Source organism: Klebsiella sp. CN_Kp104 (assembly GCF_040064515.1).
GTDB classification, from domain to species: Bacteria; Pseudomonadota; Gammaproteobacteria; order Enterobacterales; family Enterobacteriaceae; genus Klebsiella; species Klebsiella aerogenes.
On record NZ_JBEAII010000029.1, the window covers coordinates 172,647 to 229,063 of the forward strand.

The following is a 56,417-nucleotide window of genomic DNA, read 5'->3' on the forward strand; positions in this document are numbered from 1 at the left end:
GAGATTTTTGGTCCGGTGCTGGCGGTTTGCGCCTTCGATAGCGAGCAGGAGGCGGTCCATCTGGCGAATAACCATATCTATGCGCTGGCCGCCTCGCTGTGGACCGACAATCTGCACCGCGCCCATCGCGTCGCCGCGCAGCTGACCGCCGGAACGATCTCGGTAAATACCGTCGATGCGCTGGACGTCACCGTTCCCTTTGGCGGCAACAAACAGTCGGGCTTTGGCCGCGATCTGTCGCTGCACGCCTTTGATAAATTCACCAGCCTCAAAACCACCTGGTTTCAGTTTCAGCAGACAGGAGAGACGAAATGACTAATCCAAGCAATCAGAACCGTTCGACGTCCGATTACCAACATTCAGATGCGGCTCACCATATTCATGCCTTCCTGGATCAAAAAGCGCTGAACGCCGAAGGGGCGCGCGTCATGGTACGCGGCGAAGGACTTTACCTGTGGGACAACGACGGCAATAAATACCTCGATGGAATGTCCGGCCTGTGGTGTACCCAGTTGGGCTACAGCCGCCAGGATCTGGCGGACGCCGCCGCGGCGCAGTTTGCCAAACTGCCCTATTACAATATGTTCTTCCACACGACCCACCCGGCGGTGATTGAGCTTTCCGAGCTACTGTTCAGCCTGCTGCCTCCGCACTACAGCCACGCTATCTACACCAACTCCGGTTCGGAATCGAATGAAGTGCTGATTCGCACCGTTCGCCGTTACTGGCAGATCCTCGGTAAACCGGAGAAAAAGGTGATGATTGGCCGCTGGAACGGCTATCACGGCTCCACGCTGGCGGCAAGCGGGCTCGGCGGCATGAAGTTCATGCATGAAATGGGCGGGGTGATCCCGGACGTGGCCCATATCGATGAACCCTACTGGTTTATGCACGGCGGCAACCTGACGCCGCAGGAGTTCGGCCTGCGCTGCGCCCGCCAGTTGGAAGAGAAGATCCTGGAACTGGGGGCGGAAAACGTCGCCGGCTTTATCGCCGAGCCGTTCCAGGGGGCGGGCGGCATGATCTTCCCGCCGGAAAGCTACTGGCCGGAGATCCAACGTATTTGCCGGCAATATGACGTGCTGCTGTGCGCCGATGAGGTGATTGGCGGCTTTGGCCGTACCGGTGAATGGTTTGCGCATCAGTACTTTGGTTTTGAACCGGATACGCTATCGATTGCCAAGGGGCTAACCTCCGGTTACGTACCGATGGGCGGCCTGGTGCTGAGCAAGCGCATGGCCGACGTGCTGGTGGAAAAAGGCGGCGTTTTCCCACACGGCCTGACCTATTCCGGCCACCCGGTGGCGGCCGCGGTGGCGATTGCCAACCTGAAAGCCTTACGCGATGAAAACCACGTCACCCGGGTTCGCACCGATAGCGGCCCCTATCTGCAAAAAACGCTGCGCGAGGTGTTTGAAAACCATCCGCTTATTGGCGAGGTGCAGGGAGCCGGGCTGGTGGCCGCCCTGCAGTTTGCTGAAGATAAAGCCACGCGCAAACGCTTTGCCAACGAGAACGAACTGGCCTGGCGCTGTCGCACCATCGGCTTTGAGGAAGGCGTGATTATCCGCTCGACGCTGGGGCGCATGATCATGGCGCCGGCGCTGATAGCCGGACATAGTGAACTCGATGAACTGGTTGAAAAAACCAAACGCGCCGTGGACCGCACCGCGAAAGAGATTGGCCTGCTATAAATATTATTACGTACCCTCTTTCATAAATAACCCGCTATGTGCGGGTTATTTATTAAGTTTCGAATAATTAACTAGTGCCGGCGGTGAAATGCAAAATTAAATATATCGGTGATATTAGCGAAGAATATCGTCGTGTACAGTAGTTGGTTGTATTTTATTTTTTAATTGTGAATTTTTATGCTTATTAAATATCTCCCGATATGCGCGCTGTGTATCGGTCTGCTGCCAGGCGCGCTCTTTGCCCAGACGGGGGAAGTTAAAACCAACGCCGAGAAATCGGCGGATGACCCAACTAAAGTGACCACCAAATTCGGCATGACGTGGTCAGATAACTACGATCTGGATGACAGCAATCTCGCATTTTCCGGCTCGCTGGCCTTTGACGAAGCGCGGAAACTCAATGTGCGTATTAATAGCGACGCCACGGAATGGCGCGTCGGCGGTTCATGGCTATTTCCCATTGGTATTTTTAATTTTAACTTTGGGAAAAATGTTTATCCCGATGACTCCTCACAAACCAACTATTCTATCGGTACGTTCCTGCCGCTCAGTTATTTTGGCTTTGAACCAGCAGGCTTCCAAATATTCCCGATGGCCGGTTATACCTATAATACCGGCGACCATATGGCCTGTAATAAGGATCAACATAGCGCCTGTTCGCAGTCGGGTTTTAACGGCATGCCGTCGCCGGAAAACGGTTTTGAATCGACGAATATCTCCGGCAGCAGCGGCTATCTCGGCGCCTTTGTCCTGAAACCACTGAGCGCCGATCTACGCCTGTTAGGTTTCGCCGGTGGATCGTATGGCTCAAAAAACGACGATGGCGATAACTATAAAGGTTATTTCGCCGGGGTCGGCGTGGGATATAACCTGACCGAGCATAACGCGGTGAAATTTATGACCTACGTTCAGGATAACAACACCTATCTCGATGAAGCCGAAAAGCGCTTCCTATTCTCCTGGCAGTATCAGCTTTAAGACGGTGAGCGGGGTCATCTGGCCTCCGCTTCTGCATACGCTCCCACTCTGGTTACGATTGCGCAAAGACAGACTTTCTGGTGATGTGTAAAGTAGCAAAAAAATGTTGATCTGATACGAACAAGCTTTTATTTTGCCTGCTAGTTTTCAAACTGAGATGAAACTGATGCCTACTATTATCGCCAGTAGTATGAAAGAAGCTAAAGAACTCGTTAACGCCAGAAAATACCGGGAAATCGTCCTGAATTTCGATGTTGACGCTGATGATTTTTTTACCCTTGCAACGGCTCAGCGTGACACTAAAATCACCATTGCAAACAAAAATAGCCACTCACCGGTTACATTAGAAAAATAATAAAACCCCTGAGGAAATTTTTATGTTGTTGTTTATTGGCACTATTGCTGTCGCTTTTCTCTCTTCCCTGATGCTTATCTGGCTTGACGATCGCATCGCCGAGCAGGAGTAACCCCTCCCCCGATTTAAAGCTCTCCGCACCGGTCATCGGTGCGGAGACAAAAGATTACAGCGATTTCGCCAGACGTTCGACGGCGGTCAGCAGACCGGCTTCAGAAACCGTCGAATAGGAAAGACGCAGGGTGCGGGTATCCGGATTATCGTTGTAGAACGCTTCACCAGGTACGTAAACCACGCCGTTTTCCAGCGTCTTTTTCAGCCACGCCATGGTATCGAACGGATAGCGGAAACGGGCCCACAGGAACATTCCCCCTTCCGGGCGGCTAAACTCAAGATGCTCGCCAAGACGGCTTTCCAGCGCATCAGCCAGCGCCACGCACTTCTTACGGTAGTCTTCGCGGATCAGGGCGATCTGATCGTTCAGTCGATTCATTCCCAGATACTCAGCGGTGATAACCTGAGAGAGCATATTGGTATGCAGATCCGCCGCCTGCTTCACGATCACCGCCTGGTGCGCCAGCCATTCCGGCATCACGATCCAGCCAATACGCATTCCCGGCGCGAGGATCTTGGAGAACGTGGAGGTGTACACCACCCGATCTTCACAGCCTTGTTCGATCGCATGTTGATACAGCGGACGACGCACTTTATCGGTGAAGCTGATTTCGCCGTAGGGATCGTCTTCGATGATCACAAAATCATGTTGCTTCGCTAAGGCTACCAGCCGCTGGCGACGATCGTCGCTGAGGGTTTTACCGCCAGGGTTACCAAACGTCGGCACCAGATAGACCGCTTTAACCTTAGTGGTCTCCAGCAGATCGGCCAGTTGTTCAACCAGCATGCCGTTATCGTCGGTATCGACGCTCAGGATGTTCGCCTGCGCCAGCTGGAATACCTGCAGCGCGGCAAGGTAGGTCGGGCGTTCAACGACGACCGCATCGCCCGGATCGAGCAGCGTGCGGGCGACAATATCCAGCGATTGCTGCGAGCCGGAGGTGATGTACACCTGGCTTGCCGAGCAGGCCACGCCGCGCGACTGGCAGATTTCGCTCACCGCCTGACGCAGCGGCGGATAACCTTCGGTAAGGCCGTACTGGAACGCATCATTAAAACGTTCGCTCATCACCTTTTGCACCGCGAGGTTGAGACCTTCGGTATCAAACAGTTCCGGAGCCGGAATACCACCGCCAAGCGAAATAACGCCGGGCAGTTTACTGTGTTTGAGAAGTTCGCGGACGGCGGAGGGCTTAAGTTCACCCGCGCGGGCGGCGAGGCGCCGATCGTGCATATGCTTTTCCTTTTCTGTCTTGTTGTTGTGTTAGTTGTACGTTGAAGCTTTGCAGGTGCCGGGCTGCGATGCTAGCCGCTGCCCGGTTTGCGGCCGCTACTCGTCGTCTTTTAGCACGACTAACGGCTCAATATCGCTCTCTTTCTTCACCACCAGCGAATCATCGCCGCGCAGGCAGGTTCCGCCATAGTTACCGCCCACCGTAAAGGTGCACACCTGGATGTACTTGCCGTCAACCTTCGGCAGACACCACAGCTGCTGGTAAATATTTTTGCGATCGACAAATTGCCCGCTGGTCTGATCCAATACCTCATCGTGCGGGCTTATCAGATCGATGTTATTACCGCAGCGCCCGGAGATCGGTTTGACCGCATAACCGGTTTTCGCCAACTCGTCATTGACCACAAAATCGGTATCCAGCAGATAGCGATGATGCGGGAACAGCGACCACAGCACCGGCAGAATCGCCTTGTTGCCGGGGATAACCGTCCACAGCGGTTCGAATACCAATACTTCAGGGCGCAGCAGGACGTCAATCAGGCGCACCTCATTTTGCGGATGGCCGGTACGAATCGGCACCGCCGCATACTCATCGGCGCTGACTTCCCGCACCTGCTCGATGGCGGTTTCCCACGCCCAGGTCTTCCACACGCAGTTAACCAGGCGGCCATCGCCGTCGATAAGCTGTCCGGCGGCATCCCAGCGCAGCTCATCAAGGCCAAAGAGAATTTTGCTCTCAAAGCCCGCCTCGGTTAGCGAACGCTGAATAAACTGGGCATGATAGTTCTCTTCAAGATCCTTATCCTGCATGATGTGCACGAACGGCCGTGCGCGGCTGTGCTTCCACGCCCCCGCCAGCTCCTCAAGCAGATTTTCCGCCGGATTATGGCCGGTACCGCGATAGCCCTGTTTCAGCCACTGTTCGAGGATCAATCCGCCTTCCGTATGGCAAGAGGCAGAGTCGGCGTTGTATTCGTACACCTTCAGCCCGCGCTCATCCATGCAGAAATCCATGCGCCCGGTAATCATATGATGACGGCGGCGTTGCCACGAGAGGCGCAGACGAGGCCAGAGAATTTTCGGAATATCGAACAGCGCCAGCAGGTTGTCATCCTTCATCACCTTATCAGTGGCGTGCAGATACATCAGGTGCAGTTCGTTGGTCGCTTTAATCAGCTCCTGTTCGGCGCTCTCGCTGATGGTGAAGTACTGGTAAGGATCCTGATTGATGAAATGACCGTTGGCTTCAACATAGGCCTTTTGCAGCGCGTCTTTCTCGTTGAGCCAGTTACCGCGGAACTGGCCTTTATTCGGCAGCCGCGCGCCGCTGATTTTCATCTCCTCGCCGGGCAGCACCGGCTGCGGCAGGCTATGCTCGGTATCAGCGGTCTGGATCATCCAGCCTAAAATTTCGGTATCGGTAAAGGTATCTTTGATGGTGTAGACGCCCTCTTTCACTTCCAGCGTCAGCTCGCGGGTCCACTGCTGGCCCTGCGGCAGCGGCGCGTGGATGACGTTCTGCTCGGCGATACGGACCTTATTCCCCACCAGTTGCGTAATCACCGCCACGTGGCCGGTATGTTTAAACTCGCCGCCCTTCTGCCAGATTAGCAGCGAACCGGCGATCGGCGGACGACGCGAGCCGTTGGCGAAGGCCTGCAGGGGAAGAATGTTGTCATTCACCACTTCGCGTAGAAAGCGCAGCGAGAAGATTTCATAAGCCATTCCGACATCGGTAAAAACAAAACCGTAGGTGAGGAATAAAAAGCGCCGCGCGAACTCTACGCATTGCCATTTATGCCCCATATACTCATTGCCGATATAGCTGCGGAAAGCGGCGTCATCCGGATAATCTTGTGGATTTAAGCTACTGTAATTCGAAGAATAAATTGCCACGCCGCCCGGCGCGTAGCCTAAAAGCGTGCCGAAAGGGGCGTCAATACTGGTCGATCCTTTACTCATTTAGCCTGACCTCAAATTAATGCAGCCCGGGCAGTTGGCGGAACAAAACTCCCTCTTCTTATCCTGCCGCAGGCACTTACCAGACAGAGGTGAAATGATGATACCACTCATTCGATTCGCTAAACGTGCCCTTATAGAAAATAACCCGGCGTCCATTGGCAGAAGTGATATTGTTAGCCAACACATAACAAAAAAACATCACTACATCAGGAGTCGACAATGAGCTCACCTTCGCATCTCAATGCCCAGCCGCTGGTCTGGGGACACGGACCGCGGACTTTTGAAGTATTCCTCGAACCAACCTGTCCGTTTTCCGTTCGCGCCTTCAATAAGCTTGATGAATTGCTGGATGAAGTGGGCGCCGAGAACGTCACGATTAAAATTCGCCTGCAGTCCCAGCCGTGGCATCTGTTTTCCGGGGTGATAGTGCGCTGCGTGCTGGCCGCCTCCACCCTGCCGCACGGCAGAGAGCAGGCGCATAAAGTCCTGCAGGCGGTCGCCGATCATCGTGAAGAGTTTGAATTCACCGACCACTGCAGCGGGCCGAATATGAATACCACCCCGCAGCAAATTATCGAACGCCTTGAGCGCTACAGCCACGTGTCGCTGGCGGCGGCGTTTGCCCGTCCGGAGCTGCAAAACGAGATCAAATGGCACAGTAAATACGCCCGCCAGAACGGCATTCATGTGTCGCCGACGTTTATGGTCAATGGCCTGGTGCAGCCCGATCTCGGCAGCGGCGATGACGTCAGCGTGTGGGCCGCGCGGATTATGGCCTGAGATTAGCTGCTAGACTTTTTGTACACCTTACCAAAGAGGCAGGTCAGTATGTCCGACAATCACTACCAACCACCGAAAGTATGGGAATGGAAACAGAATAACGGCGGCGCGTTCGCCAATATCAACCGTCCGGTTTCCGGCGCGACGCATGAGAAAGTGCTGCCCGTTGGCAATCACCCGCTCCAGCTCTATTCGCTGGGCACGCCGAACGGGCAGAAAGTGACGATCATGCTGGAAGAGCTGCTGGCGCTGGGCGTCGCAGGCGCTGAGTATGACGCCTGGCTGATTCGTATCGGCGAAGGCGATCAGTTTTCCAGCGGCTTTGTGGAAGTTAACCCGAACTCGAAGATCCCGGCGCTGAGCGACCACTCCACTACTCCGCCGACCCGGGTATTTGAATCCGGCAGCATCCTGCTCTATCTGGCGGAGAAATTTGGTTTCTTCCTGCCGAAAGACCCGGCCGGACGCACCGAAACGCTAAACTGGTTGTTCTGGCTACAGGGCGCTGCGCCGTTCCTCGGCGGCGGCTTTGGCCACTTCTATAACTATGCGCCGGTAAAAATCGAGTACGCCATCGACCGCTTTACCATGGAAGCGAAACGTCAGCTCGACGTGCTGGATAAGCAGCTGGCGCGTGGCCGCTTTGTGGCGGGGGAAGAGTACACTATCGCCGATATGGCGATCTGGCCGTGGTACGGCAACGTGGTGCTGGGCAACGTCTATAACGCCGCGGAATTCCTCGATGCCGGCAGCTACGTTAACGTGCTGCGCTGGGCGCAGGACGTGGGCAATCGCCCGGCGGTGAAGCGCGGACGGATGGTTAACCGCACCAATGGCCCGCTCGACGAGCAGTTGCACGAGCGCCATGACGCCCGCGATTTCGACACGCAGACCGAAGACAAACGCCAGGCGTAATGCCTTTACCCGGCGGCGCAAAGCTGTCGGGTAAGTTGTCACATCAGTGCTTTACCTTGGTCAGGCGATCGAGATAGCCCATCACAAAGGCGGACAGCACGAAGGTGAGATGGATAATGACGTACCACATCAGCTTGTTATCCGGCACGTTCTTCGCATCCATAAACACCCGCAGCAGGTGAATGGAAGAGATAGCCACAATCGACGCCGCCACCTTGTTTTTCAGCGATGTCGCATCCATTTTGCCAAGCCAGTTGAGCTTCTCTTTGCCTTCGTTAATATCCAGCGTCGAAACGAAGTTTTCATAACCTGAAAACATCACCATCACCAGCAGCCCGCCCACCAGCGTCATATCGACCAGCGAAAGCAGCGTCAGAATCAGATCCGACTCGCTGACGCTGAAGATATGCGGCAGGATGTGGAATATCTCCTGAAAAAATTTTATCGATAGCGCGATAAGGCCCAGCGAGAGGCCGAAATAAACCGGCGCCAGCAGCCAGCGCGAAGCATAAATAGCGTTTTCCAGAAAGCGTTCCATAAGGTCCTGTCAGTTTGTAAAAATGGCCGCCATTATATCGCAGCTGGCTCATATCAAAACGATGCGCAGGCGCCGGGGAAATAAAAAAGGCCAACGCAGTGTTGGCCTTGCGGGGGATATCCTGGGGGAAATTACTTCGCTTTGACGGTCTCTTCGCCCACCAGACCAATCTTCAGATATCCGGCCTGATGCAGCGTATCCATCACTTTCATCATCGTCTCGTAGTCGACGGTTTTGTCAGCGCGGAAGAACACGGTGGTGTCTTTCTTACCCTGAGTCAGCGCGTCCAGCGAGGCAATCACGCTCTCTTCAGTCACCGGATCGTTGCCGAGGAACATCGATTTGTCCGCTTTCACCGACAGGTAAATCGGTTTTTCCGGACGCGGCTGCGGCTGGCTGGATGAGGCAGGCAGATTGACTTTGACGTCCACGGTGGCCAGCGGCGCCGCCACCATGAAGATAATCAACAGCACCAACATGACGTCGATAAATGGCGTCACGTTAATGTCGTGCATTTCGCCGTTATCATCGAGGTTTTCGTTAAAATGCATCGCCATAGCGGATCAACCTACCCGTAATTTCTGCGCCGGACGCAGCGGCTGAGAACCACTGGCGTTCAGGTCGAGATCGCGACTTTGCAGCAGCATAATCTGCGCGGCCACGTCGCCAAGAGACGCTTTGTAACTGGCAATCATGCGGGCGAAGACGTTATAGATAACCACCGCCGGAATCGCGGCAAACAGGCCAATCGCCGTTGCCAGCAGCGCTTCCGCGATACCCGGTGCGACAACCGCGAGGTTAGTGGTCTGCGTTTGCGCGATACCGATAAAGCTGTTCATGATGCCCCAGACGGTACCGAACAGGCCGACAAACGGGGAAATAGCGCCGATAGTCGCCAGATAACCGTTACCGCGGCCCATATAGCGGCCAACCTGCGCCACACGACGCTCAAGGCGGAAACCGGTACGTTCTTTAATACCTTCGTTATCATCCACGCCTGCCGACAGTTCCAGCTCATTATTGGCTTCGTTAATCAACTGAGTGGTCAGGCTTTTAGCATGGAATCCATTCGCGATAGTGTTAGCCTGATCGAGAGAACGCGCTTCGCTGAGCTGCTGCTGCTCACGTTTGAGGCGACGCTTGCTGGACAACATTTCGGCGCCCTTGCCGAAGAAGATAGCCCAGGTGACTACCGAAGCCAGAATCAAGCCAATCATCACAACCTTAACGACAATATCGGCGTGATGATACATACCCCAAACGGAGAGATCCGCCTGCATCAAATTATTACCCACACTGTTTCTCCAGGACATCAATCACAAAAACTGAGCATAATAATATCAAAACGGCATCGAATTGATAGTGGTTCTCATTAGTATTTACACTGTGCAGCAAATCACGTTTATTTTCTTTGCGCTTACGCAGTAAAAAAGCGGCTGACGCCGGTTTCGGGAAAATTTTTGCCTGTATCGTTTACGACCCGGTACACAAACCGGGATTCATGGTAGTTTAGACGTCCAGACGTATAAAAACAGGTTTGCAGAACATGGCTGATAAACATCTTGATACCGCGCTGGTCAACGCCGGGCGCCGCAAAAAATATACTCAGGGTTCGGTGAATAGCGTCATCCAGCGCGCCTCATCGCTGGTATTCGATACCGTCGAGGCTAAAAAACACGCCACCCGTAACCGCGCCAAAGGCGAGCTGTTTTATGGCCGCCGCGGCACGCTGACCCACTTTTCGCTGCAAGAAGCCATGTGCGAACTGGAAGGCGGCGCCGGCTGCGCCCTCTTCCCCTGCGGCGCGGCCGCGGTCGCCAACACGATTCTGGCCTTCGTCGAACAGGGCGACCACGTGTTAATGACCAACACCGCCTATGAACCCAGCCAGGACTTCTGCACTAAGATCCTCGCAAAGCTCGGGGTGACCACCGGCTGGTTCGATCCGCTCATTGGTGCGGATATCGCCAACCTGATTCAACCCAATACCAAAGTGGTGTTCCTCGAATCCCCCGGTTCGATCACCATGGAAGTGCATGATGTGCCGGCCATCGTCGCCGCCGTGCGCCGCGTCGCGCCGGAAGCTATTATCATGATCGATAACACCTGGGCGGCAGGGGTGCTGTTTAAAGCGCTCGATTTTGGTATCGATATCTCTATCCAGGCGGCAACGAAATATTTAATTGGCCACTCCGACGGAATGATCGGCACCGCGGTGGCCAACGCCCGCTGTTGGGAGCAACTGTGTGAAAACGCCTATCTAATGGGCCAGATGGTCGATGCCGACACCGCCTATATGACCAGCCGCGGTTTACGCACGCTTGGCGTCCGCCTGCGCCAACATCACGAAAGCAGTCTGCGCGTCGCCGAATGGCTGGCGCAGCACCCACAGGTGGCGCGGGTCAATCATCCGGCGCTGCCGGGCAGCAAGGGCCACGAATTCTGGAAGCGCGACTTCAGCGGCAGCAGCGGTCTGTTCTCTTTCGTTCTCAATAAGCGCCTCACCGACGCCGAGCTGGCAGCCTATCTGGACAACTTCAGTCTGTTCAGCATGGCCTACTCATGGGGCGGGTTCGAATCGCTGATCCTCGCCAACCAGCCGGAACATATCGCGGCCATCCGCCCCGAGGCGGAAGTGGATTTCAGCGGTACCCTTATTCGACTGCACATAGGTTTAGAAAATGTTGACGATCTGCTGGCGGATTTAGCGGCAGGCTTCGCGCGTATCGTGTAAAGTGACAGGAAGTGGCAACAAAAGCGGACGCTTTCAGAAAAGCGGCCGCTTTTGTTGCGCCCGAGATCAAGGTGCTCGGGCCGCTTCAGGAGTACACTAGTCGAAAAACGGTACCACTTAGGAAAGTCCATGGTTGTCATTCAAGAGATTGTCGCCGCGCTGTGGCAACATGATTTTGCCGCATTGGCAAACCCTCACGTTGTGGGTTTTGTATATCTGGTCATGTTCGCGACCCTGTTTCTGGAAAACGGGCTGCTGCCGGCTTCGTTTTTACCGGGCGATAGCCTGTTGCTGCTCGCCGGCGCGCTAATCGCTAAAGGCGTCATGGATTTTGTCCCCACTCTCGCCATCCTAACCGCCGCCGCCAGCCTCGGCTGCTGGCTGAGCTATTTACAGGGGCGCTGGCTGGGTAATACCAATATGGTGAAAGGCTGGCTGTCGCATCTGCCGCACAAATATCACCAGCGCGCCACCAACATGTTTGATAAACACGGCCTGCTGGCGCTGCTGGCCGGGCGCTTTTTGGCGTTTGTCCGCACCCTGCTGCCAACCATGGCGGGCATTTCCGGCCTGCCGAATCGTCGTTTCCAGTTCTTTAACTGGCTAAGCGGCCTGCTGTGGGTTGGCGTCGTCACCGGTCTTGGCTATGCGCTGAGCATGATCCCGTTCGTGAAAAACCACGAAGACCAGGTCATGACCTGCCTGATGGTGCTGCCGATCGCCCTGCTGGTGACTGGCCTCGTTGGTACGGTTATCGTCGTTATCAAGAAGAAATACTGCAGCGCCTGATTCACTCGCCCCGGATGGCCTCAAAATCCCCGGTAGCGCTACCATTTACCGGGGCTACAGGCGCCGCATCCTTATCAAATCCCCTGCATCGTGCGAATACGCGCGGCATCTTCACCCGGCGTAATACCGAAATAGCGTTTAAACTCGCGGCTAAACTGCGAGGCGCTTTCGTAGCCGACGCGCATCGCCGCCGCACTGGCTTTCATGCCGTCATGGATCATCAGCATTCTGGCCTTATGCAGACGATAGGTCTTCAAATACTGCAGCGGCGAGGTGCTGGTGACCGATTTAAAATTATGGTGAAACGCCGAGACGCTCATATTCGCTTCCGCTGCCAGTTGGTCAACGCTAAGGTTTTCGGTGTACTGGCTTTCAATACGCTTCAGAACGCGGCTAATCAGGCTAAAGTGCGTCTGTCGGCTGACCAGCGCCAGCAGCGCGCCGCCGCAGGGGCCAATCAGGACGTGATAAAGGATCTCGCGGATAATCTGTTTGCCGAGAATGCGCGCGTCCAGCGGCCGCTCCATCACGTCTAACAGGCGTTCCGCCGCGCAGAGGATCTCTTCTGATAGCACCGCCGAGTTGATCCCGCTGGAGGCGACCGACGGCTGAAAAAGCTCATCTTCGCCGATATCCATCAGCAGCTCCTGCAACTGCAAAATATCGACATTCAACCGCATTCCCGCCAGCGGCACTTCCGGAGTCGCGAAGGTTTCGCATTCGAACGGTAGCGGGACGGTTAACAGTAAGTATTCGTTGGTGTCATAACGGAAGGTTCGTTCATTGATATAGCCAATTTTATGGCCGGAAAAGAGAAAAACGATCCCCGGCTGGTACATCACCGGCGTACGGGTGCCCGGCTGCGTCCCGTACAGCAGACGGATATCCGGCAGCAGTTCACTTAGCATTTCTTGCTTATCTTTCAGCTTGTTAACTTTATCTGTTAATAGCTGGCATATCTCGGCACGGTTCATTTTCGCTGCTTCTCCGACGACTTTTCTACAAGCTTATTGTGCGTAGTTTCCTTCTTTTTCTCCAGCCCAATGGAGAAATGGGCAAGACAATGGCAGGAATGTGCATTGAGAGGAAACGGTCGCAGGAACACAATAGCCGCCATCGGGTAGAGAGTCGTCCTTTCTGCCGGGAGTTTCATCTTTATGAGGGCACCAGCCATGAATAACTTCAATTTACATACCCCAACCCGCATTCTGTTCGGCAAAGGCGCCATCGCCGACCTGCGCGAACAAATCCCAGCCGGCGCTCGCGTGCTGGTGACTTACGGCGGCGGTAGCGTGAAGAAAACCGGCGTACTGGACCAGGTACTGAGCGCGCTGGCTGGCTTTGACGTGCTGGAGTTCGGCGGAATTGAGCCAAACCCGTCTTACGAAACGCTGATGAATGCGGTGAAAATCGCGCGCGAAGAGAAAGTGACTTTCCTGCTGGCGGTTGGCGGCGGTTCGGTGCTCGATGGCACCAAATTTATCGCCGCGGCCGCGCACTATGACGCGAATATCGATCCGTGGGAAATTCTGGAAACCTACGGCAGCAAGATTACCCGCGCTATTCCGATGGGCTCAGTATTGACCCTGCCGGCGACCGGTTCCGAATCAAATAAAGGCGCGGTTATCTCGCGTAAAACCACCGGCGATAAACGCGCGTTTATGTCCGAACACGTTCAGCCGGTCTTTGCGATCCTCGATCCGGTTTATACCTACACTCTGCCGCCGCGCCAGGTCGCTAACGGCGTCGTTGACGCTTTCGTCCATACCGTTGAGCAGTACGTGACCTATCCGGTTGACGGCAAAATTCAGGACCGTTTCGCTGAAGGCATTCTGCTGACGCTGGTGGAAGATGGCCCGAAAGCGCTGCAGGAACCGGAGAACTACAACGTGCGCGCCAACATTATGTGGGCGGCGACGCAGGCATTGAACGGTCTTATCGGCGCAGGCGTGCCGCAGGACTGGGCGACGCATATGCTCGGCCACGAACTGACGGCGATGCACGGCCTGGATCACGCTCAGACGCTGGCTATCGTGCTGCCGGCGCTGTGGAATGAAAAACGCGATACCAAGCGCGCTAAGCTGCTGCAGTACGCCGAGCGCGTGTGGAATATTACCGAAGGTTCCGAAGAGCAACGTATCGATGCAGCTATCGCCGCAACCCGGAGTTTCTTCGAGCAGATGGGCGTGCCGACTCGCCTTTCCGATTACGGTCTCGACGGTAGCTCCATCCCGGCGCTGCTGGCGAAACTGGAAGAGCACGGCATGACTAAGCTTGGCGAAAATCAGGATATCACTCTGGACGTCAGCCGCCGTATTTACGAGGCTGCCCGCTAAGTTATCCCCGCCTGATTCACCTCTCCTTACGTTAAACAAACGCCGGGGAGAGGTGTTTTTACTACCGTTTTTAGCTATTTCGTCCAGACTTAATGCTACCCCTCGGCGGATTTTTCACGCTGAGTTCATTAACAGGAGGAAGGCATGACACATCCAACCGTTATAAAACTACACGACGGCAACCTGATGCCGCAGTTGGGTCTCGGCGTGTGGAAAGCAGGCAACGAGGAAGTCGTCTCCGCCATTCATAAGGCGCTGGAAGTCGGTTATCGTTCTTTTGACACCGCCGCCGCGTACCAAAATGAGGCTGGCGTCGGCAACGCGTTAAGCAGCGCGGGCGTCAATCGCGATGAGCTCTTCATCACTACCAAACTGTGGAACGACGATCAAAAACGGCCGCATGAAGCGCTAAAAGAGAGCCTGAGCAAGCTGAAACTGGACTATGTGGATCTCTATTTAATTCACTGGCCGGTGCCAGCGATAGGCCATTACGTCGAAGCCTGGCAGGCGCTGATCGAATTGCAGCAGCAAGGGCTGGCAAAAAGCATTGGGGTATGTAATTTCCAGGTGCCGCATCTGCAAAAGCTGATTGATGAAACCGGCGTCGCTCCGGTGATTAACCAGATTGAGCTGCACCCGTTAATGCAGCAGCGTCAACTGCATGCATGGAACGCCACCCACAAAATCCAGACCGAATCCTGGAGCCCATTAGCGCAGGGCGGCAAAGGGGTCTTCGATCAGAAAATTATTCACCATCTGGCGGATAAATACGGCAAAACGCCAGCGCAAATCGTCATTCGCTGGCATCTCGACAGCGGACTGGTGGTGATCCCGAAATCCGTCACGCCATCGCGTATTGCGGAAAACTTTGACGTCTGGGACTTCCGTCTCGACAAAGACGAACTCAGTGAAATCGCTAAGCTGGACCAGGGCAAACGTCTCGGCCCCGACCCGGATCAGTTCGGCGGTTAATCTCCCACCCGATAACATATTTCCGGCGGCGGCGTCATTGCTGCGGCCGGAATTTTGCATCGCACATGATATTGCGCGCCGTCTAACTCGTGGGCATTACCCATTCGCGAGGTAAGCAGATAGGCATATTCCCCATGCGGGGTTGTAAAATGCAATTCCGCGCGATGCATCCAGTCGATAGGGCCAATCGGCAGATAGAACGCCCATTTATGCGCTTTATTAAAACTGAATCGCCCATCGCTATCAGACAGCGTATCCGCGCTGTCGCCGCTGCCGGTTAGCGTAATTTGCGCCCCGGCGATCGGGTTGCCGGCGTTATCCAGCAGTTGCCCGTTAACTTCAGGCTGAGACTGATAGCGGGTCACGCAGCCTTGTAATAAGCAAAGCGAGATCAGTAATGTGAGTAAATACGGCTTTTGCATCCTTTCCTCTCAATGCCAATAGCAATGCCTGATGGTTAGATAATCTCGCGTTAGTTACGCCGCCGCAAGCCGGCAGTATTAATATTCAGAATTCATTCATACCTATATTAACCTGCTGTTGATACTATTTTTTCAGGTTCTACCGTCGCCAGAAGGTTCGCAGAAAATGTTAAAGTGTTGGCCGTTATTATTGCTGTTGTTGAGCTGTGTTACTTATGCGCAAATTCCGCAACGGTCAGTAGAACAAACTATCCGCCAGATCTATCAGGGCTATGCCGAAGATAGCCAGACCCCTGTCGCCTTCAGCGACATGAGTGAGAAATCAATTATCTCTTCACGGATGAAAAAAGCGCTACGAAAAAGCGACCAGTTCATACTTCCCGGGGACATCGGCATACTGGATTTCGACCCTATCTGCGCCTGCCAGGACTATCAAGACCTCCGGATTGAAAGCATTCGCATCATTGATGAAAGTACACGCCATGCCAGAGCTGAAGTGCGTTTTCGTCCTTTTAAAGAGAATAATGACAGCACTACGCTAACTCTGGATATGGTGGCTGAAAATAATCGTTGGTTGGTTGACGACGTTATCAATGAAGGAAGCAGCATTTATCAGGAAATTGATACCAGCAATCGGCGAAACGAAGCACTGCTTCGCTCTTATCAACGAAAATGACCCCGACTTTATTTCTGCAGAACGCCCGAATAGATTAAATGAATATCCTCAGGCTCCAGAGCAAACAGCTCCGGGTCGGGCTCATCAATTAAACGACACCCCTGAGAGAGATAAAAATCAACGGTGCTTTTGTTGGGGATGGACGAAATATACAGGCCTGATGCGCCCAGAGCAGGAAGCTGCTGCAGCGCATAGTCAAACAGACGTCGCCCCCATCCCTGGCCGCGCTGCGCCGCGCCCACATAAAAGAATAACAGTTGGCGCAGATCGCCCTTTTCCCCCCTTGGCAAGGTATCCATCGCCGCCGCGGCAATGATTTTATTCTGCTCGAAAAAGGCGAAAAATATACCGCCGCGATCGTAGCAGGCCTCGTGAATAGGCGTATAAATCTGTCGATCGTGAGGATCCCAGCCACGGACGTCATAGTACTGCGGATACGCCTGGAGTTGGCCATCATCGAGCTTATAAAGGGTGTCGATAATTTCGCTGCGGTCTATCTCCCACAACCTATCCAGCTGCTGTCGTGACAGGATTACCGGCGTCATTATCGTTCTCTCTCCTTATGTGACAGGCTTTCCCCCGGCGATCGGAACCGCCGGGGAAGCGGCTTAGCGGGACGCCGTCTTCGGCTTGATACGCTTTTTCGCCCCCGAGGCGGCTGGCGTCTGGCGCTGATGCGCAACCGGCGTATGCTTCGTCAGCGCCGGACGGGTATGACGGTTCTGGCGACGCGCTTCACGCATCTCGTCCAGCGTCGGCGCCGGCACCAGGCAGTCACGGCGTGAACCAATCAGATGCTTTTTACCCATCGCTTCCAGCGCCTGACGGATCAGCGGCCAGTTTGCCGGATCGTGATAGCGCAGCAGCGCTTTATGCAGACGGCGCTGTTTGTCGCCCTTCGGCACCACCACATCTTCGCTCTTATAGCCGATTTTACCCAGCGGGTTCTTGCCGGTGTAATACATGGTGGTTGAGTTCGCCAGCGGCGACGGGTAGAAATTCTGTACCTGGTCTAGACGGAAGCGATGACGCTTCAGCCACAGTGCCAGGTTCACCATATCTTCATCGCGCGTCCCTGGGTGAGCGGAAATAAAGTACGGGATCAGGTACTGTTCTTTACCCGCCTGCTTCGAATAGGTATCAAACAGCTCTTTAAAGCGGTCGTAGCTTCCCATCCCCGGCTTCATCATTTTCGACAGCGGCCCCTCTTCGGTATGCTCCGGAGCGATCTTCAGATAGCCACCGACGTGGTGGGTCGCCAGTTCTTTGATATAGCGTGGATCCTCTACGGCGATGTCGTAACGCACACCCGATGCGATAAGGATTTTCTTAATGCCTTTCAGGTCACGAGCGCGGCGGTACAGATTAATCGTCGGCTCATGGTTGGTATCCATGTGCGGGCAGATATCCGGGTAGACGCAGGAGAGACGACGGCAGGTCTGCTCGGCGCGCGGGGATTTGCAGCGCAGCATATACATATTGGCGGTTGGGCCGCCAAGATCGGAAATAATGCCGGTAAAGCCGGGGACCGTGTCGCGAATCGCTTCGATTTCATTAATGATCGAATCTTCGGAGCGGCTCTGGATGATGCGCCCTTCGTGTTCGGTGATCGAGCAGAAAGAACAGCCGCCGAAACAGCCGCGCATAATGTTAATGGAGAAGCGAATCATCTCGTAGGCCGGGATACGCGCATCGCCATAAGAAGGATGCGGCACACGCTTGTACGGTAACGCAAAGACGCTGTCCATCTCTTCAGTCGACAGCGGGATCGCCGGCGGGTTAACCCAGATATAACGCTCACCGTGCTTTTGCATTAGCGCACGGGCGCAGCCGGGGTTGGTTTCATGGTGCAGAATGCGCGACGCGTGGGCATAGAGCACTTTGTCGCCTTTGACCTTCTCGAAGGATGGCAGCAACACGTAGGTTTTTTCCCACGGTTTTGGCCGCGGCGGCTGCACGACAACGGCTTTGGCCTCGGCTTTTTTCGGGGGCACGGGTTTGTTATCGGCGCACGGTAGGTCTTCACCGTACGGATGCGGAATCGGGTCGATTTTGCCCGGCGTATCCAGACGCGTGGAGTCAACGCCGCTCCAGCCCGGCAACGCTTCTTTTACCATGATCGCGGTATTACGCACATCGCGAATATCACCGATGGCCTCGCCCATCGCCAGACGATGCGCCACTTCTACCAGCGGGCGCTCGCCATTGCCGAACATCAGCATATCGGCTTTCGAATCCACCAGCACTGAGCGGCGTACGGTATCGGACCAATAATCGTAGTGCGCGGTACGGCGCAGGCTGGCTTCAATACCGCCGAGGATCACCGGCACGTCTTTCCACGCCTCTTTACAGCGCTGGGTATAGACCAGCGTCGCGCGGTCCGGGCGCTTACCCGCGACGTTGCCGGCGGTATAGGCGTCGTCATGGCGCAGCTTACGGTCGGCGGTATAGCGGTTGATCATTGAGTCCATATTGCCCGCAGTGACGCCGAAGAACAGATTCGGCTTACCCAGGCGCATGAAGTCTTCTTTGCTGTTCCAGTCCGGCTGGGAGATGATCCCTACGCGGAATCCCTGCGCTTCCAGCATACGGCCGCAGATAGCCATGCCGAAACTTGGATGGTCGACGTAGGCGTCGCCGGTCACCAGAATAATGTCGCAGCTATCCCAGCCAAGTTGATCCATCTCTTCACGCGACATCGGTAAAAATGGCGCAGGGCCAAAACAGGCAGCCCAGTATTGCGGCCAGGAAAATAGGTCACGATCCGGCTGGATCAGGGATATTGCGCTCATATTGCTTCCGGGGAAAATGATAAAAAAATAACCAAAAGGGCGTGGATTATAAGCCGGAATGATAGTGGAAATGAAGGAGGATTTTCTCAAACCCTGACCGGGTTGCGGCCAGGGTTGCGGATATTACGGCGCCGGATTCACCAGGATCTGGCCAATCGAGCCGCGGTCGGCGAGCTCCAGCGTCTGGCTCAGGTACTGGAACGGGAAGTGCGGCCAGGAAGGCTGGTTATAATACACCAGCAGTTCCACCTGCCCATCAATCCACACCGTATCTTTCCAGCCCCGATCTTCCGGGAACGGCATGGTCCCGTTGACGTTACGGATCTGGAACATCACGCCTTCAATATGGAACGACTGCGGGCGGTCGGCGCGCACGGTCCAGCGCTCCCACGTTCCCTGCTGAGCGGTGATATCAATGCGCTGCGGATCCCACAGTTGGCCATTGATGCCTGGGTCGTCGCCAAGAGTAATATCACGGCTGCGCAGCGGCGTACCGGAGAGCAGCTCGGTCGGCAGCAGGCGCACCGGCAGGCTATCGGTAACCAGCGGCAGCAGCCCGGTCGGACGCAGCGTCAGCACCAGCGTGGAGATCAAAATGCTCGACGGCTCGAAGAAACCGCGGATACGGTCGACAATGCTCGCCGCTTCACCGCAGGTAATCGACACTTCATCGCCGTTGGTCATATCGACCAGAATTTCACGCCGCTCGCCGGGGGCCAGCGACAATTGCTTAAGTGAGACCGGCGCCGGCAGGAAGCCCTGATCGCCTGAGATAACGTGCAGCAGACGACCATCGCTCATCTGCAACTGATAGCGGCGCGAGTTAGATGCGTTCAGCAGACGCAGTCGTACCCAGCCGCGAGAGACTTCGACATAGGGCCCCTGCGCGCCGTTGACCAACAGGGTATCACCCACGAAACCACCGCTGCCCGGTTCGCTATATTCCGGAGTGCCGAAGTTATCCAGCCGCTTATCCTGAATAATCACCGGGAAATCATCAACGCCGTAGTGGTTCGGGATCGGCAGGTTTTTGCTGACCTCGTCTTCTACCAGCCACATTCCCGCCAGGCCGTTGTAAACCTGTTTCGCCATCCGGTTCGGGGTATTCGCCTGATACCACAAAGTGGCCGCACTCTGGCGAATCGGCAATACCGGCGCCCAATCCGCATTCGGCGACATCATGCGCGCCGCGCCGCCAATCAGCGGCCCCGGCACCTGCAGGCCGCGAATCGTCATGGCGACATTTTCGGTCAGGCGGTTACTGTAGATAAGTTTGACGTCATCACCATTCCAGACGCGGATGGTCGGCCCCAGGTAGCGGCCATTGATGCCCCATACCGGCGCGCGCGTTCCCTGGGTGAATGACCAGTGAGAACGTTGCAGGGTCATAAACAGCGGCTGACCGCGACGGGATTCCAGCAGAGGCGGAATGGGGAGCACCGGCTGCTGGCCGGCGGCATGAGCCTTCAGCGGCGCGGCGCCCGCGCACAGCGCTACACCTGAAGCCTTAATAAACTGACGCCGACTGAGTGACATATTAACTCCATGAAATACTGACAATGCAAAAAGGGAATTCGTTTCCCGCCAGCAATACGCTCGCGTTCGCGGCGTTTCCTGTATTATTTCTTTCCAGCCGCTTCGCGCTCGGCCACTTCTTTATCCAGCTCGGCGATTTTAGCGGACATCATCTCGCGGCAGTGTGTCGCCAGCGCGCGCACGTTATCTTTACCAAACTGGCTGGTATCGACCGGCGGCAGCATCTCGACAATCACCAGACCATTGTTCCAGCGATTGAGTTTAATTTTGTTCGATGTATTCGACACGCATACTGGAATAATCGGTACGCCAGCGGCGATGGCCGCGTGGAACGCGCCGGTTTTAAAGGGCAGCAGACCGCGGCCGCGGCTGCGGGTCCCTTCCGGGAACATCCAGAACGAAATTTTACGCTTTTTAAACGCATTCACCACTTCGGCAATAGTGCCGTGCGCTTTGGTTCGGTTATTGCGGTCAATCAGCAGGTTGCCCGTCAGCCAGTAAAGCTGGCCAAAGAACGGTATCCATAACAGGCTTTTTTTACCCACGGTAACCGTCGGCGGCTGCACGATGTTCGACGCTGTCACCATATCATAGTTGTTCTGGTGGTTAGCGATGTAGATCGCATTGCCGTAGCTTTCCGCGTCCGCAGGCTTACGCAGTTCGACTTTCAGGCCAAATACCGGGGACAGGCGGCCAAACAGATGACCAAACGTCGCGACGTGCTTAGGGTTGCGCGGGCTGAACAAGCAGTAAAGACTGCCAAATATGCACACGACGATGCAATAAATGACAACAAAAATTAGTCGAAAAATAAATAACATAGCTTCCTCTGAAACCCAAACCGCTTAGCGTTATACCCGTTGAATCACAGGCTCAGGACACCGCTGCCCTCTCAACGCGGGGCGGAAAATCTCCGCCCCTGGAGGACATGTTAATCGCAATGCCTGAATAAACAACGATTTTGCGGCAAATTTTCGCATCCTCCAGCCGGGTGAAGGATGCGGATCTTACTCTTCGCTGTCGCCAGCTGAGGCGCGGCGCGGGGAGTCGATCTCCACGCGGTCGATTTTCTGCAGGCCACGCATCAGCGAACCGCGACGGCCGCGCTCGCCGGTGACTTTTTGCAGCTCTTCCGGACGCAGTTTGATCTTACGCTTGCCGACGTGGATAGTTAGCGTGCTCTGCGGCGGCAGGACAAACAGGTGCGCCAGACCATCCTGGCCGGAGGCGGCTTCCGCCGACGGAATGTTGATAATCTTGTTGCCTTTGCCTTTCGACAGCTGCGGCAGATCGCTCACCGGGAACATCAGCATGCGTCCGGCATGGGTAATCGCCAACAGCATATCGGCATCGTCTTCAATGACCAGCGGCGGCATCACATGCGCGTTGTCCGGCAGCGTAATCAGCGCCTTACCGGCGCGGTTGCGCGCCACCAGGTCGTTGAAGGTACAGACGAAACCGTAGCCGGCATCGGAGGCCATCAGCAGCCTCTGATCGTCTGCCTCCATCAGCATATGTTCTACGCTGGCGCCCGGCGGCAGCGTCACTTTACCGGTGACCGGCTCGCCCTGGCCGCGGGCGGAAGGCAGCGTAATCGGGTCGATGGCGTAGCTGCGCCCGGTGGTATCAATAAACACCACCGGCTGGTTGCTCTTGCCTTTAACCGACGCTTTCCAGCTATCGCCGGCTTTGTAGCTCAGCCCCTGCGCGTCGATATCGTGGCCTTTGGCGCTACGCACCCAACCCATCTGCGACAGAACGATAGTGACCGGCTCGGACGGCAGCATATCGTGCTCGCTCATGGCCTTCGCTTCTTCGCGCTCGCGCAGCGGCGAACGGCGATCGTCGCCAAAGGTATCGGCATCGGCCTGCAGCTCTTTCTTCAGCAGGTTATTCATCTTGCGTTCGGAGGCCAGAATCGCCTGCAGCTGATCGCGCTCTTTTTCCAGCTCGCTCTGCTCGCCGCGGATCTTCATCTCTTCCAGCCTGGCGAGATGACGCAGTTTTAATTCCAGAATCGCTTCCGCCTGGGTTTCGCTGATGCCGAAGCGGGCAATCAGCGCCGGCTTCGGTTCATCTTCGTGGCGGATTATCTCAATCACTTCATCAATGTTGAGGAACGCGACCAGCAAACCTTCGAGGATGTGCAGGCGCTTGAGGACTTTTTCCAGACGGTAGTTCAGGCGGTTACGCACGGTATCACGACGGAAGGTTAACCACTCCGTCAGGATTTCAAGCAGGTTTTTCACCGCCGGACGATTGTCCAGGCCGATCATGTTGAGGTTGATGCGGTAGCTCTTTTCCAGATCGGTGGTGGCGAACAGGTGGTTCATCACCTGCTCCATATCCACGCGGTTGGAACGCGGCACGATCACCAGACGGGTCGGGTTTTCATGATCCGATTCATCACGTAGATCATCAACCATCGGCAGCTTTTTGTTACGCATCTGCGCGGCGATCTGTTCCAGCACGCGCGCGCCGGACACCTGATGCGGCAGCGCGCTAATCACCACCGCGCCGTCTTCTTTCGTCCACACGGCGCGCATGCGCACCGAACCGCGGCCGTTCTGGTAGATTTTGCGAATTTCCGCGCGCGGGGTAATGATTTCCGCTTCGGTCGGGTAGTCCGGCCCCTGCACGATATCCAGCAGCTCATCGAGCGTGGTTTTCGGTTTTTCCAGCAGCGTAATCGCCGCCTGCGCCACTTCACGCAGGTTGTGCGGCGGAATATCGGTAGCCATACCGACCGCAATGCCGGTGGTGCCGTTCAGCAGGATGTTCGGCAGACGCGCCGGCAGCATTTTTGGCTCCTGCAGCGTACCGTCAAAGTTCGGCACCCAATCGACGGTGCCCTGACCCAGTTCGCTGAGCAGCAGTTCGGCGTATTTCGACAGGCGGGATTCGGTGTAACGCATCGCCGCGAAGGATTTCGGATCGTCCGGCGCGCCCCAGTTCCCCTGCCCGTCTACCAGCGGGTAGCGGTAAGAGAACGGCTGCGCCATCAGCACCATCGCTTCATAACAGGCGCTGTCGCCGTGCGGGTGATATTTACCCAACACGTCGCCGACGGTGCGGGCGGATTTTTTGAACTTGGCGCTGGCGTTCAGGCCCAGCTCGGACATTGCATAGACAATGCGGCGCTGAACCGGCTTTAAGCCATCGCCAATAAACGGTAATGCCCTGTCCATGATGACGTACATGGAGTAGTTCAGGTAGGCATTTTCCGTGAATTCATGTAGCGCGAGGCGCTCTGCCATATCGCTCATTAATCGTGGATCCTCAATCTGGGACGCGGCCATTGCGGCGGCAAAACTACCCGCGATAATACCCGATCTCACGCCCTGAGTCACAGGAAGTGAGATCGGTTAAAGAGGATGAGGATATCAATCAGGCTAGCGGCAAATAAATATCGGTGCGGAGTTCATGCTCGCCAACTTCATGCACAAAATTGAGGTAGCGGAAGTACACCGGAAAATCCCTTAGCGTCTCCCCGGAGGCGGGCAGCCAGTCGCGATAGAGAAACCAGACGCTTTGCGCCAGCGCATCCAGCGAACCGTGATGGCGGGCCACTGCGCAACGGCCTGCCGGGATCTCGCCGTTAATCACGCCAAACGCATTTTCGCTAATCGGTTGCTCAACGGTGCCGCAGATATCAAAACGAAACGCGTCGCCTGGCGTTGTTTGCGGATCGTCCCAGGCAATGCCCCAAGTTTCGCTGGTGGCGACTGGCGACAGCCCGCTCGTTTTGCGCCATGCGATAAAACGCGCGGCGGTGGCGTTGACCAGGTCCGGGCTCCCGCGATGTTGCAATACGGCGATCCTTGTGGCTGGAAATTGAATAATGTTTACGTCCATCGAAGTTTGCTCCTGTAGCGTATGTTTCGGTACGCGTCGATGCCACTCGGCCCAATCCGGTCGCTGACGGAACTGAGTCGGGCTTTGATCAAACGCGGTACGGAAGGCGCGACTGAACGACTCCGAATTTTGAAATCCGGCATCAAGGGCAATATCGATGATTTTATCGTGCGGGTTGAAGGCCAGGCGCCAACAGGCGCGCCGCAGGCGTAACCACTGAATATACCGGTACAGCGGAACGCCGGTATACGCACTAAATTGCCGGTGAAAATGGTAAGGCGAGCTATACGCAATCGCGCTCAGCGCCTCCAGCGTTAGCGGCTCATCAAGATGGTTCTCAATGTACAAACAGACTCGCTGAAAACGCCCGACGTACGCCGGGCTGGCCTTAATATCGTTCATCGTCTCCTCCACGCGACACACTCTGCCAGAGCGAGGATAGCGATTCCTGACCGATCTTGCGCACTCTCCGGCGCGGGCATTATGGCGTGATTTTACGGATCTGCTTCACGTCGATCTCTACCGAGTTCCAGTCTTTATCGACTTCACCCTGAATTTCTACCGTATCCTGCGGGCCGACGGTCACGCCGTTCCAGCGCTTGTGGTCGATATCGACGTTCACCACGCCGGAGGCATCCTGGAATTTATACAGGTCATCAGAGATGCGCTCGACGATTTTACCGCGCAGGGTCACCCAGGTGTCATCGCGCAGCGACTTGGCGTTCGCCACGGTGGTCACCGCGCCGCTCGGCCCGGTGAAGCCGCCGGCCTGCGAGGTAGTGGTAGTAGACGGTCCGGTGAATCCACCCTGCCCGGCGGCCAGTACCGGCATGGAAACCAAAGCAATAATCGCGGTCATCGCAGCAATTTTTTTCATTTTATAATCTCCCTTATGTGTTGGTATGGCTCCTATTACGCCTGACAAAACTTAACGACTTCTTAAGCGGAAAAAAGAAATTTTAATGCTGTACATCCCCTGCATCAACGCGGTTTACTGCGCAAAGAAACGGGATCGTCGGAGGGAAACATGCGCATATTATTGGTGGAAGATGACAAACTGATCGGCGACGGCATCAAAGCCGGGCTGAGCAAAATGGGCTTCAGCATCGACTGGTTTACCGCAGGCCAGGAGGGCAAAAACGCCTTATATAGCGCCCCTTATGACGCCGCGATACTTGACCTGACTCTCCCCGGCATTGACGGCCTCGATATTCTGCGCGAATGGCGCGATAAAGGCCGTAATGAACCCGTGCTGATCCTCACCGCCCGCGACGCGCTTAGCCAGCGGGTTGAAGGGCTACAGCTCGGCGCCGATGATTATCTGTGTAAACCCTTCGCCCTCATTGAGGTGGCGGCGCGTCTCGAAGCGCTGATCCGCCGCGCTCACGGCCAGAGCAGCAGCGAGCTGCGCCACGGCAAGGTGAGCCTCGACCCGAACCGCTTAACCGCCAGCCTTGATGGCGAAAGCCTGGCGCTGAAGCCGAAGGAATTCGCCCTGCTGGAACTGCTTATGCGCAACGCGGGGCGCGTATTGCCGCGTAAGCTTATCGAGGAAAAGCTTTATAACTGGGACGACGAGGTCTCCAGCAACGCCGTGGAAGTTCACGTTCACCATCTGCGTCGCAAACTCGGCAGCGGTTTTATCCGCACCGTGCACGGCATCGGCTATACCCTGGGTGACGCATGAAACGACTCGCCCGTCTGAGCCTGCGCCTGCGCCTGACGCTGCTGTTTGTCCTGCTCACCAGCGCCGCCTGGGGGATTGCCAGCGTGATCGCCTGGCAGCAGACCAGCGAAAAGCTGGATAAGCTGTTTGATACCCAACAACTGCTCTTCGCCCGCCGCCTGAGCGCCATGAATGTCGATGAGCTGCAGGCGCGACCGGCGCAGATCCGCGAAAAGAAAAAAGTTAAACACGGCCATCTTGATGATGACGCGCTGGCCTTCGCTATTTTCACCCGCGACGGAAAAATGGTGCTTAACGATGGTGAAAACGGCGAAGATATTCAATGGGGTTCGCAGCGCGAAGGCTTCAGCGATGGCTACCTGCGTGGCGATGACGACGAATGGCGTTTTTTGTGGCTGACCACCGCTGACGGCCGTCATCGTATCGCCGTCGGCCAGGAGTGGGATTATCGCCGGGAAATGGCGATGGATATCGTCACCTCGCAGCTCACGCCGTGGCTGGTCGCGCTACCGCTGATGTTCGTGCTGCTCATCGTGCTATTAAGCCGCGAGCTGGCGCCATTGAAGAAACTGGCTCGAACCCTGCGCCAGCGCGCGCCGGATTCGGCGGAACGTCTGTCGGACGACAAAATCCCTTCGGAAGTTCGCCCGCTGGTCGATGCTCTGAATCAGCTATTCAGCCGTACCCACGAAACCATGCTACGCGAGCGTCGCTTTACCTCTGATGCCGCCCATGAGTTGCGCAGCCCGCTGGCGGCGCTGAAGGTGCAAACCGAAGTCGCCCAGCTTTCAATGGACGATCCCGAAGGTCGGGATAAAGCGTTGGCGCAACTACATCAGGGCATTGACCGCGCCACTCGGCTGGTCGATCAATTACTTACGCTGTCGCGGCTGGATTCCCTTGCGCAACTGGATGACGTGCAGCCGGTCGCCATCGACGACCTGTTGCAGTCGGCTGTAATGGAGATGTATCACCATGCGCAGCAGTCCGCCATTGAGTTACGCCTGCATCTGAACGCCAGCAATATCGTCCGCACCGGCCAGCCGCTGCTGCTCAGCCTGCTGGTACGCAATCTGCTGGATAATGCCATACGTTACAGCCCGCGCGGTAGCCAGGTGGATATCACCCTTTCCGCCCGCGAATTCCGGGTCCGCGACAATGGTCCAGGCATTAGCCCGCAAGCGCTGGCACGCATTGGCGAGCGTTTTTATCGCCCGCCGGGCCAGGATGCCCCCGGCAGCGGATTAGGCTTATCGATCGTTCGTCGCATCGCCGCGCTGCACGGCATGCGGGTTGATTTTGCTAACGCGCGCGACGGCGGCTTCGAGGCGCGCGTTTACTGGTAGCCACATTATTGCCAAAAATGCAAAAGACTTTGCACATTTTGCTCATTTTACTGCCCCGCTTCGCGGGGTAAAATTGCCGACAAATTTAATAGGTTGAGGGCAAAAAATGAGCAACATCCTGATTATCAACGGGGCGAAAAAATTCGCTCACTCTAATGGCCAATTGAACGACACCCTGACCGAGGTCGCGGATGGTTATCTGCGCGACGTCGGGCATGATGTTAAAATCGTCCGCGCGGAGAGCGAGTACGATGTAAAAGAAGAAGTGCAGAATTTCCTGTGGGCCGACGTGGTTATCTGGCAGATGCCGGGCTGGTGGATGGGCGCGCCGTGGACCGTGAAAAAGTACATGGATGACGTCTTCACCGAAGGCCATGGTTCTCTGTACGCCAGCGATGGCCGTACCCGCTCCGATGACAGCAAAAAATATGGCTCCGGCGGGTTGATTCAGGGCAAACAGTATATGCTGTCGCTAACCTGGAATGCGCCGATGGAAGCATTCACCGATAAAGATCAGTTCTTCCACGGCGTCGGCGTTGATGGCGTTTACCTGCCGTTCCACAAAGCCAATCAGTTCCTTGGCATGAGCGCGATGCCGACCTTTATCGCCAACGACGTGATTAAAATGCCTGACGTTCCACACGTCATCGCAGAATATCGCAAGCATCTGGCAGCGATTTTTGGTTAACTAGAAGCCTACATACAGAAGGAGTTGAGTTAACCATGTTAACAGTGATTGCCGAAATTCGTACTCGTCCGGGCCAGCACCACCGTCAGGCGGTACTGGATCAGTTCGCTAAAATTGTCCCTGTGGTACTGCAGGAAGAGGGTTGCCACGGCTACGCGCCGCTGGTTGACCACGCCGCTGGCGTGAGTTTCCAGACCTCCGCCCCGGATTCGATCGTAATGGTCGAGCAGTGGGAAAGCGTCGCGCATCTTGAAGCGCATCTGCAAACGCCGCACATGAAGGCTTACGCTGAAGCGGTCAAAGGCGACGTGCTGGAAACCAGCATCCGCATTCTGCAGGCTGGCGTATAAGCCCGACAGAAGTAAAAAAGGGAGCCTGAGGCTCCCTTTTTCGCATCTGGCGGCTGACGTCGGCTTAGGCTTCGAGATCCGCCATATCGCCTTTTTCCTGCAGCCAGTTGCGGCGGTCTTCAGAACGCTTCTTGGCCAACAGCATATCCATCACCGCGGTCGTTTGCTGCTCGTCTTCATCGGTGATGATGAGCTGCACCAGGCGGCGGGTGTTCGGGTCGAGCGTGGTTTCACGTAGCTGCATCGGGTTCATCTCACCCAGCCCTTTAAAGCGCTGTACGTTCGGCTTGCCCTTCTTACGTTTCAACTGCTCCAGCACGCCGGCTTTTTCTTCTTCCGTCAGCGCGTAGTAAACCTCTTTACCGAGGTCGATACGATACAGCGGCGGCAGCGCGACGTACACGTGGCCCTCTTTCACCAGGGTACGGAAATGCTTAACAAACAGCGCGCACAGCAGGGTAGCGATGTGCAGACCATCCGAGTCGGCATCGGCGAGAATACAGATCTTACCGTAACGCAACTGGCTTAAATCATCGCTATCCGGGTCGATACCAATCGCCACCGAAATGTCGTGCACCTCTTGCGAAGCGAGCACTTCATCGGAAGAGACTTCCCAGGTATTCAGGATCTTGCCTTTCAGCGGCATAATCGCCTGATATTCACGGTCACGCGCCTGTTTCGCCGAACCGCCCGCCGAGTCCCCTTCGACAAGGAACAGTTCGGTGCGGTTCAGGTCCTGCGCGGTGCAGTCCGCCAGCTTACCCGGCAGCGCCGGGCCGCTGGTGAGCTTTTTGCGCACCACTTTCTTGGCGGCGCGCAGGCGACGCTGGGCGCTGGAAATGGCCATTTCCGCCAGCAGCTCCGCCGCCTGTACGTTCTGATTCAGCCACAGACTGAAGGCGTCTTTAACCACCCCGGAGACGAATGCCGCGCACTGGCGCGACGACAGACGTTCTTTCGTCTGCCCGGCGAACTGCGGATCCTGCATCTTCACCGACAGTACGTACGCGCAGCGATCCCAGATATCTTCCGCCGACAGCTTCACGCCGCGCGGCAGAATATTGCGGTATTCGCAAAACTCGCGCATTGCGTCGAGCAACCCCTGACGCAGACCGTTAACGTGCGTACCGCCCTGCATAGTCGGGATCAGGTTTACGTAGCTTTCGGTCAGCAGTTCGCCGCCTTCCGGCAGCCACAGCAGCGCCCAGTCCACCGCTTCCGTTTCGCCGGAGAAGTTGCCGACAAACGGTTTTTCCGGCAGCAGCGGCAGGCCGTTGACCGCCTCGCACAGATAATCATTTAGGCCGTCCGCATAGCACCAGCGCTGCTCGCTGTTGTTCACCTGGTCGCGGAAAACAATTTCCACGCCCGGGCACAGCACCGCTTTCGCTTTTAGCAGGTGAGTTAGCCGCGAGACGGAGAAACGCGGGCTATCGAAGAAGCTTTCATCCGGCCAGAAATGGACGCTGGTCCCGGTGTTGCGTTTACCGCAGGTGCCGGTGACGCGCAGGTCTTCAACTTTTTCCCCATTTTCAAAGGCGATGCTGTAGACCTGACCATCGCGGCGCACGTTGACTTCCACGCGCTTAGACAAGGCGTTGACGACAGAAATCCCCACCCCATGTAGGCCGCCGGAGAACTGGTAGTTTTTGTTAGAAAACTTCCCGCCCGCGTGCAGCCGACAAAGAATCAGCTCAACCGCCGGAACCCCTTCTTCCGGGTGGATATCAACCGGCATCCCGCGCCCGTCGTCGATAACCTCCAACGATTGATCGACATGGAGGATGACCTCCACGCGTTTCGCGTGGCCGGCCAGTGCTTCATCCACACTGTTATCAATAACTTCCTGACCAAGATGGTTAGGACGGGTTGTGTCGGTGTACATTCCCGGGCGGCGGCGAACCGGCTCAAGCCCGGTGAGTACCTCAATGGCATCAGCGTTATATGAAGATTGCGTCATGGTGTGTATTCGTAGGTCGTTCTGAACCGCTTAGCGCAGGCCCAGAAAATCGATAATCTGGGTGAAATGATCTTCAAAGCCAACAAATGCGTGATTACCGCCCTCCTCGACCGTTTGACGGCAGGAGGCGAAGTAGTCAACAGCCTGGCGGTAATCAAGCACTTCATCGCCCGTTTGCTGCAATAACCAGATAAGGTCAGGCGCTTCCAGCGGGTCGATATGCATGACTTTAAGATCGTAAATATGGCGAGACTCTAGCACATATTGCTGCCCGGTGTACGGATTCTCATTGGGGCCAAGAAAATTATTCAGCAGTTCAAATGGCCGCACCGCCGGGTTAATCACCACCGCCGGCAGCATAAAACATTGCGACAGCCAGGTGGCGTAGTAGCCGCCCAACGACGACCCCACCACGCCTAACGGCTCGCCGCCGTGCTCCAGCACGATGGCTTCCAGCATCTCTGCCGCCTGCGCCGGGAAAGCAGGCAGTTCCGGCACCACCATGTTAATTTCCGGGTGGTGCTGCGCCAGCCACGTTTTCAGCGCCGTCGCTTTCGCCGAGCGCGGCGAGCTGTTAAATCCGTGCAGATAAAGAAGAGTAGACATCAGTATCCTTCTGAAGCGATATCCGGGTGAAACTCGGCGCCGCTGAGACGACAGACTTCAGTCGTCAACACGCCATCAGGATGCAGTTCAAGCCAGCGCCAGCCTGGAGAGACGGTATCGAGGGTGAAATTAGCGCAGTGCGGTTTAAACTGCACGCAGGTCGATGGCGTCGCCATCATCCGCCGCCCGTTCCAGTCGAGATCCAGCTCCTGGTGAATATGGCCGCATAGCAGGTGCTTAACCCGCGGATAGTTGCTCAGAATGTGGTCTAACGCCCCGGCGTTGCGCAGGCTATGCTGATCGAGCCAGCTACAGCCCGCCGGCAGCGGATGATGATGCAGTAATAGCAGCGTGTAGCGCTCAGGTTCAGCATTCAATTGATGCTCAAGCCACTCCAGTTGGAAATCGCTCAGCTCGCCGTGAGGCACGCCAAAGACCTGGCTGTCCAGCAGCAGGATTTGCCAATGATCGCCCAACAGGACGCGTTTTGCGGGAGAGATGCCGGCATCGTGCAGCGTGCTGTACATCGCCGGTTGGAAATCATGGTTTCCCGGCAGCCAGACGCAGGGTGCGGCAAAGCTCGCGATGCCTTCAGCGAAATGCTGATAGGCCGCGGCAGAGTGGTCTTGCGCCAGATCGCCTGTTGCTACAATCAGGTCGCATTCACGCTGTGAGGCATGTATCGCATCCAATACAGCCTGATAACTTTCCCAGGTATTGATACCCAACAGCGTTTCATGTTTTTCAGCAAACAGGTGAGTATCAGTAATTTGTAATATCCTGACTCTGGTCTCACCAGCCAGAGGTAGGTTTAACAGGCTTTCCAAATGGTGTCCTTAGGTTTCACGACGCTAACAAACCGGAATCGCCATCGCTCCATGTGCTAAACAGTAACGCAGCCAGTCGGCCAGAAACTGATTAATTTGATGCTTTTCGTCGCGTTGATGCAACTTTTTATTAGGGTAATCATATCTCGCTTTGAAGCGAAAAATCTGCTGACTTGAACACACTTCAGCCACCATGGCGTCGTGATACAGGCGCACCGTCATTGACGGCAGGCTCCAGTAGCTCACCGCAGGCATCGTCTGTTCTATTGTCACTAATGTAGTGTAGCGGGTCGATTCGACCACCGTTAATCGATATTGCGCCGCCCCCACCTGATAGTTCGCCATATCGCCGACCGCCTCAGTGCGAGGCAACAGGCGGCGCAGCTGGGCGAAATTGGTTTCGCACAGGCGCATCATTTCCGGGAAGTCAGGTGTATAACGCTTCATATTATTTCCACTCGTTTCGTAAGCTATGATAATGCAGCTGCAGCCATTGCAGGGCGATGACAGAAGCCGCGTTGTCGATTTTCCCCTCTTCTACCCACTGGTAAGCCTGTTCCCGGCTCACCACATGCACCCGAATATCCTCGTTTTCTTCGGCCAGGCCGTGAATGCCTTTTGCCGTCGATGCATCAACTTCGCCCACCAGGATCGATAACCGCTCGCTGGTGCCGCCTGGGCTTGCCAGATAGCTTAATATTGGTTTGGTGCGCCCAACTTCAAGCCCGGCCTCTTCCAGAGCTTCCCGGCGGGCGACATCTTCTACCGTTTCGCCTTCTTCTATCATCCCGGCGACCATTTCCAGCAGCCACGGGCTCTCGCTGGTATCATAGGCGGCAATGCGGATCTGCTCGACCAGCACAACTTCATCACGCACCGGGTCAAAGGGTAGCAAGACGGCGGCGTGCCCGCGCTCAAAAATTTCGCGGGTAACCTCGCCGCTCATCCCGCCGTTAAACAGGCGATGGCGAAAACGATACAAATCGAGCGAAAAAAAACCGCGATAGAGCGTTTCCCGTGCAATAATTTCTACATCGTTTTTAGAGAAGGTAATTCCCTGCTGATTAGGTTTGCTCATTGTCTGTGTCCTGCTCATCCGAAAGTAGGGATTTATAGGCCGTTTGGCTACCGTTTTACAGCCTGTATGTTAGATTGGTGCAAATTACCGCCCTATGGCACGTAACGCCAACTTTTTACGGCGACAGAGTCGATACAATCAGCGATTATTTTTAGAATTTGAGTAGCGCTAAATGCTTCACAACAAGGAATGCAAATGAAGAAACTTTTTCCCATCCTTATCGGCCTGGGCCTGACTGGCTTCAGCGCCATGAGCCAGGCAGAGAACCTGTTGCAGGTTTATCAGCAGGCGCGTATTAGCAACCCTGACCTGCGTAAATCGGCAGCCGATCGCGATGCTGCATTCGAAAAGATCAACGAAGCGCGAAGCCCATTACTGCCGCAACTCGGTCTGGGCGCGGATTATACCTATACCAGCGGGTTCCGTGATTACAAAGACCGGAACTCCAACGTCACCACCGGTTCACTGCAGTTAACGCAAACCCTGTTCGATATGTCGAAATGGCGCGCGCTGACCCTGCAGGAAAAAACGGCGGGCATTCAGGATGTCACCTATCAGACTGACCAGCAAACGCTGATTCTGAATACCGCGACGGCTTACTTTAAAGTTCTGGCCGCTATCGATACGCTCTCCTATACCGAAGCCCAGAAACAGGCCATCTACCGCCAGTTGGATCAAACCACCCAGCGCTTTAACGTGGGCCTGGTTGCCATCACTGACGTGCAGAACGCCCGCTCGCAATACGACGCCGTGCTGGCAAATGAAGTGACCGCGCGTAACGACCTCGACAACGCCGTTGAAGAGTTGCGTCAGGTCACCGGCAACTACTATCCTGAGCTGGCGTCGCTGAACGTTAACGGCTTCAAAACCAACAAACCGCAGGCGGTGAACGCGCTGCTGAAGGAAGCGGAAAACCGTAACCTGTCGCTGCTGCAGGCGCGTCTGAATCAGGATCTGGCTCGTGAGCAGATTCGCCAGGCGCAGGATGGCCATTTACCTACTCTTGATTTGAATGCTTCTACCAGTGTCTCTAATAACCGTTATAGCGGTTCCAAAAAGATTTCCCCGGACGCCGATATCGGGCAAAACACAGTCGGCCTGAACTTCACCCTGCCGCTGTATCAGGGCGGGATGGTTAACTCACAGGTGAAACAGGCTCAATACAACTTTGTCGGCGCCAGCGAGCAGCTGGAAAGCGCGCACCGCAGCGTGGTGCAGACCGTGCGTTCGTCGTTTAACAACGTGAATGCCTCCATCAGCAGCATCAATGCCTACAAACAGGCCGTTGTCTCTGCGCAGAGCTCCCTGGATGCGATGGAAGCGGGTTATTCGGTGGGTACGCGTACCATCGTTGACGTGTTGGATGCGACCACCACGCTGTACAACGCCAAGCAGCAGCTCTCCAACGCCCGTTATAACTACCTGATCAACGAGCTGAATATCAAGTCCGCTCTCGGCACGCTGAACGAGCAGGATCTGATCGCGCTGAACAACACGCTGGGTAAAGCGATTCCGACTTCACCGGACAGCGTTGCGCCGGAAAATCCGCAGCAGGACGCCGCCGCTGACGGTTATGCGAACACCGCTTCCGCACAGCCGGCTGCCGCCCGTACGACGAAGACCAGCGGTTCTAATCCGTTTAGCCACTAATCGTTGAACGCGATGACGCCTCGTCTGGCCTTCGGGTCAGGCGGGGCGTTAAACGTAAGGCAACGTAAAGACCTCCGCTTTTACCCTCTTTCGCTTCATTTTCCACCACTCATACTCTATCCTGAGCGTTGACAAACGCACTACCACTGGGTCCTGGAAGACAAATATGAAACGGACAAAAAATATTAATCATGCGTCGTTCCGCAAAAGCTGGAGCGCTCGCCACCTGACGCCGGTCGCCCTTGCCGTCACCGCCGTCTTTATGCTCGCCGGTTGCGAAAAAACTGACGAGACGGTTTCTCTGTATCAGAACGCCGATGACTGCTCCGCGGCTAACCCAAGCAAAGCCGCAGAGTGCACCACCGCCTACAATAACGCGGTGAAAGAAGCCGCGCGCACCGCGCCGAAATACGCCAGCCGTGAAGACTGCGTCGCCGAGTTCGGCGAAGGCCAATGCCAGCAGGCGCCGGCTCAGGCGGGCGTCGCCCCGGAAAACCAGGCGCAGGCGCAAAGCAGCGGCAGCTTCTGGATGCCGCTGATGGCCGGCTACATGATGGGTCGCCTGATGGGCGGCGGCATGGCCGCGCAGCAGCCGCTGTTTAGCTCGAAGAACCCGGCCAGCCCGGCCTACGGCCAGTACACCGATGCCAGCGGTAAGAGCTATGGCGCGGCGCAACCGGGCCGTACCATGAACGTGCCGAAAACCGCGATGGCGCCGAAACCGGCAACCACCACGACCGTCACCCGCGGCGGTTTTGGCGAATCCGTCGCTAAGCAATCGACGATGCAGCGTAGCGCCGCGGGCTCCAGCTCCTCTTCACGCTCGATGGGCGGTTAAGCAGCATGGAAAGAATCAGCATTACCGAGCGCCCGGACTGGCGCGAGAAAGCGACCGAGTATGGCTTCAACTTTCACACCATGTACGGCGAGCCGTACTGGAGCGAAGAGGCCTACTACAAGCTGACGCTGGCGCAGGTTGAAAAGCTCGAAGAGGTCACCGCCGAGCTGCATCAAATGTGTCTACAGGTCGTTGAGAAAGTGATCGCCAGCGACGAGCTGATGACCAAATTCCGCATCCCTAAGCACACCTGGGGCTTTGTGCGTCAGTCGTGGAAAACCAACCAGCCGTCGCTGTATTCGCGTCTGGATCTGGCCTGGGATGGCGTGGGCGAACCGAAGCTGCTGGAAAACAACGCGGATACGCCAACCTCGCTATATGAAGCAGCGTTCTTTCAATGGATCTGGCTGGAAGATCAGCTTAACGCCGGTAATCTGCCTGCCGACAGCGATCAGTTCAACAGCCTGCAGGAAAAGCTGATTGAACGCTTCGGCGAGCTGCGTGAACAGTTTGGCTTCCAGCTGCTGCATATGGCCTGCTGCCGCGATACCGTTGAAGACCGCGGCACCGTGCAGTATCTGCAGGACTGTGCGGCAGAAGCGGGCGTCGCCACCGAGTTCCTGTATATCGAAGATATCGGTCTTGGCGAGAAAGGTCAGTTTACCGATTTACAGGATCAGGTCATCGGCAATCTGTTCAAGCTCTATCCGTGGGAATTTATGCTGCGCGAGATGTTCTCCACCAAGCTGGAAGACGCCGGCGTACGCTGGCTGGAGCCGGCGTGGAAGAGCATTATCTCCAACAAGGCGCTGCTGCCGATGCTGTGGGAAATGTTCCCCAACCACCCTAACCTGTTGGCGGCTTACTTCAGCGAAGATAACCATCCGCAGCTTGAGAAGTACGTCATTAAGCCGATCTTCTCCCGCGAAGGCGCCAACGTGTCGATCGTTGAAAATGGCAAAGTGGTGGAGGCAGTGGAAGGTCCCTACGGGGAAGAAGGCACCATCGTGCAGGAGTTTTATCCGCTGCCGAAATTTGGCGATAGCTATACGCTGATTGGCAGCTGGCTTATTAACGACCAGCCTGCCGGGATCGGCATCCGTGAAGATCGGGCGCTGATCACCCAGGATCTTTCGCGTTTCTATCCGCACATTTTCGTCGAATAACGGCAAACCCCGGCAACCTGAGTGGCCGGGGTTTTTTCATGTGCGATAGCTGCCGTTACGCGGCGCCCACGACCACCGACAGCATGCTCAGCGACCCCATTTCCATCCCTTCGACCGGGATCGTTATCGGCTCTTCACCATCCCACGCTCCCAGAATATAGAGCAGCGGCAGGAAGTGCTCAGCCGTTGGGTTAGAGAGCGAACCACCTTCATGGCTTAAATAATTCACCAGCGGATGCGCTTCGACTGGCCCTTTCCAGTTCAGATTCGCTTTGACATAGTCGTTAAACGACTGGGCCCACGGATACGGCGTGCTTTCGCCATGCCAGCGCGCGGTACGCAGGTTATGCACCACGTTGCCGCTCGCCACCAGCATAATGCCTTCATCACGCAGCGACGCCAGCTTACGCCCCATCTCCAGATGCCATGCCGCGGGCTTAGTGCTATCGATACTTAACTGAACCATGGGAATATCGGCATCAGGGTACATTTTTATCAGCACTCCCCACGAACCGTGGTCAAAACCCCATGCCTCTTTATCGAGGGCGACGGGCACCGGCGCCAGCAGTTCAACCAGATGCTGCGCCAGCTCCGGCGATCCCGGCGCAGGGTAGTGCGTATCGTATAAGGCCTGCGGGAAACCGCCAAAATCATGAATGGTTTTCGGCGCTTCCATCGCCGTCACGCCCGTCCCGCGAGTAAACCAGTGCGCGGAAATAACCACGATAGCTTTCGGCCGCGGCAGCGTTTCGCCGAGATGACGCCAGGCGCGGGTATAGATATTATCTTCCAGCACGTTCATCGGGCTACCATGGCCTAAAAACAACGCTGGCATACGGGTACGGGACATGATGGTATCCTTCAGTAGGGAGTATTTGATTCCTTCACATTACGCGCTTTTAGCCACAGATAAACTCAGATAAGCGTGATGATCATCATCAGAAAATTTGAAGGTGAAAAATCTCTCCCATGTACCCGCAGAGAAAGCATATTAGCTCGACCCAGAAACAACAAAGCCCACCGTAAAGTGGGCTTGTCATCAGAACAGCGGTAACTTAGCTGGCTTTGCGATCGTGCTCGCGGCGGTAAGCCACCAGGTCTTCAATGGTGACAACGGCCATGTTGTGCTGCTGAGCGAACTTGATGCACTCCGGCGCGCGCGCCATGGTGCCATCGTCGTTAGTCAGTTCACAGAGAACGCCTGCCGGTTTAAAGCCCGCAAGGGTCACCAGGTCGATGGTCGCTTCAGTGTGGCCGCCGCGGGTCATTACGCCGCCAGGCTGCGCGCGCAGCGGGAAGACGTGGCCCGGACGGTTGAGATCGGAGGGTTTCGCGCCATCGGCAATGGCGGCGCGCACGGTCGTGATGCGGTCAGCGGCGGATACGCCGGTGGTTACGCCTTCTGCCGCTTCGATGGTCACGGTAAAGCCGGTGCCGTAGGCGCTGGTGTTGTTCTCCACCATCATCGGCAGGTCAAGCTGCTTGCGGCGATCTTCGGTCAGGCACAGGCAGACAATGCCGCTGCCGTGACGAATGGTCAGCGCCATTTGCTCAACGGTCATGGTTTCGGCGGCGAAAATCATATCGCCTTCGTTTTCACGGTCTTCATCATCAAGCACCATCACACCGCGGCCTTCGCGCAGTGCGTCTAAAGCGTGTTCCACACGTTCAAAAGCGGTACCAAAAGAAGAAAGGAGCGTCTGATTCATGGTAAAAAAACCTCATTAAAATTATGGTTACCAGAATCAGGGCAGTCTTAGGAGTGCCGGTTTAGCGGCAAAAGTCAACGCAAGCGGATCGTAACCCGACTGAGCCGTTACTCTCTCCCATCCGGACTTTAACCGTCGGCCCCGGAATTACACCGGATCTGCTGACCTTCCCGTTTTCACTGGAAGCGCTCGCGGGCTTTCAACGCGCAGGTTGATTTACCGCCGGTGGGGAATTTCGCCCCGCCCTGAGAATAAGCGAGATAACTATAACGCCATTAACTATCTTCATCAATGGCTACTCACTCGACATCTTACATTTGTGGTTTATAGGCGCTCCCGTTCGCACTACAATGAACGCTAACTAGACCAGTGCAGGAATCCGCCATGATTGACCCGAAAAAAATTGAACAAATCGCTCGCCAGGTCCATGAATCGATGCCGAAAGGCCTTCGCGATCTTGGAGATGACGTAGAAAAGAAAATCCGCCAGGTACTGCAATCGCAGTTAACTCGTCTGGATTTGGTCAGCCGCGAAGAGTTCGATGTGCAAACTCAGGTTCTGCTGCGCACCCGCGAAAAGCTGGCTTTACTGGAGCAGCGCATTAGCGATCTGGAAAGCCGTTCAGCTGCGCCGAAGAGCGAAGAACAGCAATAAAAAAACGGGCCTGAATGGCCCGTTTGAGATTGATGATAAACCTCATGCAATCTTTGCACTTACAGATTGCACCGATAAAAAATATGGAAAATCAATTTATTGATTTTCGGCTGATAACCACAAAGAAGGAAAAACCACGCTTTTTCCTTCTTTGTCAGTAGTCTGACGGGCCTGAATGGCCCGTTTTCATTTGGCTTAGTGCTCTAACTCGGCCGGGCTATTCACCTGACGACAATAAAGCTCATAGCGTTGGCAAAACCATTCACGATGTTCCTCATCCATATTGCCGACAATAGCCTGAAGATCAACCGAATGGCCTTGCGCGTGCATCCTGGCGAAACTACGTGCCAGAAAATCGAAGTTCTTCATAGAATACATATCGTTATGGTTCATCCGCATACTCCTTCAGCCGTTGGCGTTCTGATTGGTCATATGCCTTTTACTCACTTCAGTATTTACGCTTACCTTAACGTATTTTGTACGAAAAATGCGCTTAACCGGGTTATTTATTGCGCTAAATCATTTTCCGCATGATTAAATAAAAACGGCCCGCGAAGGTATCCCCGCAGGCCGTTGTAGACCGCTCCGTTTAGAGCGGTAAAGCGTATTGATTATTTGTCGCTATCTTTCTGAATCTTCTTGATAATATTGGTAGTCGAGCAGCCATCTTCAAAGTTGAGCACCAGCACTTCGCCGCCGTTGGCCCATACCTCTTCGCTGCCGGCGATCTGCTCCGGCTTGTAATCACCGCCTTTCACCAACAGATCCGGCAGGATCCCGGCAATCAGCCGCTGCGGCGTATCTTCTTCGAACGACACCACCCAGTCGACCGCTTCCAGCGCTCCCAGCACGATCATCCGCTGTTCAAGCGGGTTCACCGGGCGGGTTTCGCCTTTCAGACGTTTGGTTGAGGCATCGCTGTTGACGGCGACGATCAGACGATCGCCCAGCTTGCGCGCATTGGCCAGATACGAAACGTGACCCGCGTGCAGAATGTCGAAGACGCCATTGGTCATCACCACTTTTTCGCCACGCTTACGCGCCGCGGCAACCGCCTGTTTTAGCTCTTCTTCGCTCATCACGCCAAAACCGGTATCGGCACGCCCGCGCACCGCATTTTCCAGCTCGATTGGCGAAACGGTGGACGTCCCCAGCTTGCCGACCACCACACCGGCCGCGGCGTTAGCGAAATAGCAGGCCTCTTCCAGGGTGTTACCCGCCGCCAGCGTCGCCGCCAGCACGCCGATAACCGTGTCGCCTGCCCCGGTGACGTCATACACTTCCTGCGCCTGGGTCGGCATATGCAGCGGCGGACGACCCGGCTGCAGCAGCGTCATACCCTGCTCGGAGCGCGTTACCAGCAGTGCGGAAAGCTCGAAGTCGGCGATGATTTTCATCCCGCGTTCGACGATTTCCGCTTCATCTTTACACTTTCCGGCGACCGCTTCGAATTCAGACAGGTTCGGCGTCAGCAGCGTCGCCCCGCGATAGCGTTCAAATTCAGTGCCTTTCGGATCAATCAGCACCGGTACGCCGGCATCCCGCGCCAGCTTAATCATGGTCTGCACGCTGGTCAGAGCGCCTTTCGCGTAGTCTGACAGCACCAGCGCGCCGATCGAACCCAGCGCCTGCTGAATACGTTCATGCATCGGCTGTGGATCAACCCCGGAGAAACCCTCTTCAAAATCGAGGCGGATCAGTTGCTGGTTGCGCGACAGCACGCGCAGCTTGGTAATGGTGGGATGCGTCGGTACCGACACGAAATCACACTTCACTTTTACGTCAGCCAGCGCTTTGCTAAGCGCGCGCGCGGCATCGTCGATACCGGTCAGGCCGACCAGACGAGAAGTCGCGCCGAGCGACGCAATGTTCATCGCCACGTTAGCCGCGCCGCCAGGGCGTTCTTCGATATTTTCCACCTTCACCACCGGCACCGGGGCTTCCGGGGAAATACGGCTGGTAGGGCCATACCAGTAGCGGTCCAGCATCACATCGCCTACCACCAACACTCCTGCACGTTCAAACTCTGGCAGCGTTACTTTCATTACTCTCTCCTGCGAGATGCAAACTTTGCGCGCGATAATAGCACACCCGCTTTGTTAGTTAAGCCATCAACCACTTCTGCCAGCTGGCGCTTACCTGCTGACGTTCGCCGTCAAAAGCATCCGGCGCAACGTTGCCCGGCAGCTCCTGCAGCGCCAGATGGTGCAACGCATCGCGTAACGTGGTGTAGGCATGGGTAAGCGCCCGCGCCTCGTCCTCATCCATGATGTCGTTCTGCGCCAGCAGCTCCAGAATACGCACATTATCGGACCAGCGCGTTAGCTTTGGCTTTTCATGCGCGTAGCGCAGCACCAGATATTGCGTAATAAATTCAATATCAGTGATCCCTCCGGCATCGGCTTTGATATCAAAGCGATCGCGCTGCTTATTGCCGAGATGAGCGCGCATCTTTTCCCGCATCTCACGTACTTCGGTCTGCAGCGTTGCGCCTTCACGCGGCGTGGTCAGGATATCGCGGCGGATCGCATCGAAGCGCGCCTGCAGCGCCGGGTCGCCATACACCACCCGGGCGCGAACCAGCGCCTGATGCTCCCAGGTCCAGGCTTCATTGCGCTGATAATCGGCGAAGGCATCGGCGGTGGTCACCAGCATGCCCGCCGCGCCGGATGGACGTAAGCGAGCGTCCACTTCATACAGGATGCCCGACGAGGTGCGGGTGCTGAAAAGATGCATGATTCGCTGGGCAAGGCGCAGATAGAACTGGCGACCATCGATTTCCCGCTCGCCGTCGGTCATCACCTCCATCGGACAGTCGTGGAGGAAGACCAGATCGAGATCGGAACTATAACCCAGTTCCCAACCGCCGAGTTTACCGTAACCTACTACCGCAAAACCGCGCCCCTGGCGGTCGCGAAGATGGGTCGGCTGACCGTAGCGGGCGACCATCTGTAGCCACGCCTGCTGCACCACCGCGTCGATCATCGCCTCTGCCAGCCAGGTTAAGTGATCGCTCACTTTCATCACCGGTAGCGTGCCGGCAATATCGGCGGCGGCGATGTGCAGCAATTGCGCCTGTTTAAACTGACGCAGCGCTTCCAGCTGCTGTTCTTCATCTTCTTCCGGCACGCGCAGCAAATACTGGCGCAGTTCATCGCGGTACGCATCGGTCGCCGTCGGTTGATAAAGCGTGTTCGGATCCAGCAGTTCGTCCAGCAGCAGCGGGTGGCGCGCCAGCTGGCTGGCAACCATCGGCGAAGCGGCGCACAGGCTAATCAGGTGTTTTAACGCGCCGGGGAATTCGCTGAGCAGCTCCAGATAGGTGGTACGGGTGACGATTCCGGTCAGCAACGGGGTGATTCGCGCCAGCGGCAGCGGCGCATCCGCCCGTGAGCAGACCTCGCTGAGCAGATGCGGCATCAGCTGGTCGAGTACCTGCCGCCCGCGCGGGCCAATGGTGCGCCGGTCGAGCTCTTTGCGAAAATCAGCGATCAGCGCCAGCACGCTGCGCCGATCGTTGTCATCAAGGTGCGCCAGCGCCGGCGTAGTGTCGTCTTCTTCCAGCGCGTCCTGCCACAGTTCGCGCCAGTACTCTTCCAGCTGTTCATCCGGCGATTGCGCTTCATCGTCGCCAATCAGTTCGTTAAAGACGCGACGCACGCGGCGCATCTGCTCTTCCAGCTGTGCGCTGAGCGTCTGCCAGTCGGCGACGCGCATCCCCCACGCCAGACGCGCGCGGTTGAGCTCATCCTGCGGCAGGGTTTGGGTTTGCTCGTCGTTAATGCTCTGCAGCAGGTTTTCGAGACGGCGCAGGAACAGATAGGCTTCGCGCAGCTGGGCGGCATCGCCTTCCGGCAACAAATGCAGCTCGTCAATCGCCGTCAGCGTCGGCAACAGCGCGCGCTGCTGCAAGGCCGGTTCGCGACCGCCGCGGATCAGCTGGAAAACCTGGACGATAAATTCGATTTCGCGGATGCCGCCCGCGCCAAGCTTGATGTTGTCTGTCAGGCCGCGGCGGCGCACTTCACGGGCAATCATCCCTTTCATGTTACGCAGAGACTGAATGACGCTGAAATCGATGTAGCGGCGGAAGACGAACGGGCGCAGCATGGCGCGCAGTTCATTGGCGTACACGCCATCGTTATCGCCCATGATCCGCGCCTTTACCATCGCGTAGCGCTCCCAGTCGCGCCCCTGCTCCTGGTAATAATCTTCCAGCGCCGCAAAGCTCAACACCAGCGGGCCGCTGTCGCCAAATGGTCGCAGACGCATATCCACACGGTAGACGAAACCATCCTGCGTCGGCTGATCGAGTACTTTGATTAATCGCTGGCCCAGACGGGTAAAGAACTGGCCGTTATCCAGCTCACGGCGTCCGCCCTGGGTGGCGCCGTGTTCCGGCCAGGCAAAAATCAGGTCGATATCGGAAGAGAAGTTAAGCTCTCCGCCGCCCAGTTTCCCCATGCCCAGGATCATTAGCGGCTGCGCTTCGCCCTGCGCATTGCACGGCGTCCCCCACTCCCGGCAGCAGGCGGCGTACAGCCAGTCGCGGGCGGCGACGATTAAGGTCTCCGCCAGGGCGCTGAGCTGCTGCAAACTGCTCTCTTCGCTCACCAGCAGCAGCGCCTGCGCCCAGGCGATACGCACCATCATCCGGCGGCGGAACTGGCGTAGCTCGCGCATCAGCGCAGCCTCGTCAGTCACGTCTTGTAGCTGTTCCGCCAGCCAGTCGCCGTAATGGCGCCATTCGTCGGCCTGCGGCGGCGCGCTTTCCAGTTCAGCCAGCCACTGCGGCTGAGCGACCAGATTCTGTTCAACGAACTCGCTGAATGTCATCACCGACTGCGCCTGCAAACTTAACGTCTGCAGGGGAAAATCTGCCGGAAGGCGGTTTACAACCGTCTGCCAGTGCTGCTGTAACTGCGAAGAAAGCGCCATTATAGGGGTCTCCCTGGCCTGAAATTATCGTTTTCCACTATGCAGCCAGAATGGTTCCGCGGCCAGCGCCTGACGACGGAAATATTCGATGACGCTGCGGTCATTGTTCTCGATAGCGCGGCGCACCTCTTGCCAGTTTTCCAGCCAGGCCTCGGCTACCCCGGCATAGGCGCTGGAAAGCAATTGAATGCTGTCGATCTCGCGCGCCAGACGCGTGAGCCGATCGCTGTAGTCGTCCTGCGTCTGCTGGAAGTTGCTTTTCAGCTCCGCCGCCGCTCGCGACAGCTGGATATCGGCAAAGCGTTTGAACGAACCGGCGATTTTCTTTTGCCCCGCCTCGTTGAGGAACGAACGCCAACCGCGGGTAACCAGCCATTCGGTCAGCAGCAATTTGGCGCCAACCGTGGCGCGGTTGAACAACGCCGCTTCTGCTTTCTCCGCGCCGTCCAGCGCCGCTTCGGCCTCAGTGAGCGATTCACGCAACTGTACGGTGGCTTTTCGCGGCACAATGCCGCCAAACAACACCAGCGCATGGCGTACGCGAGCCATCGCCCGCTGGATTTCACGCTTAGCTGCCGCGTTGCCCTGGTTCCAGACTTCATCATGATAGAGCCAGTGCGCCAGCGCGCTTTCCAGCGCCGCTTCCAGCCCCTGCTCGACGCTGGCTTTCGCCGCCACGCCTACTACCGTTAACGATTTAACCGGACGCGCTTCATTGCTCTGCGCCAGCTGATAGCCGCGCGCCGCTTTGCTCAGGCTGCCCTGACGCAGCACGCCGGTTGCCAGTAAACGATGCGCCAGCGCCAGAATGTCGGCGGTATCGCCGCTCAACAGCTCAAGCTCCAGTTCGCAAATGGCTTCCTGATGCTCACCGGCTTTCACTTCGCCAAGGTCAAGAGCTATCTCAATCTGGCTGCTGCCCTCTTTCACCACCCATTTTTCGCGGAGGAAATCAGTGCTAAACAGCGGCTGCACATTTTGCGCCAGTTCTGCCGGCAACTGCCCCTGCGGCCAGACTTCTGCCGGCAGTTTATCCAGCGCCAGCTCTGCTTTTTCCAGCGGAATATTGTATTCCGGACGCTGATGCAGGCCGCCCACCACCCGACCGGCAATTTTCAGCGTCATTTCATAACGCTCCCGATCGCCGCGGATCCGCAGCCCCATGTCGTGCAGACGCAGCCAGTTATCGGCGGTTTCGTAGTAAATATTCAGCAGTTGGCCTGCCGGCGTGTGCTGCGCATCCAGCGAATTGAGATGCTGGCGCAGCGCCTCAACGCCGTCGTGGGCAACGATAAACTTCAGTTCGATTTCTTGAGCCATGGCTGAATTCTTCCACCTGATAAGCGTCGCCGGGAAAATGCGGCGAACTAATGACGATATTTTTTGTCAGTAAATAGTATTTTGCGGCGAATCGCCATGCAATGCGCATTTGCCAGCTGCATTTGGATGATTCCGATTGTGGCGGAAAACTTTGCGTCGCTCTGGCGATGCCACTACTATCGTTCAACTTTTTATGACCAAACGATGACCTGATGCCAAAATTACGCCTTATTACCTTTACATTGCTAGCGCTTAGCGCCGCTACGGCGGTTCACGCAGAAGAAAAGCGCTATGTTTCCGATGAGCTGAGCACCTGGGTTCGCAGCGGTCCTGGCGATAACTATCGTCTGGTCGGCACCATTAACGCCGGCGAAGCCGTCGACGTTTTGCAAACCAACGACAGCACGAATTACGCGCAGGTACGCGATAGCAACGGCCGTACCGCCTGGATCCCGCTGAAAGAGCTGAGCAACGAGCCCAGCCTGCGCATTCGCGTGCCGGATCTGGAAAATCAGGTCAAAACGCTGACCGACAAGCTGAACAATATTGACGCCACCTGGAACCAGCGTACCGCCGACATGCAGAAAAAAGTCGCCGGTAGCGATGGCGCGATCAATGCCCTGAAAGAAGAGAACCAAAAGCTGAAAAACGAGCTGGTTGTCGCTCAGAAAAAGGTGAACGCGGCGAATCTGCAGCTTGATGATAAACAGCGCACCATTATCATGCAGTGGTTTATGTACGGCGGCGGCGTGCTTGGCGTCGGTCTGATCCTTGGTCTGGTGCTGCCGCATCTGGTACCGAGCCGCAAGCGTAAAGACCGGTGGATGAACTAATTCGTCTTCTCTGCCAGACTTACGTATCATCTTGCGAAAAGTCGATGCGGGAGAAACAGGCGTGAAGATTTATTTGGTCGGTGGTGCGGTACGAGATGCGTTATTAGGACTACCGGTCAAAGACAGAGACTGGGTGGTGGTTGGCGCCACGCCCCAGCAGTTGCTCGACGCGGGCTACCAGCAGGTAGGCCGCGATTTTCCCGTGTTTCTTCACCCGCAAAGCCGTGAAGAGTACGCCCTCGCGCGTACCGAACGTAAATCCGGTTCCGGCTATACCGGTTTCACCTGTTATGCCGCCGCTGACGTCACCCTTGAGCAAGATCTACTGCGCCGCGATCTCACCATTAACGCGCTGGCTCAGGACACTGACGGTCAGATTTACGATCCCTATGGCGGCCAGGCCGATTTACGCCAGCGCCTGCTGCGCCACGTCTCCCCGGCCTTTAGCGAAGATCCGCTACGCGTACTGCGCGTAGCGCGTTTTGCCGCACGTTATGCCCATCTCGGTTTTCGCATTGCCGATGAAACCATGGCGCTGATGCGCGCGATGGCGGACGCCGGCGAACTGGCGCATTTGACGGCGGAGCGGGTATGGAAAGAGACGGAAAACGCGCTTGGCACGCGTAATCCGCAGGTCTTTTTCCAGACCCTGCGCGACTGCCACGCGCTGAAGGTGCTGTTCCCGGAAATCGACGCCCTGTACGGTGTCCCCGCGCCGGCCAAATGGCATCCGGAAATCGACACCGGCGTTCACACCCTGATGACGCTCACCATGGCGGCGATGCTATCGCCGGCCATCGATGTCCGTTTCGCCACCCTGTGCCACGATCTCGGCAAAGGTTTAACGCCCAAAGAGTTCTGGCCGCGCCACCACGGCCACGGCCCGGCGGGTGTAAAATTGGTGGAACAGATTTGCCAGCGCCTGCGGGTGCCGAACGATATTCGCGATCTGGCCAGACTGGTTGCCGAATTCCACGATCTGATCCACACCCTGCCGATTCTGCAGCCAAAAACCATCGTGAAGCTGTTTGATAGCATCGATGCCTGGCGCAAGCCGCAGCGCGTGCAGCAAATCGCCCTCACCAGCGAGGCCGACGTGCGCGGACGCACCGGTTTTGAATCCTGCGATTATCCGCAGGGGCGCCTGCTGCTTGAAGCCTGGGAAGTGGCGCAGTCGGTCTCTACTAAAGAGGTGGTAGCGGAAGGTTTCAAAGGACCGGAGATTCGCGAAGAGCTGACGCGGCGCAGAATTGCGGCCGTGGGGCAGTGGAAAGAACAACGTTGCCCCCAGCCGCAAGGCTGAGGGCCAGGGCCTTAGAAGAAGACCACGTAAACTGCTGCCGCGACGATAAAGCGGTAGATTGCGAACGGAATAAACGAAATACGTTTAATCAGCTGCAGGAAGGTTTTAATCGCAATCAGCGCCACGATGAACGCCATGATAAAACCGACGGCAAACATCGGAATATCCCCGGTATTAAGGAAGCCGATGCTCTTGTAGACGTCCAGCACGGTGGCGCCCATCATCATCGGTACCGCCAGCAGGAATGAGAACTCGGATGCCGCATAGCGGCTAACGCCCATCAGCATGCCCCCGGAAATGGTCGCTCCGGAGCGAGAGAAGCCCGGCCACAGCGCCAGACACTGGAAGCAACCGATGGCAAACGCCTGACCATAGGTCATGTCGTCAAGACCCAACGCGCGCGGCTCTTTCGGTTTAAATAGCTCCGCTGCGATCAGTAGGAAGCCGCCGACAATCAGCGCGTACATGACGTTAACCGGGTTAAACAGCGATTTAATCAGGTCATGAAACACCAGCCCCAGCGCCACCGCCGGGATCATGCCTAACAGGATATGAATCAGCGACAAGCGCCCCTGGCTTACGCCCTCATGCTGCAGAGGACGGCCAAAATGAATGCCGATCAGGCCAAACAGTCGACGCCAGAACACCACGACGACGGCGAGAATAGAACCTAGTTGAATCACGACTTCAAAAGTATTGGCGGTATCCCCTTCAAAACCAAGGAGATGACCAACGATAATCATATGACCCGTACTGGAAACCGGTAAAAACTCCGTCAACCCTTCAACCACACCCAAAATTGCCGCTATCAGCAGCGAGTGTAAATCGCCCATTCAATAAACCCTTAAAATAAAAAGTAAAATTAAAATCCAGGCACTAAGACCGGTATAAAACAAATTTGTTTAAACATTATGACGAGAAACGTTTTGTTTCAGATTACTGCCACGTTCAATGATCACGCCAACGTTGGCCGCACGGGCCACCGCGCCAGGCTTGCTGACTTTAATCCGCACCCACGGAGAATTGAATTTTTGCAGCAGTAGATCGGCTACCTCTTCCGCCACCCGTTCGACCAGCGCAAAACGCCCGCCCTCAACGTGGTTGATAACCAACTCGCTGATATCAGCATAGCTCAGGCAATCGCTCACATCGTCGCTGGCGGCCGCTTTGCGGTTATCCCACGCCATTTCGATATCGAACACTAATTTCTGTTCGATGGTCTGTTCCCAGTCGTAAACACCGATAGTGGTGATTACCGAAAGTTGCTCTATAAATACAATATCCATCACGACCTGCCTGCTTTTTGGCTAAACCGGATACCACTTCCGGCGAATTATGCGTATTATCCACAGATGCAAAGACATCCCCTAAAGAATTCACGTGCCCTGACAGCGGCGACGCAGCAAGATTTCGGGAACATAGCAGCATCACTATGTAACCTATCGCGCAGAGAAAGCCAACAAGCTGTTAACACGAAAATGGGTGGGGTTCTAACGACGTTTTCAAAATGGAACAGCTGATGAGTGCAATCGCGCCTGGACTAGTTATCCTCGCCTACCTCTGCGGCTCAATTTCCAGCGCCATTCTGGTGTGCCGTCTTGCTGGTTTGCCCGACCCTCGCGATAGCGGTTCCGGCAACCCCGGGGCGACGAACGTACTCCGAATTGGCGGCAAGGGAGCAGCCGTAACGGTATTAATTTTTGATGTCCTGAAAGGGATGCTGCCGGTTTGGGGCGCCTGGGCGCTCGGTCTGACGCCGTTCTGGCTCGGGCTGGTGGCGATCGCCGCCTGCGTAGGCCATATCTGGCCGGTGTTCTTTAATTTCCGCGGCGGTAAAGGCGTGGCGACCGCATTTGGCGCTATCGCGCCCATCGGCTGGGATCTCACCGGCGTAATGGCCGGCACCTGGCTGCTGACTATTCTGCTCAGCGGGTATTCCTCGCTGGGCGCTATCGTCAGCGCGCTGGTAGCCCCTTTCTACGTCTGGTGGTTCAAACCGCAGTACACCTTCCCGGTCTCCATGCTCTCCTGCCTGATCCTGCTACGCCATCACGACAATATCCAGCGTCTGTGGCGCCGTCAGGAAACGAAAATCTGGTCACGCTTTAAGAAGAAGAAAAAAACGCCAGAGCAGAAATAATCCCCGCGCCCGGCCGCCTGTGCCGGGCCGTTTTGCCGCCACAAACGCATTCTATTTCCCACTTTTTTAGCCAATCATAGCGGCAAATGAGAAAACCAAAGATAATCCTTTCACTACAATAACTTAGTTATGAGTTATAACCAAAAATGATTTTTTCGTCCCCGCATCGCTGTTTACTCTGAAGCTCTTTATAAGAGAAAAAAGCACAACACCATGACTGATGTAATTAACGCGACGCCTGCGGCAACCTCTGCGTCGCCCGGCGGGGAAGTAAAATGGATCGGCAGCGCGGCGGACGTCTCGCGCCTCATCAACGAAGGCAGCAGCGGGCGCAATAACGCGCGTATCGTCATGGGAATCGCCCTCGGCGGTATTTTCCTTGATGCCTACGATCTTGGCTCGCTGGCCTTCGGCCTGAAAGATATCACCCGGGAATTCAACCTGACGCCTGCCGGTACCGGGATGGTCGCCTCGGCCATCACCTTCGGCGCTATCGTTGGCGCGCTGCTCGGCGGTTATCTGACCGACAAAATTGGCCGCTACCGCGTGTTTATGGCGGATATGCTGTTCTTCGTGGTGGCGGCTATCGCCTGCGCGCTGGCGCCGAATGAATACGTCCTTACCGGCGCACGCTTCGTGATGGGCCTGGGCGTCGGGATCGACCTGCCGGTGGCGATGGCGTTTCTCAGCGAATTCGCGAGGCTCAAAGGTCCCGGCAACAAGGCGGCCAGCGTGGCGATGTGGTGCCCAACGTGGTACGCGGCGATCAGCATTTCATATCTGCTGGTACTCTTTTTTTATGCCGTCCTGCCGGAAAGCCATAGTGACTGGCTATGGCGGATTATCCTTGGTTTTGGCGCCATCCCGGCGCTGGTGATTATCGCCATCCGCAGCCGCTACATGAGCGAATCGCCGGTGTGGGCCGCCAACCAGGGTAACCTGCGTGAAGCTGCTTCTATTCTACGCCAGGCGTACAACATCAATGCGCACGTTGCCCAGGACGCGCTGGAAAAACCGGCGCCGAAAGTTCGTAGCGCCCAATGGAGTAACTATCTGCGCCTGTTCCGCGGCGTCTACCTGCGCCGCACGACGCTCTCTACCCTGCTGTCAGTGGTTTCCTCGTTTGCCTATAACGCCGTCGCGTTCGGCCTGCCGGTGATCATCTCCAGCTTCTTCGTGCAATCGATGCTGACGACGATTTTGATTTCGCTGGCGCTGAATCTGCTGTTCGCTTTCGTGGGAGGGATACTGGCGGTACGCCTGGTACCGCGCTTCGGGGCGTGGCGGATGTCGCTGGCGGGTTATGGCTGCCAGCTGACGGCGCTGCTCGGCCTGGCGCTGATTGGCCGCCCTGATGGCGCAGGAGAAGGCGTCGCTGCCGTGGCGATGCTGGCGCTGTTCCTTTTCGGCCAGGGATTCGGCCCCGGCGCGCACACCATGACCTTCGCCTCGTTAAGCTATCCGACATCGCTGCGCGGCGTTGGCGTCGGGCTCAACCAGACGCTCATGCGCGGCAGCTCAACGCTTTCTTTATTCCTCTTCCCGCTGCTGGTCGCCGCGCTGGATACCCGCGTCTTCTGGATCATCGCCGCGGCGCCGCTGATTGGGCTATTGTCGCTGTTGGCTATCCGCTGGGAGCCGTCGGGCTACGACATCGACGCCGAGGATTATCAGCAGCCTTAATCCACGCGTAAAAAAGCCGCCTCGATGGGCGGCTTTTGTTTGTAACAGGCTTATCAGGCGGCCGGCAGTTCTGCCAACGGCCAGCGCGGACGCACGGTGACGCCGAGGCCGGCATTAGCACCGCCCTGCAGGCGGACCATCCCGGCGTAAGCGATCATCGCGCCGTTATCGGTACAGAACTCAGGGCGGGCATAAAATACTTCGCCGCCGCGTTTGCTCATCATTTCCGCCAGCTTCGCGCGCAGCGTACGGTTAGCGCTCACGCCTCCCGCCATCACCAGACGCTTAAAGCCGGTTTGCTCCAGCGCGCGGCGGCATTTAATCATCAGCGTATCGACAACCGCGTCTTCAAATGCGCGGGCGATATCGGCACGGGTTTGCTCATCGTCGCCGTTGTTACGAATGGTATTGGCGGCGAAGGTCTTCAGGCCGGAGAAGCTGAAATCAAGTCCTGGACGATCGGTCATCGGCCGCGGGAAGACGAAGCGACCTTCCGTGCCCTGGGACGCCATTTTCGACAGCATCGGCCCGCCGGGATAATCCAGCCCCAGCAGTTTCGCCGTCTTATCAAAGGCTTCGCCAGCGGCATCGTCGATTGACTCGCCCAACAGCTCATACTGACCAATGCCGGTGACGCTAATCAGCTGGGTGTGGCCGCCGGAAACCAGCAGAGCGACGAACGGGAACGCCGGCGGGTTATCTTCCAGCATCGGCGCCAGCAGATGCCCTTCCATATGGTGTACCGGGATCGCCGGCACGTTCCAGGCGAACGCCAGCGAGCGGCCAACGGTCGCGCCGACCAGCAGCGCGCCCACCAGGCCAGGGCCTGCCGTATAGGCGACGGCATCAATATCTTTCGCCGTCAGGCCCCCTTCTTTGAGCGCCGCCTGAATCAGCGGAACGGTTTTACGTACGTGGTCGCGCGACGCCAGCTCAGGCACCACGCCGCCGTAGTCAGCATGTAATTTCACCTGACTATACAGCTGGTTGGCTAACAGACCTTGTTTATCGTCGTAAATAGCGATGCCGGTTTCATCGCAGGATGTTTCAATTCCCAGTACACGCATGAGTTGTTTTACCTCGTTTCAATACCGCGCAGTGTAGGACCAATGACCGGCGATGTAAAACTTTGCTCACCCCTGGTGTTCTCTTCGTGTATACTCCTCACCCTTATAAAAGTCCCCTTTCAAAAAAGGCGCCGGTGCTTTACAAAGCAGCAGTAGTTGCAGTAAAATTCCGCACCATTTTGAAATAAGCTGGCATTGCGGCCAGCGGCAAACCGAATTAATCAAAGGTGAGAGGCACATGCCGGTAATTAAAGTACGTGAAAACGAGCCGTTCGACGTAGCTCTGCGTCGCTTCAAGCGTTCCTGCGAAAAAGCAGGTGTTCTGGCGGAAGTTCGTCGTCGTGAGTTCTATGAAAAACCGACTACCGAACGTAAGCGCGCTAAAGCTTCTGCAGTGAAACGTCACGCGAAGAAACTGGCTCGCGAAAACGCACGCCGCACTCGTCTGTACTAATCTGTTGAGAGCGAAGCTCTCAATTCAGACCGAGTTGTAGTTGTAAGGCCGTGCTTCCGAAAGGAATGCGCGGCTTATTTTCGTTTATGCATTAGCAGATACACGAGATCGTTCAAACTGTCTTCAGGCAATACATCGAGGCCGTTTGCAGGATGCAGTGTATAGATTACGGGGCATATGGCTGGACGAATCCCACGCGTATTTATCAATGACCTGCTGGCGCGCACCGACATCATCGATCTGATCGATGCTCGGGTGAAGCTGAAAAAGCAGGGCAAGAATTATCACGCGTGTTGTCCATTCCATAACGAAAAAACCCCCTCCTTCACCGTCAACGGTGAAAAACAGTTTTACCATTGCTTCGGCTGCGGTGCGCACGGCAACGCCATCGACTTTCTGATGAACTACGACAAGCTCGAGTTCGTCGAAACCGTCGAAGAGCTGGCCGCCATGCACAACCTTGAAGTGCCCTATGAAGCAGGTAATGGACCGAGCCAGATAGAACGGCATCAGCGGCAGAATCTCTATCAGCTGCTGGACGGTCTGAACACGTTTTACCAACAGTCTCTGAATCAACCCGCTGCCGAACCCGCGCGCCAGTATCTGGCAAAACGCGGCTTAAGCAGCGAGGTGATTACCCGCTTCGCAATAGGCTTCGCTCCCCCTGGCTGGGATAACGTTTTAAAACGTTTTGGCGGCAATCAGGAAAACCGCCAGTCGCTTATTGATGCAGGCATGCTGGTCACCAACGATCAGGGGCGCAGTTACGACCGCTTCCGCGAACGGGTAATGTTCCCGATCCGCGATAAGCGAGGCCGGGTGATTGGTTTTGGCGGGCGCGTGCTGGGCGATGCGCTGCCAAAATATCTGAACTCCCCGGAGACCGATATTTTCCATAAAGGCCGCCAGCTGTACGGCCTGTATGAAGCGCAGCAGGATAACGCCGAACCTCAGCGTCTGCTGGTGGTCGAAGGCTATATGGACGTCGTCGCGCTGGCGCAGTACGGCATTAATTATGCCGTGGCCTCGCTGGGCACCTCGACGACCGCCGACCACATTCAGCTGTTGTTCCGGGCGACCAATCAGGTCATCTGCTGTTACGACGGCGACCGGGCTGGCCGCGACGCGGCATGGCGCGCGCTGGAAACGGCGCTGCCGTATATGACCGATGGCCGCCAGCTGCGTTTTATGTTTTTACCTGATGGCGAAGACCCGGATACGCTGGTGCGTAAAGAGGGCAAAGAGGCGTTTGAAGCGCGGATGGAGCAGGCACAGCCGCTCTCCACGTTTTTATTCAATAGCCTGATGCCGCAGGTCGACCTGAGCACTCCGGATGGGCGCGCGCAGCTGAGTACGCTGGCGCTGCCGCTGATAACCCAGGTGCCGGGTGAAACGCTGCGCATCTATTTGCGTCAGGAGCTGGGTAACAAGCTGGGTATTCTGGATGACGCCCAGCTTGAACGTTTAATGCCGAAACAGGCGGAAAATAGCGCTCAACGCCCGGCGCCGCAGCTAAAACGCACGACCATGCGTATACTTATAGGGTTACTGGTGCAGAACCCCGATCTGGCGCCGCTGGTTCCGCCCTTGACGGGTCTGGATCAGCAGAAGATGCCAGGACTTGGTTTATTCAGCGAACTGGTCAATACGTGTCTGGCGCAGCCAGGTCTGACCACCGGGCAACTTTTAGAACAGTATCGCGGGACAAATGAAGCAGCAACCCTTGAAAAACTGTCGATGTGGGACGATATAGCAGATAAGGATATCGCTGAACAAACCTTCACCGACTCGCTCAACCATATGTTTGACTCACTGCTGGAACTGCGACAAGAAGAGTTGATAGCTCGCGATCGCACACACGGTTTAAGCAGTGAGGAGCGCCGGGAACTCTGGACTATCAGCCAGGAACTGGCCAAAAAATGAATTTAACGGCTTAAGTGCCGAATATCGATCGGGAAGCCCCCGACAGCCGCGCTGAGGCGCAGCGGCAATAATATAAGTACGCCCTCGCTTTAAATGTTGGCAGTTCGTCTGCCTGCACCAATCAAACGAATTAAGTGTGGATACCGTCTTATGGAGCAAAACCCGCAGTCACAGCTGAAGCTTCTTGTCCAACGTGGTAAGGAGCAAGGCTATCTGACCTATGCCGAGGTCAATGACCATCTGCCGGAAGATATCGTCGACTCCGATCAGATCGAAGACATCATCCAAATGATCAACGACATGGGTATTCAGGTGATGGAAGAAGCACCGGATGCCGATGATCTGCTGCTTGCTGAAACCTCCAATAATACCGATGAAGACGCAGAAGAAGCGGCGGCCCAGGTGCTGTCGAGCGTTGAATCTGAAATTGGCCGTACGACCGACCCGGTGCGCATGTACATGCGCGAAATGGGTACCGTTGAACTGCTGACCCGCGAAGGCGAAATCGACATCGCTAAACGCATCGAAGACGGGATCAACCAGGTCCAGTGCTCCGTTGCGGAATATCCGGAAGCCATCACCTATCTGCTGGAACAGTACGATCGCGTCGAAGCTGAAGAAGCTCGCCTGTCTGACCTGATCACCGGCTTCGTCGATCCGAACGCTGAAGAAGATATGGCGCCGACCGCCACTCACGTCGGTTCCGAGCTGTCTCAGGAAGAGATGGACGACGACGAAGATGAAGAAGAAGATGATGACGACGACAACAGCGATGACGATAACAGCATCGACCCGGAGCTGGCCCGCGAGAAATTCGCCGAGCTGCGCACCCAGTACGAGCTGACTCGCGACACCATCAAAGCGAAAGGTCGCAGCCACGCCGCCGCGCAGGAAGAGATCCTCAAGCTGTCCGAGGTCTTCAAACAGTTCCGCCTGGTGCCGAAACAGTTCGATTACCTGGTCAACAGCATGCGCAGCATGATGGATCGCGTTCGTACTCAAGAACGTATCATCATGAAGCTGTGCGTTGAACAGTGCAAAATGCCGAAGAAAAACTTCATCACCCTGTTCACCGGCAACGAAACCAGCGAAACCTGGTTCAACGCCGCCGTGGCGATGAACAAGCCGTGGTCCGAGAAGCTGCATGACGTTAAAGAAGACGTTCAGCGCGGCCTGCAGAAACTGCAGCAGATTGAAGAAGAAACCGGTCTGACCATCGAGCAGGTTAAAGATATCAACCGTCGCATGTCCATCGGCGAAGCGAAAGCCCGTCGTGCGAAGAAAGAGATGGTTGAAGCGAACTTACGTCTGGTTATTTCTATCGCCAAGAAATACACCAACCGCGGTCTGCAGTTCCTCGACCTGATTCAGGAAGGCAACATCGGCCTGATGAAAGCGGTAGATAAGTTTGAATACCGTCGTGGCTACAAGTTCTCCACCTACGCGACCTGGTGGATCCGTCAGGCGATCACCCGCTCCATCGCGGATCAGGCGCGCACCATCCGTATTCCGGTG

The 56,417-nt window shown here is 56.1% G+C and carries 55 protein-coding genes, 1 pseudogene and 1 riboswitch (2 of these 57 cut by a window edge); of the genes and pseudogenes, 27 read left to right on the forward strand and 29 right to left on the reverse strand.

The features are described from left to right. The 4 genes from ABLU80_RS15755 to ABLU80_RS15770 form a co-directional block, all read left to right on the forward strand. On the forward strand, positions 1-315 hold the 3' end of the coding sequence (locus ABLU80_RS15755) for an aldehyde dehydrogenase (RefSeq protein WP_015369681.1). Its footprint begins 1,194 nt before the window's first position; 315 of the gene's 1,509 nt are visible here — the last part of the coding sequence; its start codon lies off the left edge, out of view; its stop codon occupies positions 313-315. Continuing rightward, positions 312-1,694 carry an aspartate aminotransferase family protein gene (locus ABLU80_RS15760; protein WP_047065641.1) on the forward strand — a complete coding sequence of 461 codons (1,383 nt, stop codon included), beginning with the start codon at positions 312-314 and terminating at the stop codon, positions 1,692-1,694. Before ABLU80_RS15755 ends, ABLU80_RS15760 begins: the two co-directional genes overlap by 4 nt. Before the next feature lie 177 nt (positions 1,695-1,871). Beyond that, positions 1,872-2,672 carry a hypothetical protein gene (locus ABLU80_RS15765; protein ID WP_348850170.1) on the forward strand — a complete coding sequence of 267 codons (801 nt, stop codon included), beginning with the start codon at positions 1,872-1,874 and terminating at the stop codon, positions 2,670-2,672. Between the two features lie 166 nt (positions 2,673-2,838). Continuing rightward, positions 2,839-3,027 carry a hypothetical protein gene (locus tag ABLU80_RS15770; RefSeq protein WP_015369678.1) on the forward strand — a complete coding sequence of 63 codons (189 nt, stop codon included), beginning with the start codon at positions 2,839-2,841 and terminating at the stop codon, positions 3,025-3,027. A 166-nt stretch (positions 3,028-3,193) separates the two neighbouring features. Here ABLU80_RS15770 and ABLU80_RS15775 read toward each other — a convergent pair whose 3' ends face one another. The 3 genes from ABLU80_RS15775 to ABLU80_RS15785 all read right to left on the reverse strand — a co-directional run bounded on the left by ABLU80_RS15775 (position 3,194) and on the right by ABLU80_RS15785 (position 6,536). Then, entirely contained in the window at positions 3,194-4,375 is a 1,182-nt protein-coding gene (locus ABLU80_RS15775; RefSeq protein WP_015369677.1) for a PLP-dependent aminotransferase family protein, read from the reverse strand. A 96-nt stretch (positions 4,376-4,471) separates the two neighbouring features. Continuing rightward, positions 4,472-6,337 (reverse strand): bifunctional glutathionylspermidine amidase/synthase, encoded by a 1,866-nt coding sequence (gss, locus tag ABLU80_RS15780; protein WP_320944703.1) that lies wholly within the window; start codon positions 6,335-6,337, stop codon positions 4,472-4,474. 76 nt (positions 6,338-6,413) lie between these two features. Beyond that, positions 6,414-6,536, reverse strand: a complete 123-nt coding sequence (locus tag ABLU80_RS15785; protein WP_015369675.1) for a hypothetical protein — start codon at positions 6,534-6,536, stop codon at positions 6,414-6,416. Positions 6,537-6,556: 20 nt separating this feature from the next. On the opposite strand from ABLU80_RS15785, the gene ABLU80_RS15790 reads away from it, so the two are divergent. Together ABLU80_RS15790 and yghU are read left to right on the forward strand one after the other, a co-directional pair. Next, a complete protein-coding gene (locus ABLU80_RS15790; RefSeq protein ID WP_015369674.1) occupies positions 6,557-7,117 on the forward strand; it encodes a thioredoxin domain-containing protein in 561 nt (186 codons plus the stop codon). Positions 7,118-7,165: 48 nt separating this feature from the next. Further along, positions 7,166-8,032 carry a glutathione-dependent disulfide-bond oxidoreductase gene (gene yghU / locus ABLU80_RS15795; protein ID WP_020077919.1) on the forward strand — a complete coding sequence of 289 codons (867 nt, stop codon included), beginning with the start codon at positions 7,166-7,168 and terminating at the stop codon, positions 8,030-8,032. 43 nt (positions 8,033-8,075) lie between these two features. Here the strand turns inward: yghU and ABLU80_RS15800 are convergent, their stop codons facing one another. The 3 genes from ABLU80_RS15800 to exbB all read right to left on the reverse strand — a co-directional run bounded on the left by ABLU80_RS15800 (position 8,076) and on the right by exbB (position 9,865). Continuing rightward, a complete protein-coding gene (locus ABLU80_RS15800) occupies positions 8,076-8,570 on the reverse strand; it encodes a TIGR00645 family protein (RefSeq protein WP_015369672.1) in 495 nt (164 codons plus the stop codon). A 131-nt stretch (positions 8,571-8,701) separates the two neighbouring features. Continuing rightward, positions 8,702-9,127: a TonB system transport protein ExbD gene (gene exbD, locus ABLU80_RS15805; RefSeq protein ID WP_015369671.1), complete on the reverse strand. Its 426-nt coding sequence runs from the start codon at positions 9,125-9,127 to the stop codon at positions 8,702-8,704. 6 nt (positions 9,128-9,133) lie between these two features. Then, positions 9,134-9,865: a tol-pal system-associated acyl-CoA thioesterase gene (gene exbB / locus ABLU80_RS15810; protein ID WP_015369670.1), complete on the reverse strand. Its 732-nt coding sequence runs from the start codon at positions 9,863-9,865 to the stop codon at positions 9,134-9,136. A gap of 251 nt (positions 9,866-10,116) precedes the next feature. Here exbB and metC point away from each other — a divergent pair, with 251 nt between their 5' ends. Then, positions 10,117-11,304 carry a cystathionine beta-lyase gene (metC, locus tag ABLU80_RS15815; protein ID WP_015369668.1) on the forward strand — a complete coding sequence of 396 codons (1,188 nt, stop codon included), beginning with the start codon at positions 10,117-10,119 and terminating at the stop codon, positions 11,302-11,304. A gap of 129 nt (positions 11,305-11,433) precedes the next feature. After that, positions 11,434-12,093 carry a DedA family general envelope maintenance protein YghB gene (gene yghB / locus ABLU80_RS15820; protein ID WP_015369667.1) on the forward strand — a complete coding sequence of 220 codons (660 nt, stop codon included), beginning with the start codon at positions 11,434-11,436 and terminating at the stop codon, positions 12,091-12,093. A gap of 74 nt (positions 12,094-12,167) precedes the next feature. Here the strand turns inward: yghB and ABLU80_RS15825 are convergent, their stop codons facing one another. Further along, positions 12,168-13,067, reverse strand: coding sequence for an AraC family transcriptional regulator (locus tag ABLU80_RS15825; RefSeq protein ID WP_015703501.1), 900 nt, complete (start codon positions 13,065-13,067; stop codon positions 12,168-12,170). 198 nt (positions 13,068-13,265) lie between these two features. Here ABLU80_RS15825 and yqhD point away from each other — a divergent pair, with 198 nt between their 5' ends. Then, a complete protein-coding gene (yqhD, locus tag ABLU80_RS15830) occupies positions 13,266-14,429 on the forward strand; it encodes an alcohol dehydrogenase (RefSeq protein ID WP_047079782.1) in 1,164 nt (387 codons plus the stop codon). A 144-nt stretch (positions 14,430-14,573) separates the two neighbouring features. Beyond that, positions 14,574-15,401 carry a 2,5-didehydrogluconate reductase DkgA gene (gene dkgA, locus ABLU80_RS15835; RefSeq protein WP_015369664.1) on the forward strand — a complete coding sequence of 276 codons (828 nt, stop codon included), beginning with the start codon at positions 14,574-14,576 and terminating at the stop codon, positions 15,399-15,401. Here dkgA and ABLU80_RS15840 read toward each other — a convergent pair. Further along, positions 15,398-15,823, reverse strand: coding sequence for a carboxypeptidase-like regulatory domain-containing protein (locus tag ABLU80_RS15840; protein ID WP_045364192.1), 426 nt, complete (start codon positions 15,821-15,823; stop codon positions 15,398-15,400). The two genes, dkgA and ABLU80_RS15840, sit on opposite strands and share 4 nt — an antisense overlap. A gap of 166 nt (positions 15,824-15,989) precedes the next feature. Here ABLU80_RS15840 and ABLU80_RS15845 point away from each other — a divergent pair, with 166 nt between their 5' ends. Further along, a complete protein-coding gene (locus ABLU80_RS15845) occupies positions 15,990-16,499 on the forward strand; it encodes a DUF3828 domain-containing protein (RefSeq protein ID WP_047043511.1) in 510 nt (169 codons plus the stop codon). Between the two features lie 8 nt (positions 16,500-16,507). On the opposite strand, the gene ABLU80_RS15850 is transcribed toward ABLU80_RS15845, so the two are convergent. From ABLU80_RS15850 to ABLU80_RS15880, 7 genes and pseudogenes are all read right to left on the reverse strand, one after another. After that, positions 16,508-17,044, reverse strand: coding sequence for a GNAT family N-acetyltransferase (locus ABLU80_RS15850; RefSeq protein ID WP_047079784.1), 537 nt, complete (start codon positions 17,042-17,044; stop codon positions 16,508-16,510). Then, positions 17,044-19,381: pseudogene (locus tag ABLU80_RS15855) on the reverse strand (YgiQ family radical SAM protein). The gene ABLU80_RS15850 and the pseudogene ABLU80_RS15855 overlap by 1 nt, the downstream one beginning before the upstream one ends. Positions 19,382-19,414: 33 nt before the next feature. Next, positions 19,415-20,827, reverse strand: a complete 1,413-nt coding sequence (gene ftsP, locus ABLU80_RS15860) for a cell division protein FtsP (RefSeq protein WP_015369661.1) — start codon at positions 20,825-20,827, stop codon at positions 19,415-19,417. A gap of 83 nt (positions 20,828-20,910) precedes the next feature. Next, positions 20,911-21,648: a 1-acylglycerol-3-phosphate O-acyltransferase gene (plsC, locus tag ABLU80_RS15865; RefSeq protein WP_015369660.1), complete on the reverse strand. Its 738-nt coding sequence runs from the start codon at positions 21,646-21,648 to the stop codon at positions 20,911-20,913. Between the two features lie 186 nt (positions 21,649-21,834). Continuing rightward, positions 21,835-24,093 carry a DNA topoisomerase IV subunit A gene (gene parC / locus ABLU80_RS15870; RefSeq protein ID WP_020077913.1) on the reverse strand — a complete coding sequence of 753 codons (2,259 nt, stop codon included), beginning with the start codon at positions 24,091-24,093 and terminating at the stop codon, positions 21,835-21,837. A 121-nt stretch (positions 24,094-24,214) separates the two neighbouring features. Beyond that, the gene (locus ABLU80_RS15875; RefSeq protein ID WP_045414311.1) at positions 24,215-25,084 is read right to left on the reverse strand and encodes an AraC family transcriptional regulator; all 870 of its coding nucleotides are present in this window, start codon (positions 25,082-25,084) and stop codon (positions 24,215-24,217) included. A 79-nt stretch (positions 25,085-25,163) separates the two neighbouring features. Then, positions 25,164-25,559 carry a YgiW/YdeI family stress tolerance OB fold protein gene (locus ABLU80_RS15880; RefSeq protein WP_015369658.1) on the reverse strand — a complete coding sequence of 132 codons (396 nt, stop codon included), beginning with the start codon at positions 25,557-25,559 and terminating at the stop codon, positions 25,164-25,166. Between the two features lie 150 nt (positions 25,560-25,709). Here ABLU80_RS15880 and qseB point away from each other — a divergent pair, with 150 nt between their 5' ends. From qseB to ABLU80_RS15900, 4 genes are all read left to right on the forward strand, one after another. Then, positions 25,710-26,369 carry a quorum sensing response regulator transcription factor QseB gene (gene qseB / locus ABLU80_RS15885; protein ID WP_032712534.1) on the forward strand — a complete coding sequence of 220 codons (660 nt, stop codon included), beginning with the start codon at positions 25,710-25,712 and terminating at the stop codon, positions 26,367-26,369. Continuing rightward, on the forward strand, positions 26,366-27,715 hold the full coding sequence (qseC, locus tag ABLU80_RS15890) for a quorum sensing histidine kinase QseC (protein WP_163389142.1): 1,350 nt from the start codon (positions 26,366-26,368) through the stop codon (positions 27,713-27,715). Before qseB ends, qseC begins: the two co-directional genes overlap by 4 nt. 106 nt (positions 27,716-27,821) lie before the next feature. Further along, on the forward strand, positions 27,822-28,403 hold the full coding sequence (locus ABLU80_RS15895) for an NAD(P)H-dependent oxidoreductase (protein WP_032709174.1): 582 nt from the start codon (positions 27,822-27,824) through the stop codon (positions 28,401-28,403). Between the two features lie 35 nt (positions 28,404-28,438). Then, on the forward strand, positions 28,439-28,753 hold the full coding sequence (locus tag ABLU80_RS15900; RefSeq protein WP_015369654.1) for a putative quinol monooxygenase: 315 nt from the start codon (positions 28,439-28,441) through the stop codon (positions 28,751-28,753). A gap of 64 nt (positions 28,754-28,817) precedes the next feature. Here ABLU80_RS15900 and parE read toward each other — a convergent pair whose 3' ends face one another. The 5 genes from parE to nudF are packed head-to-tail and all read right to left on the reverse strand — an operon-like array spanning position 28,818 to position 33,224. After that, complete coding sequence (gene parE, locus ABLU80_RS15905) at positions 28,818-30,713, reverse strand: DNA topoisomerase IV subunit B (protein ID WP_348850173.1); 1,896 nt, start codon at positions 30,711-30,713, stop codon at positions 28,818-28,820. Positions 30,714-30,743: 30 nt separating this feature from the next. Continuing rightward, positions 30,744-31,319 carry an esterase YqiA gene (gene yqiA, locus ABLU80_RS15910; protein WP_045377729.1) on the reverse strand — a complete coding sequence of 192 codons (576 nt, stop codon included), beginning with the start codon at positions 31,317-31,319 and terminating at the stop codon, positions 30,744-30,746. After that, entirely contained in the window at positions 31,319-32,146 is an 828-nt protein-coding gene (cpdA, locus tag ABLU80_RS15915; protein ID WP_015369651.1) for a 3',5'-cyclic-AMP phosphodiesterase, read from the reverse strand. Before cpdA ends, yqiA begins: the two co-directional genes overlap by 1 nt. A 24-nt stretch (positions 32,147-32,170) precedes the next feature. Next, on the reverse strand, positions 32,171-32,593 hold the full coding sequence (locus tag ABLU80_RS15920; RefSeq protein WP_015703512.1) for a DUF1249 family protein: 423 nt from the start codon (positions 32,591-32,593) through the stop codon (positions 32,171-32,173). Position 32,594: 1 nt separating this feature from the next. Then, complete coding sequence (nudF, locus tag ABLU80_RS15925; RefSeq protein WP_015369649.1) at positions 32,595-33,224, reverse strand: ADP-ribose diphosphatase; 630 nt, start codon at positions 33,222-33,224, stop codon at positions 32,595-32,597. A gap of 195 nt (positions 33,225-33,419) precedes the next feature. Between nudF and tolC the strand changes: the two genes are divergently transcribed. The 3 genes from tolC (at position 33,420) to ABLU80_RS15940 (ending at position 36,878) form a co-directional block, all read left to right on the forward strand. Further along, positions 33,420-34,874 (forward strand): outer membrane channel protein TolC, encoded by a 1,455-nt coding sequence (tolC, locus tag ABLU80_RS15930; protein WP_348850174.1) that lies wholly within the window; start codon positions 33,420-33,422, stop codon positions 34,872-34,874. A gap of 166 nt (positions 34,875-35,040) precedes the next feature. Beyond that, on the forward strand, positions 35,041-35,712 hold the full coding sequence (locus ABLU80_RS15935) for a DUF1190 family protein (protein ID WP_015369647.1): 672 nt from the start codon (positions 35,041-35,043) through the stop codon (positions 35,710-35,712). Positions 35,713-35,717: 5 nt separating this feature from the next. Then, a complete protein-coding gene (locus ABLU80_RS15940) occupies positions 35,718-36,878 on the forward strand; it encodes a glutathionylspermidine synthase family protein (RefSeq protein WP_316553264.1) in 1,161 nt (386 codons plus the stop codon). Positions 36,879-36,933: 55 nt separating this feature from the next. Here the strand turns inward: ABLU80_RS15940 and ygiD are convergent, their stop codons facing one another. Both ygiD and ribB read right to left on the reverse strand, forming a co-directional pair. Next, complete coding sequence (ygiD, locus tag ABLU80_RS15945; protein ID WP_045364182.1) at positions 36,934-37,728, reverse strand: 4,5-DOPA dioxygenase extradiol; 795 nt, start codon at positions 37,726-37,728, stop codon at positions 36,934-36,936. 205 nt (positions 37,729-37,933) lie between these two features. Then, a complete protein-coding gene (gene ribB / locus ABLU80_RS15950) occupies positions 37,934-38,587 on the reverse strand; it encodes a 3,4-dihydroxy-2-butanone-4-phosphate synthase (RefSeq protein WP_015703517.1) in 654 nt (217 codons plus the stop codon). 105 nt (positions 38,588-38,692) lie between these two features. Further along, a riboswitch (FMN riboswitch) is annotated at positions 38,693-38,844 on the reverse strand. A 127-nt stretch (positions 38,845-38,971) separates the two neighbouring features. On the opposite strand from ribB, the gene ABLU80_RS15955 reads away from it, so the two are divergent. Next, positions 38,972-39,241: an accessory factor UbiK family protein gene (locus ABLU80_RS15955; protein ID WP_015369643.1), complete on the forward strand. Its 270-nt coding sequence runs from the start codon at positions 38,972-38,974 to the stop codon at positions 39,239-39,241. 195 nt (positions 39,242-39,436) lie between these two features. On the opposite strand, the gene glgS is transcribed toward ABLU80_RS15955, so the two are convergent. Continuing rightward, positions 39,437-39,634: a cell surface composition regulator GlgS gene (gene glgS, locus ABLU80_RS15960; RefSeq protein WP_015369641.1), complete on the reverse strand. Its 198-nt coding sequence runs from the start codon at positions 39,632-39,634 to the stop codon at positions 39,437-39,439. Here glgS and ABLU80_RS15965 point away from each other — a divergent pair. After that, positions 39,626-39,775, forward strand: a complete 150-nt coding sequence (locus ABLU80_RS15965) for a hypothetical protein (RefSeq protein ID WP_015369640.1) — start codon at positions 39,626-39,628, stop codon at positions 39,773-39,775. The genes glgS and ABLU80_RS15965 overlap by 9 nt on opposite strands. 77 nt (positions 39,776-39,852) lie before the next feature. Here the strand turns inward: ABLU80_RS15965 and hldE are convergent, their stop codons facing one another. The 3 genes from hldE to ABLU80_RS15980 are packed head-to-tail and all read right to left on the reverse strand — an operon-like array spanning position 39,853 to position 45,499. Beyond that, positions 39,853-41,286, reverse strand: coding sequence for a bifunctional D-glycero-beta-D-manno-heptose-7-phosphate kinase/D-glycero-beta-D-manno-heptose 1-phosphate adenylyltransferase HldE (gene hldE, locus ABLU80_RS15970; RefSeq protein WP_047039414.1), 1,434 nt, complete (start codon positions 41,284-41,286; stop codon positions 39,853-39,855). Positions 41,287-41,344: 58 nt separating this feature from the next. Further along, a complete protein-coding gene (gene glnE, locus ABLU80_RS15975) occupies positions 41,345-44,182 on the reverse strand; it encodes a bifunctional [glutamate--ammonia ligase]-adenylyl-L-tyrosine phosphorylase/[glutamate--ammonia-ligase] adenylyltransferase (protein WP_348850208.1) in 2,838 nt (945 codons plus the stop codon). Positions 44,183-44,203: 21 nt separating this feature from the next. Beyond that, positions 44,204-45,499, reverse strand: coding sequence for an inorganic triphosphatase (locus ABLU80_RS15980; protein ID WP_213795801.1), 1,296 nt, complete (start codon positions 45,497-45,499; stop codon positions 44,204-44,206). A 212-nt stretch (positions 45,500-45,711) separates the two neighbouring features. Here ABLU80_RS15980 and ABLU80_RS15985 point away from each other — a divergent pair, with 212 nt between their 5' ends. After that, on the forward strand, positions 45,712-46,332 hold the full coding sequence (locus ABLU80_RS15985; protein WP_015369636.1) for a TIGR04211 family SH3 domain-containing protein: 621 nt from the start codon (positions 45,712-45,714) through the stop codon (positions 46,330-46,332). Positions 46,333-46,393: 61 nt separating this feature from the next. Then, on the forward strand, positions 46,394-47,635 hold the full coding sequence (locus ABLU80_RS15990) for a multifunctional CCA addition/repair protein (protein ID WP_015703520.1): 1,242 nt from the start codon (positions 46,394-46,396) through the stop codon (positions 47,633-47,635). An 11-nt stretch (positions 47,636-47,646) separates the two neighbouring features. Here ABLU80_RS15990 and bacA read toward each other — a convergent pair whose 3' ends face one another. Then, on the reverse strand, positions 47,647-48,468 hold the full coding sequence (gene bacA, locus ABLU80_RS15995; RefSeq protein ID WP_045414294.1) for an undecaprenyl-diphosphate phosphatase: 822 nt from the start codon (positions 48,466-48,468) through the stop codon (positions 47,647-47,649). Between the two features lie 69 nt (positions 48,469-48,537). Beyond that, a complete protein-coding gene (gene folB, locus ABLU80_RS16000; RefSeq protein ID WP_015369633.1) occupies positions 48,538-48,921 on the reverse strand; it encodes a bifunctional dihydroneopterin aldolase/7,8-dihydroneopterin epimerase in 384 nt (127 codons plus the stop codon). A 233-nt stretch (positions 48,922-49,154) separates the two neighbouring features. On the opposite strand from folB, the gene plsY reads away from it, so the two are divergent. Then, positions 49,155-49,775, forward strand: coding sequence for a glycerol-3-phosphate 1-O-acyltransferase PlsY (plsY, locus tag ABLU80_RS16005; RefSeq protein WP_015703522.1), 621 nt, complete (start codon positions 49,155-49,157; stop codon positions 49,773-49,775). 213 nt (positions 49,776-49,988) lie between these two features. Further along, positions 49,989-51,458: an MFS transporter gene (locus ABLU80_RS16010; protein WP_020077904.1), complete on the forward strand. Its 1,470-nt coding sequence runs from the start codon at positions 49,989-49,991 to the stop codon at positions 51,456-51,458. Positions 51,459-51,511: 53 nt separating this feature from the next. Here ABLU80_RS16010 and tsaD read toward each other — a convergent pair whose 3' ends face one another. Next, positions 51,512-52,525, reverse strand: a complete 1,014-nt coding sequence (gene tsaD, locus ABLU80_RS16015; protein WP_047079790.1) for a tRNA (adenosine(37)-N6)-threonylcarbamoyltransferase complex transferase subunit TsaD — start codon at positions 52,523-52,525, stop codon at positions 51,512-51,514. Between the two features lie 238 nt (positions 52,526-52,763). Here tsaD and rpsU point away from each other — a divergent pair, with 238 nt between their 5' ends. The 3 genes from rpsU to rpoD form a co-directional block, all read left to right on the forward strand. Beyond that, complete coding sequence (rpsU, locus tag ABLU80_RS16020) at positions 52,764-52,979, forward strand: 30S ribosomal protein S21 (protein WP_001144069.1); 216 nt, start codon at positions 52,764-52,766, stop codon at positions 52,977-52,979. 177 nt (positions 52,980-53,156) lie between these two features. Continuing rightward, on the forward strand, positions 53,157-54,902 hold the full coding sequence (gene dnaG, locus ABLU80_RS16025; RefSeq protein ID WP_015369629.1) for a DNA primase: 1,746 nt from the start codon (positions 53,157-53,159) through the stop codon (positions 54,900-54,902). A 150-nt stretch (positions 54,903-55,052) separates the two neighbouring features. Beyond that, a protein-coding gene (rpoD, locus tag ABLU80_RS16030) for an RNA polymerase sigma factor RpoD (RefSeq protein WP_015369628.1) crosses the window boundary here: on the forward strand, positions 55,053-56,417 show its 5' portion. It continues 480 nt past the right edge of the window; the window shows 1,365 of its 1,845 coding nt (coding positions 1-1,365); it begins with the start codon at positions 55,053-55,055; the stop codon falls past the right edge of the window.

Bases quoted from the DNA above. Each gene is read 5' to 3' on its own strand.
- bacA (WP_045414294.1), bottom strand. From the start codon at position 48,468: ATGGGCGATTTACACTCGCTGCTGATAGCGGCAATTTTGGGTGTGGTT.
- qseC (WP_163389142.1), top strand. From the start codon at position 26,366: ATGAAACGACTCGCCCGTCTGAGCCTGCGCCTGCGCCTGACGCTGCTG.
- plsY (WP_015703522.1), top strand. From the start codon at position 49,155: ATGAGTGCAATCGCGCCTGGACTAGTTATCCTCGCCTACCTCTGCGGC.
- nudF (WP_015369649.1), bottom strand. From the start codon at position 33,224: ATGAGCAAACCTAATCAGCAGGGAATTACCTTCTCTAAAAACGATGTA.
- ABLU80_RS15895 (WP_032709174.1), top strand. From the start codon at position 27,822: ATGAGCAACATCCTGATTATCAACGGGGCGAAAAAATTCGCTCACTCT.
- ABLU80_RS15840 (WP_045364192.1), bottom strand. From the start codon at position 15,823: ATGCAAAAGCCGTATTTACTCACATTACTGATCTCGCTTTGCTTATTA.
- ABLU80_RS15985 (WP_015369636.1), top strand. From the start codon at position 45,712: ATGCCAAAATTACGCCTTATTACCTTTACATTGCTAGCGCTTAGCGCC.
- ABLU80_RS15800 (WP_015369672.1), bottom strand. From the start codon at position 8,570: ATGGAACGCTTTCTGGAAAACGCTATTTATGCTTCGCGCTGGCTGCTG.
- ABLU80_RS15845 (WP_047043511.1), top strand. From the start codon at position 15,990: ATGTTAAAGTGTTGGCCGTTATTATTGCTGTTGTTGAGCTGTGTTACT.
- ABLU80_RS15765 (WP_348850170.1), top strand. From the start codon at position 1,872: ATGCTTATTAAATATCTCCCGATATGCGCGCTGTGTATCGGTCTGCTG.
- ABLU80_RS15760 (WP_047065641.1), top strand. From the start codon at position 312: ATGACTAATCCAAGCAATCAGAACCGTTCGACGTCCGATTACCAACAT.
- rpsU (WP_001144069.1), top strand. From the start codon at position 52,764: ATGCCGGTAATTAAAGTACGTGAAAACGAGCCGTTCGACGTAGCTCTG.
- folB (WP_015369633.1), bottom strand. From the start codon at position 48,921: ATGGATATTGTATTTATAGAGCAACTTTCGGTAATCACCACTATCGGT.
- tolC (WP_348850174.1), top strand. From the start codon at position 33,420: ATGAAGAAACTTTTTCCCATCCTTATCGGCCTGGGCCTGACTGGCTTC.
- plsC (WP_015369660.1), bottom strand. From the start codon at position 21,648: ATGTTATTTATTTTTCGACTAATTTTTGTTGTCATTTATTGCATCGTC.
- yqiA (WP_045377729.1), bottom strand. From the start codon at position 31,319: ATGTCTACTCTTCTTTATCTGCACGGATTTAACAGCTCGCCGCGCTCG.
- ABLU80_RS15785 (WP_015369675.1), bottom strand. From the start codon at position 6,536: ATGTTTTTTTGTTATGTGTTGGCTAACAATATCACTTCTGCCAATGGA.
- ygiD (WP_045364182.1), bottom strand. From the start codon at position 37,728: ATGTCCCGTACCCGTATGCCAGCGTTGTTTTTAGGCCATGGTAGCCCG.
- ABLU80_RS16010 (WP_020077904.1), top strand. From the start codon at position 49,989: ATGACTGATGTAATTAACGCGACGCCTGCGGCAACCTCTGCGTCGCCC.
- ABLU80_RS15965 (WP_015369640.1), top strand. From the start codon at position 39,626: ATGGTTCATCCGCATACTCCTTCAGCCGTTGGCGTTCTGATTGGTCAT.
- dkgA (WP_015369664.1), top strand. From the start codon at position 14,574: ATGACACATCCAACCGTTATAAAACTACACGACGGCAACCTGATGCCG.
- ABLU80_RS15850 (WP_047079784.1), bottom strand. From the start codon at position 17,044: ATGACGCCGGTAATCCTGTCACGACAGCAGCTGGATAGGTTGTGGGAG.
- ABLU80_RS15920 (WP_015703512.1), bottom strand. From the start codon at position 32,593: ATGAAGCGTTATACACCTGACTTCCCGGAAATGATGCGCCTGTGCGAA.
- yqhD (WP_047079782.1), top strand. From the start codon at position 13,266: ATGAATAACTTCAATTTACATACCCCAACCCGCATTCTGTTCGGCAAA.
- ABLU80_RS15825 (WP_015703501.1), bottom strand. From the start codon at position 13,067: ATGAACCGTGCCGAGATATGCCAGCTATTAACAGATAAAGTTAACAAG.
- yghU (WP_020077919.1), top strand. From the start codon at position 7,166: ATGTCCGACAATCACTACCAACCACCGAAAGTATGGGAATGGAAACAG.
- qseB (WP_032712534.1), top strand. From the start codon at position 25,710: ATGCGCATATTATTGGTGGAAGATGACAAACTGATCGGCGACGGCATC.
- parC (WP_020077913.1), bottom strand. From the start codon at position 24,093: ATGAGCGATATGGCAGAGCGCCTCGCGCTACATGAATTCACGGAAAAT.
- ABLU80_RS15900 (WP_015369654.1), top strand. From the start codon at position 28,439: ATGTTAACAGTGATTGCCGAAATTCGTACTCGTCCGGGCCAGCACCAC.
- yghB (WP_015369667.1), top strand. From the start codon at position 11,434: ATGGTTGTCATTCAAGAGATTGTCGCCGCGCTGTGGCAACATGATTTT.
- ABLU80_RS15955 (WP_015369643.1), top strand. From the start codon at position 38,972: ATGATTGACCCGAAAAAAATTGAACAAATCGCTCGCCAGGTCCATGAA.
- ABLU80_RS15940 (WP_316553264.1), top strand. From the start codon at position 35,718: ATGGAAAGAATCAGCATTACCGAGCGCCCGGACTGGCGCGAGAAAGCG.
- gss (WP_320944703.1), bottom strand. From the start codon at position 6,337: ATGAGTAAAGGATCGACCAGTATTGACGCCCCTTTCGGCACGCTTTTA.
- ABLU80_RS15875 (WP_045414311.1), bottom strand. From the start codon at position 25,084: ATGAACGATATTAAGGCCAGCCCGGCGTACGTCGGGCGTTTTCAGCGA.
- metC (WP_015369668.1), top strand. From the start codon at position 10,117: ATGGCTGATAAACATCTTGATACCGCGCTGGTCAACGCCGGGCGCCGC.
- ABLU80_RS15980 (WP_213795801.1), bottom strand. From the start codon at position 45,499: ATGGCTCAAGAAATCGAACTGAAGTTTATCGTTGCCCACGACGGCGTT.
- ABLU80_RS15880 (WP_015369658.1), bottom strand. From the start codon at position 25,559: ATGAAAAAAATTGCTGCGATGACCGCGATTATTGCTTTGGTTTCCATG.
- ftsP (WP_015369661.1), bottom strand. From the start codon at position 20,827: ATGTCACTCAGTCGGCGTCAGTTTATTAAGGCTTCAGGTGTAGCGCTG.
- ABLU80_RS15770 (WP_015369678.1), top strand. From the start codon at position 2,839: ATGCCTACTATTATCGCCAGTAGTATGAAAGAAGCTAAAGAACTCGTT.
- ABLU80_RS15935 (WP_015369647.1), top strand. From the start codon at position 35,041: ATGAAACGGACAAAAAATATTAATCATGCGTCGTTCCGCAAAAGCTGG.
- tsaD (WP_047079790.1), bottom strand. From the start codon at position 52,525: ATGCGTGTACTGGGAATTGAAACATCCTGCGATGAAACCGGCATCGCT.
- dnaG (WP_015369629.1), top strand. From the start codon at position 53,157: ATGGCTGGACGAATCCCACGCGTATTTATCAATGACCTGCTGGCGCGC.
- hldE (WP_047039414.1), bottom strand. From the start codon at position 41,286: ATGAAAGTAACGCTGCCAGAGTTTGAACGTGCAGGAGTGTTGGTGGTA.
- glgS (WP_015369641.1), bottom strand. From the start codon at position 39,634: ATGAACCATAACGATATGTATTCTATGAAGAACTTCGATTTTCTGGCA.
- parE (WP_348850173.1), bottom strand. From the start codon at position 30,713: ATGACGCAATCTTCATATAACGCTGATGCCATTGAGGTACTCACCGGG.
- ABLU80_RS15775 (WP_015369677.1), bottom strand. From the start codon at position 4,375: ATGCACGATCGGCGCCTCGCCGCCCGCGCGGGTGAACTTAAGCCCTCC.
- ribB (WP_015703517.1), bottom strand. From the start codon at position 38,587: ATGAATCAGACGCTCCTTTCTTCTTTTGGTACCGCTTTTGAACGTGTG.
- ABLU80_RS15790 (WP_015369674.1), top strand. From the start codon at position 6,557: ATGAGCTCACCTTCGCATCTCAATGCCCAGCCGCTGGTCTGGGGACAC.
- exbD (WP_015369671.1), bottom strand. From the start codon at position 9,127: ATGGCGATGCATTTTAACGAAAACCTCGATGATAACGGCGAAATGCAC.